Origin of the sequence: Micromonospora sp. U21, assembly GCF_018070045.1 — a bacterium.
In the GTDB taxonomy this organism is placed as follows: domain Bacteria; phylum Actinomycetota; class Actinomycetes; order Mycobacteriales; family Micromonosporaceae; genus Micromonospora.
Window position 1 is genome coordinate 56,303 of record NZ_JAGPYK010000022.1, and the last position, 53,380, is coordinate 109,682.

Below are 53,380 nucleotides of genomic sequence, written 5' to 3' on the forward strand. Positions count from 1 at the left end.
CTGCGGCGGCCCGTCGGCGTCCAGGTAGCCGACCACCACCGGCAGCTCGCCGAGGCCGTCCGCGGCGAGGTCGGCGGCGAGCCGCTCCAGGGCGGCCCGGGACGCGGCGACGAAGGACCGCCGGAAGACCAGGTCCTCGACCGGGTACCCGGTCAGCATCATCTCCGGGAAGAGCACCAGCTGGGCGCCGGCGTCGGCGGCCTGGCGTGTCCAGCTGCGGACCAGGTCGGCGTTGCCGGCGAGGTCGCCGACGCTCGGGTTGACCTGGGACAGGGCGAGACGCAGGGTGGGCATGCCCTCATCTTGCCCCAGCCGGTCGGGGCGGACACGTCGCCCGGCGGGAGATGCGGGCCACGCCCGAGCGGGCTCAGCCAACCGGCGGCGGGCCGGCGCACGTCGGGTCGCCGCCCGCACGCGGGCACCTCGGCGGGCGCGGCAGGACGACTGCCGGGCGTTGGCGTAACGTCGGCGTAACCAGGCCCGTGGAGACTGGTCGGTCAGGCCCGGCCGATCCGGCCGGTGATGGCAAACAGGTGTTGCGAGGGGTGGCAGTGGACCGTCAGCAGGAGTTCGTCCTCCGTACGCTGGAAGAGCGGGACATCCGGTTCGTCCGGCTGTGGTTCACGGACGTGCTGGGCACGCTCAAGAGCGTGTCGGTGGCGCCCGCCGAGCTGGAGGCCGCCTTCGAGGAGGGCATCGGCTTCGACGGCTCGGCGATCGAGGGCTTCGCCCGGGTCTTCGAATCCGACATGGTCGCCATGCCCGACCCGACCACCTTCCAGGTCTTCCCGTTCGAGGGCGGGGTCAGCGGCGAGAGCGCCCGGATGTTCTGCGACATCCTGCTGCCCGACGGCGGGCCCTCCTGGGCCGATCCGCGGCACGTGCTGCGCCGGGCGCTGTCCAAGGCCGCCGAGAAGGGGTTCACCTTCTACACCCACCCCGAGATCGAGTTCTTCCTGCTGGAGAACGGCCCGCAGGACGGCTCGGTGCCCGTCCCGGTGGACACCGGCGGCTACTTCGAGCACACCACCCACGCCGTCGCCCGGGACTTCCGGCGGCAGGGCGTGCTGGCGCTGGAGCGGATCGGCATCTCGGTGGAGTTCAGCCACCACGAGGTCGCCCCCGGCCAGCAGGAGATCGACCTGCGCTACGCCGACGCGCTCACCACCGCCGACAACATCATGACCTTCCGGCACGTGGTCAAGGAGGTGGCGCTCTCCACCGGCGTGCAGGCGAGCTTCATGCCGAAGCCGTTCACCGACCAGCCGGGCAGCGGCATGCACACCCACCTGTCGCTGTTCGAGGGGGAGCGCAACGCGTTCCACGACGGCGGCGACCCGATGAAGCTCTCCAAGGTGGCGAAGTCGTTCATCGCCGGCCTGCTGGTGCACGCCCGCGAGTACACCGCGGTCACCAACCAGTGGGTCAACTCGTACAAGCGGCTCTTCCCCCAGGCGCTGCCGGACCGGATCACCGAGAGCCCGGCGTACGTCTGCTGGGGTCACCTGAACCGGTCCGCGCTCGTCCGGGTGCCCGCGTACGGCAAGCCCAACTCGGCCCGGGTCGAGGTCCGTTCGCCGGACTCCGCGGCCAACCCGTACCTCGCCTTCGCGGTGCTGCTCGGCGCCGGCATGAAGGGCATCGAGGAGGGCTACGAGCTGCCGCCGGGCGCCGAGGACGACGTCTGGTCGCTGACCAGCGCCGAGCGGCGCGCGATGGGGTACGAGGCGCTGCCGGAGAACCTCGCCGAGGCGATCGACGTGATGGCCGAATCGGAGCTGGTCGCCGAGGTGCTCGGCGAGCACGTCTTCGACTTCTTCCTGCGCAACAAGCGGGCCGAGTGGGAGCAGTACCGCCGCGAGGTCACCCCGTACGAGCGGCAGCGCTACCTGGCGCTGTAGGCACGGGGCTGACGCGGTTGCGCGCTGCCGCTATCGTCTCGATCACCGCGCCGGTACCCCTCCGGGCGGAGAGTCGGGAGGCAGTCGGTGCTGGAGGATCTGCTCAGCGGTGCCTGGCAGAGCGTCGTGTTCGGTGTCGTCGGCGTGGGGCTGATGGCGGCCGGGTTCGGGCTGGTCGACCTGCTCACTCCCGGCCGCCTGCGGGACCTGATCTGGGTGGACCGCAACGCCAACGCGGGGCTGCTGCTCGCCGCCAACCAGCTGGGCATCGCCGGGATCGTCTTCACCGCGATCCTCACCAGCTACAGCGACTTCGGCAAGGGGCTCGCCTCCACCGTGGTGTTCGGGCTGGTCGGGCTGGCCATCATGGCGCTGGCCTTCGTGGTGCTCGACCTGCTCACCCCCGGCAAGCTCGGTGAGGTCATCTGCTCGCCCGATCCGCACCCGGCGGCCCGGGTCAGCGCCGCCACCCACTTCGGCGCGGCGCTGATCGTCTGCGCCTGCATCGCCTGAAGCCGCATCGCCCGAGGCCGCATCGCCTGGGCGCGGTCGTCGTACCCCCGCCGTAGCGTGCCGGGCATGAACCGCACGGACCGCCTCTACGCCCTGGTCGAGGAGCTGCGGGCGATGTCGCCGCGGCCCCGCAGCGCCCGCTGGCTGGCCGCGCGCTTCGAGGTGAGCAGCCGGACCATCGAGCGCGACATCGGCGCCCTCCAGGAGGCCGGCGTGCCGATCTGGGCGGAGCCCGGGCGCACCGGCGGTTACGTGCTGGACCGCGCCCGCACCCTGCCCCCGGTCAACCTCACCGCCGCCGAGGCGGTGGCGATGGCCGTGGCGCTGCACCGGCTCGCCGGCACGCCGTTCGCCGGGCCGGGCGCCACCGCGCTGCGCAAGCTGGTGGCGGTGCTGCCGGCCGCCGACGCGGCCGAGGCACACCGGCTCGCCGGCCGGGTGCACCTGATCGGCGACGGGCCGGCCACGCCCGTCCCGGCCATCGTCGCCGACGCGGTCGCCGCGCGGCGGGTGCTGCGCATCCGGTACGCCGACCGCGGCGGCGCCGATTCGTTACGCGACGTCGAGCCGCTCGGCTATCTCGGCAACGCTCGACACTGGTACCTGCTCGCCTGGTGCCGGCTGCGCGACGAGCTGCGCTGCTTCCGCACCGACCGGATCCGGGACGTGCGGGCACTGGCCGAGGTGGTGGCCCGGGAGCTGCGCCCGGCGGATCTCGACATCCCGCACGAGCGGGTCCGACGGCTCAGCCTGGTCTGAGACCGACGGCGGGGCCGCGTCGCGCACCGCCGCCGCCGGTGCGGACCCCGTCGGGTGATGCGGAAACACCGACAGGACGCTGTCGCCAACGACTCCGAGACTGCTCGTGACGGCGGCCGAACGGGCCGGCACGGGAAACTGGAGGCAGCAGATGTCCACGACGCCCATCACCTGGTTCGAGATCGGCACCGATCGACCGGAGGAGGCGGAGCGCTTCTACGGCGAGCTGTTCGGTTGGACCTTCGAGGAGCAGGGCGCCGCCAACGGTGGGTCCTACCGCGTGACCGGGGCCGGTGGCGACGCCGGAATCGGCGGGGCGATCCGGGCGACTGACGGGACGTCGCCGAACTACGCGGTGTTCTACGCCGAGGTCGCCGATGTGGCCCGGACCTGCCAGCGGGCCGAGGCGGCCGGCGGCAAGGTGCTGGTGCCGGCGCGTACGGCCCCGAGCGGGCTCACCTTCGCCCATCTGCTCGACCCGGCCGGCAACCACCTCGGCGTGTTCGCGCCCCCGCCCACCCCCGCCGGCTGACCGTCTGGTCGGTGGCGGCCCCGCCCGACCGGGCGGGGCCGCCGACGGTCACTTGCCGGCCGTACCGCCGAAGCCGCCGTGCCCGCCCGGCCCGCGGTGGCCCGGGCCCGGGTGGCCGCCCGGGCCGGGGAAGACGCCGGCCTCGACGGCCTTGGTGATCGCGTCGGCCTGCTCCTGGGTGAGCTTGCCGTCCTTGACCGCCTGGTCCAGCCGTTCCTTGAGTGCGGCCTGCCGGTCCTCGGTGGACGGCCGCTCCGGCCGGTCGGCGCGCTGCTGCTCGCGGACCTTCTCCAGCGCGGCGGTCACCTTGTCGGCGGAGACGCCCAGCTCCTTGGCGAGCGCCTCGGCGAACTCGCCCTGCCGGTCGGCCTTCGAGATGCCCGAGCCGTCGGCGGTGCTGCTGGCGCTCGGCGTCGGCGTGGCGTCCGCGGCGAACGCGATCGTCGGGGCCGCGATCCCCACGCCGAGGACGCCGGCGGTGGCCAGGCCGGCCAGCAGGTGCCTCTTACGGATGGTGCGGGACATGCTCTCCTCCAGATGCTCGGTGATGCTGCGAGGTCATCACCGACAGTGACCATTCCGGCTGGGTGGAACCCGTGCCGAAGCTGTCCGCCAGCTGGCAATCCGGGCTGCGGAGTCGGACAAACCGGTTGCCTCGGTACGTCCGATGGGTGAGGGTGGATCCTCGCCGAGCCCCCGGGGCCGAGCCGCGCGGGCCCGGTCGACCGGGATCCCATCGACGGAAGGCAGCCTCTCGTGACGTCCACACCGATCCGGGAACTCCCGATCACCGACCCGGACGCCGGGCCGTACGGCATCACCACCGGCCCCGACGGGGCGCTCTGGCTGACCCTGGTCCACGCCGGCGCGATCGCCCGCATGGACGCGGACGGTTCGGTGCGCCGCTGGCCGGCCGGCGATCCGGGCAGCCGGCCACTGATCGTCACGTCCGGTCCGGACGGCGCGCTCTGGTTCACCCGCTCCGGCGACGACCGGATCGGCCGGATCACCACCGACGGGCAGCAGAACGAGGTCGCGGTACCGGCCGGCACCGGCCCGTGCGGCATCGCCGCGGGCCCGGACGGCGCCCTCTGGTACGCCGGGATGAACTCCGACACCGTCGGACGGGTGAGCACCGACGGCGTGGTCACCGAGGTGCCGTTGCCGGTCTCCGGGGCGTTCGCCTCGATGGTGGCGGCCGGGCCGGACGACGCCGTCTGGTGCACCCTCAACCAGGGGAACGCGATCGCCCGGGTCGGCATGGACGGCGCCGTACGGGTGCACCCGTTGCCCACCGCGGGCGCCGCGCCGGTCGGTATCACCGCGGGCGTGGACGGGGCGCTCTGGTTCGTGGAGATCGCGGCCGGTCAGGTCGGGCGGATCACCCCCGACGGTCGGATCGAGGAGTATCCGCTGCCGGACCGGACGGCTCGGCCGCACGCCATCGTCGCCGATCCGTCCGGTGGCGCCTGGTTCACCGAGTGGGCGGGAAACCGGATCGGCCACGTCGACGCGACCGGCCGGGTCGACACCTACGAGCTGCCCACCCCCAACTCCGAGCCGCACGGCCTCACCGTCGCGCCCGACGGCAGCATCTACGCGGCCCTGGAAAGCGGCCGCCTGGCCCGCCTCACCCCCTGACCGCTGGGGGAGAGGGCGGTCAGGCGACGGCGGGGGAGACGGTGAGGGTGGCCGTCCCGGTGTCGAGGGTGGCCTGCGTCCCGACGGGGACGCTGAGCTGACCGGGGCCGTGGCCGATCGGCAACCCGCCGAGCACCGGCACGCCGAGGCCACCGAGGCGTTCGCCGAGCACGTCGACGATCGTGGTGTCCCAGCCGTCGGCGCAGTCGGTGAACTGACCGACCGCCACCCCGGCCAAACCGTCCAGCGCGCCGGCCCGGCGCAGGTGGGTGAGCATCCGGTCGACCTTGTACGGAGGCTCCTGCACGTCCTCGATCAACAGCACCGCCCCGGTCAGGTCGGGCAGGTCCGGCGTGCCGATCGACGCGGCGATCATGCACAGGTTGCCGCCGAGCAGGGTGCCGGTGGCCCGACCCGGGACACGGACCGGATAGGTCTCCTCGCCGTCCACCGCGGTGACCGTCACCGGCTCGGTCGTCATCAGCGCGGCGTGCAGCGACTCGGCCGAGCGCAGCGGGGTGCGTTCATCCCGCCAGGCCGCCCCCGGGCCGTGCACCCCGGCGAGCCGGGCGCCCCGCCAGAGCGCGAACTGCAGCGCGGTGATGTCGGAGAAGCCGGCGACCACCTTCGGGTCGCGGCGGACCGCGGCCATGTCGATGGCGTCCACCACCCGCTGGGCCCCGTACCCACCGCGGGTGCAGATGACCCCGCGCACCTGAGGGTCGGCGAACGCCGCGTTCAGGTCGGCGGCGCGCAGCTCGTCCGTACCGGCCAGGTAGCCCTGCCGGGCGTACGCGTTCGGCGCCGGCACCGGCCGCAGGCCCCAGCCGGTGAGCAGTTCCATCCCGCGGGCCACCCGCTCCGGCGAGGTCGGCCCGGACGGCGACACCAGCAGCACCGTGTCACCCGGGCGCAGCGCGGGCGGGCGGACGACGGTCGGGTCCTCGCTGATCACAACCGCAGAGCCTATCGACTCCGCTGTCCGTCAAGGCCGGCGCAGGTTGGCGGCGCGGGGGGTGCACGGCGCGGGGCCGTGGCGGGGCGTGGCGGTCCGCGGCGTACCGGCTAGCCTCGACGGGTGGCAACCGCGCTGGTGATCGAGAACGACCCGTCGGACGACCTGCGCCGACTGGGCGAGTGGCTGACCGAGGCCGGGCTGGAGCTGTGGGTGGTCCGCCCGCACGCCGGCGACGTGCTCCCCGCCGACCTGGAGGGGTACGCGGCGCTCGTCGTGCTCGGCGGCGAGCAGCAGGCGTACCCGCTGCCGGACGGCTCGCCCGGCGCATCCTGGTTCCCGGCGGTGGAGGGGCTGCTGCGCAAGGCCGTCCGGTACCGGGTGCCCACCCTGGCCGTCTGCCTGGGCGCGCAGCTGCTCGCCACCGCGCACGCCGGGCTGGTCGAGCGGAGCCCGTCCGGGCCGGAGATCGGCCCCGGCGTGGTCGGCCGGCGGGACGCCGCCGAGGGCGACCCGCTGTTCCGGTACGTGCCGCTGATCCCGGACGTGCTCCAGTGGCACTCCGACGAGATCACCGAGCTGCCCCGGGGCGCCACCCTGCTGGCCGCCTCCACCCACTACCCGCACCAGGCGTTCCGGCTCGGTGACCGGGCCTGGGGGCTGCAGTTCCACATCGAGTGCGACACCGCGATGATCGCCGACTGGGCCGCCGACTCGACGCTCCTCGCCGAGCTGGGCTACGACCCGGAGCTCGTGGTCGCGGCCTGCGACTCGGTGATGGTCGACGTCGAGGAGGTCTGGCAGCCGTTCGCCGCCCGGTTCGCCGCGCTGGCCCTCGGCGAGCTGGACGACAGCACGATGCGGCGTGGCCTGCCGCTGCTCGGGCACTGATGAGCCGGCCGACCAGGGCGTCGGGCCGGCTCGCCCGGTACGGCTTCGGCACCGCCGAGGGCGACGGCGGGGCGCGCGCCGCAGACCTGCTCGGCCCGGACGGGCTGCGGCTGTGGCGGCCGGCCGAGCAGGAGCCGGTCGACGAGCCGGCCGTGGAGCTGCTCGCCGCGCTGTCCCGGGCCGCCGACCCGGACCTGGCGCTGCGCCAGCTGCACCGCATCGTCGAGGCCGAACGTCGCGCGAGCGGCGGCACCGCGGCCGGCGCGACCGACCCCGGGTCGGCGCTGCTCGCGGAGCTGCACGCCGATCCCGGGTTGCGGCGGCGGCTGATCGCGGTGCTCGGCGCCTCGTCGGCGCTCGGCGACCATCTGGTGGCCCACCCCGAGCACTACACGGCGCTGCGCACCGCACCGGACGGGCTGGCGCCCACCGCCGAGGGCCGGCTGGAGCCGGCGGGCGACGGCAACCCGGTGGCGGTGCTGCGGTCCGCGTACCGACTGGCCCTGCTGCGGATCGCGGCGGCCGACCTGACGGGCGGGCGCGGCCTGGAGCAGACCATGGCCGCGCTCTCCGCGCTGGCGGACGCGACGCTGGCCGCGGCGTACGAGATCGCGGTCGAAGAGCTGCCGGCCGGCACCGCCCGGCCCCGGCTGGCCGTGGTGGCGATGGGCAAGTGCGGCGGCGGCGAGCTGAACTACGTCTCCGATGTGGACGTCATCTTCGTGGCGGCCGAGGACGTCGACCTCTCCGCCGCCACCCTGGTGGCGACCCGGCTGATCCACATCTGCGGGCTGGTCGCCTGGCCGGTGGACGCGGCGCTGCGCCCGGAGGGCAACCGGGGCCCGCTGGTCCGCACTCTCGCGAGCCACCTGGCCTACTACCGCCGGTGGGCGCGCACCTGGGAGTTCCAGGCGTTGCTCAAGGCCCGCCCGGCCGCCGGCGACCTGCCGCTGGCCCAGGAGTGGGTCGACCAGCTCGCGCCGCTGGTGTGGCGGGCGGCGGAACGGCCCGAGGCGGTCCAGGACGTCCGTGCGATGCGGCGCCGGATCATCGACAACATCCCGCCGAAGGAGCTGGAGCGCGAGATCAAGCGCGGCTCCGGCGGGCTGCGCGACATCGAGTTCGCCGTCCAGCTGTTGCAGCTCGTGCACGGTCGTGGCGACGACACACTGCGGGTACCCGGCACCATCCCGGCGTTGCGCGCGCTCGTCGCGGGCGGCTACGTCGGCCGTGCCGACGGCGAGGCGCTGCTGCGCGGCTACCGCTTCCTGCGCGGCGTCGAGCACCGGCTCCAGTTGCAGGGTCTGCGCCGCACCCACACCGTGCCCACCGAGCCGGCCGCGCTGCGCTGGCTCGCCGCCGCGCTGGACTACACGGCCACGCCGGGGCGCAGCGCCGTGGAGGCCTTCCGGGCCGAGTGGGTGACCCACGCCGCCGAGGTACGCCGGCTGCACGCCAAGTTGCTGTACCGGCCGCTGCTGGAGTCGGTCGCCCGCGTGCCGGCCGACGGGCTGCGACTCACTCCGGAGGCGGCACGGCACCGGCTGGAGATCCTCGGCTTCGCCGACCCGGCCGGGGCGCTGCGCCACCTCCAGGCCCTCACCGGCGGGGTGAGCCGCACCGCGGCCATCCAGCGGACCCTGCTGCCGGTGCTGCTCAGCGAGTTCGCCGACGCGCCGGAGCCGGACCGGGGGCTGCTCAACTACCGGCAGGTCTCCGACAAGCTGGGCAGCACCCCCTGGTACCTGCGGCTGCTGCGCGACGGTGGCCCGGTCGCCCGGCGGCTGGCCCGGGTCCTCGCGCTCTCCCGGTACGTCGCCGACCTGCTCGCCAGGGATCCGGAGGCGTTGCGGCTGCTGGCCGAGGAGAACGAGCTGGCGCCCCGCCCGCGCGAGGTGCTCCGGGAGGGGTTCCTCGCGGCGGCGGCCCGGCACAGCGACCCGGTCGAGGCCACCCGGGCGGTGCGCGCGCTGCGCCGCCGGGAGCTGGTCCGGGTGGCCTGCGCCGACGTGCTCTGCCGGGCCGGTTCGCTCGCACCCACCCCCACCCGTGCCGACGGCGGAAACCGGCCGGCCCCCGCGCTGGCCGACATCACCGCGGTCGGCACGGCGCTCGCCGACGTCACCGACGCCACCCTGGCCGCCGCGCTGCGAGCCGCCCAGGCCGGCCAGCCGGCACCGCCCGGGCTGCGGTTCGCGGTGATCGGCATGGGCCGGCTCGGCGGGTACGAGTCGAACTACCTCTCCGACGCCGACGTGCTCTTCGTCTACGACCCGCCCGCCGGCAGCAGCGAGAGCGCGGCCAGCGCCGCCGCCCACGCGATCGCCGAGGAGCTGCGCCGGCTGCTCGGCGTACCCGCTCCCGACCCGCCGCTGGGCGTCGACGCCGACCTGCGTCCGGAGGGCCGGCAGGGCCCGCTGGTGCGCAGCCTCGCCGCGTACGCCCAGTACTACGCGCGCTGGTCGCGCGTGTGGGAAGCGCAGGCGCTGCTGCGCGCCCGGTTCGTCTGCGGTGACGCCGACCTGGGCGCCGAGTTCGAGGCGCTGATCGAGCCGGTGCGCTACCCGGCCGAGGGGCTCACCCGCGAGCAGGTCGTCGAGATCCGTCGGATCAAGGCCCGGGTGGAGACCGAGCGGCTGCCCCGGGGGGCCGACCCGGCCACCCACACCAAGCTGGGCCGCGGCGGGCTGACCGACGTGGAGTGGGCGGTGCAGCTCGTCCAGCTCCGGCACGCCGGCGCGGTCCCGGCGCTGCGCGGCACGCGTACCCTCGACGCGCTCGCGGCCGCCGAGCGGGCCGGCCTGATCGACCCCGCGGACGCCGCGGAGATGGCGGCCGGCTGGTCCCTGGCCGCGCAGGTGCGGAACGCGTTGATGCTGGTCCGTGGTCGGGCCGGTGACCAGTTGCCCCGGCACGGGGTCGAGCTGGCCGGGGTGGTCGCGCTGCTCGGCCGGGACGATCCGGGGGAGTTCCTCGACGAGTACCTGCGCACCGGCCGCCGCTCCCGCGCCGCCGCCCAACGCGTGCTGGAGACGTAAGGAAGGGCACCTTGTTAACGCCTGCGGTAGAGGAAGGATCCCTTCCTAACAGGTGTTCAGCTGCCGAGGGTGTACTCGCCGGAGCGGGGGACGGTGACGATGGTCCACTCCCCGGCGGCGGCGACCGTGGCACCACCGGACGCGGCCAGCCACCGGCTGTGCCGGACCCGGACCGCCACCGGGCCGGCGGTCGGGGCGCGGAAGGTCACCGTCGCGCCGTCGGCGCGGACCAGTTCGGCGGGAGCGGCGACCAGTGGCGTCGAATCGGCCACCGCCCAGACCCGCCAGTGCGGGCCGGACCAGACCGGCGTCAGGTACGGCAACCCACCCTCGACCAGCTCCGCCTCGGCCCGCCCCACCCAGGACAGCGGGGCGTCCGGCACCGCCACGTACTGCACGGCGTTCCCGGTCAGCCAGTCCCGGTAGCTGGCCGGGGTCAGCCGTACGCCGGTGCCGGCCGCTCCCGGCACCGTGGTGAAGAACAGCGGATTGCGGTCGATGTCGGCCTGCCGCAGCCAGCCCCGGGCCAGCGGCACCTCGCCCAGCCGGGCCGCCTCCCAGTAGTTGCGGGTCGGTGGCACCTCTACCCGCCCGGTGAGCCGCTGCCCGGCCAGGAACGCGCGCAGCGGCGCGTGGTAGCCCGGCGCGCTGGTCGGGTCGCCGATGCTGCGCAGGTCGGCGGGGACCACCGGCGGCTGCCAGACGCAGACCGCCACCAGCAGCGCGGCCAGGCCGGCGCCGCCCAGCAGCCGGGCCCGCCACGCGGTGTGCGGAGTCGCGCCCCTGGACGACGCGACGCGGGCGGCCGAACACCGGGCCAGCCGGGCCGAGAGCCAGGCCGGCGGGCGGGCGGCGGCAGCCAGCAGCGGCAGCGCGAACATCGTCGCCAGCCGGGTCGCGTTCAATCCCACCGGGGTGTGCACCAGGGCGGCGGCGAGCACCCCGGCCGCGGCGAGCAGCGCGCCGACCCGCACCGGCCGGTACGTCACCAGCGCGGCGACCACCAGGCTGGTCAGCACCGCGCGCAGCGCGTCGGTGCGGCTGATGTTCATCCAGCCGCCGTCGCCGAAGAGCAGCGCGGTCGCCGCCAGCGGCACGGCCGCCGCGACCCCGAGCGTCAGGCCGTCGGCGTACCGGCGGGTGAGCAGCAGCGCGACACCGGCGAGGCCGACGAAGAGGCCAGCCACCGGGCTGGTCGCCGAGGCCAGCAGCGCGCCGGCCGCGGCGATCCCGAGCCGCCAGCCGGGTGAACGGCGCCGGCCAGGGGGTACGCCTTGCGTGAGCGCGAGCAGCGCGGCCAGCCCGAACGCCACGCCGAGGGCGTACGTGACCCGGCCGGAGACCAGGTTGCCGGCCAGCGTGACCACCCCGACCAGGCTGCCCAGCAGGGGTCGGGGCACCGTGCTGCGGACCAGCAGCGCGGCCAGCGCGGCGGCCGACGCCACCAGGGCCAGCGCGCCGGTGACCCGCACGCCGAGCAGCGCCATCACCGGCTGGGACAGCAGGCTGTAGCCGAACTGCTGCACCCCGCCGTACCAGCGCAGGTCCACCGGGGTGGGGCCGTGGGCGGCGAAGAAGTCGGCCCGGGCCACCTGGGCGGCGAGGTCCGACCCCATCAGCGGCAGGGCCAGCCAGAGCGCGCCGAGCACGGCGGCGGAACCGGTGGCCACCGCCACCACCCGACTGCGCCGCATGCCCACCTCCGTACCGCGACAACCGTACTGGCAGCATGTCCGGCGTGCCTCACCACCTCGCGCGTTGGACCGGACTGGCGGGATCGGCGCTGCTCGCCGTCGCCGCGTTCCTCGGCGGCGCCCTGCCCGGCTCACCCCTGCGCCCCACCCCGGTCAGCATCTGGCAGGGACCGAACGGGCCGGTGGTCATCGCCGCCTGGCTGGTCGGCACCGCGCTGATGGCCGGCGCCTGGTGGGCGCTGCGCGAAAAGGTGCCGTCGACCCGCTGGGCGTTGGTCACCATCGGGCTCTGGCTGCTGCCGTTGCTGATCGCGCCGCCGCTGGAGAGCCGGGACGTCTACGCGTACGCCTGTCAGGGCGCCAGCTACGCCGCCGGGATCAACCCGTACGAGCAGGGCGTCTCCGCGCTGCCCTGCCCCTGGCTGGACACCATCTCCTACATCTGGCGGGACACCCCGGCACCGTACGGGCCGCTGTTCGTGGTGCTCTCCGGCGCGGTGGTCACCGTCACCGGCTCGCTCACCGGCGCGATCGTGGCGTTCCGGCTGATCGCGGTGGCCGGAGTGGTGCTCACGGCCGTCAGCCTGCCGGTGCTGGCCCGGCGGGCCGGCGTACCGGCCGGTCGGGCGGTCTGGCTGGCGCTGGCCTGCCCGCTGGTCGCCGTGCACCTGGTCTCCGGCGCGCACAACGACGCCCTGATGGTCGGCCTGCTGGTCGCCGGGCTGGCGGTGATCGCCTCCCGGCCGGGTCGCCCCGGCCCGCTGCTCGCCGGCGGCGTGCTGCTCGGACTGGCCGCCGCGATCAAGGTGACCGCGCTGGTCGTACTGCCGTTCGCCGCGCTGGCCGCGATCGTCGGCGGGTACTCGATCCGGGCGCTGATCCGGCACGGCGGGTGGGTGGTCGGCGGCGGGGTCGCCGTCGTGGTCGGGGTGACCTTCGCCGCCGGGCTGGACTTCGGCTGGGTCGGCGGGCTGGCGCGTGGCGGTGACGTGATCGCCTGGACCTCGCCGTCCACGGCGGTCGGGCAGACCGTCGGATACCTGGCGGTGCCGTTCGGCGGGCACGTCGACGCGCTCCCGGTCACCCGAGGGATCGGCATGGCGGTGCTGGCGTTGCTGCTGGTCTGGCTCTGGTGGCGGGCCCGCACCCGGGAGCCGCTGTGGCACGCCGGACTGGCGCTGGCCGCCACGGTCGCCCTGGCGCCCCTGTACCACCCCTGGTACTGGATCTGGCCGCTGGCCGTGCTGGCGGCGACCGCCCGGCGGACCGGATGGTTCACCCTGGTCGCCCTGGTCTCGTCGTTCCTGGTGCTGCCGGACGGCACCGGGCTGCCCCGGTTCACGAAGTCGGTCGGGGCGCCGCTGATGACGCTGTTGGTGATCGTGCTGGTCATCCGGTTGGTACGGTCGGCTCGGGCGGCCCGCCAGCCGGTCGCTACCGACTGAGGAAAGGTGCGCCGGTGACCGATCCCGGCGTCGCGACCGCCCCACCCCGATCCGCCGCTGCACCGGGCCCACGTGTCGCCCGGTACGGCGGCCTGGCCGGCGCGGTCCTGCTCGCCGTCGCCGGGTACCTCGGCGGGGCGCTGCCCGACACCCCGCTGGGCGCGACGCCGGTGTCGATCTGGCGCTCCCCGGGCGGCCCGGCGACGCTGACCTGCTGGCTGGTCGGCACCGCACTGCTGGTCGGGGCGTGGTGGTCGCTGCGCGAGGGAGCGCCGTCGACCCGGTGGGCGTACGCCACCGCCGGCCTGTGGGCGTTGCCGCTGCTGCTCACGCCGCCGTTGGGCAGCCGGGACGTGTACTCGTACGCCTGCCAGGGCTGGACGTACGCGCACGGCCTCGACCCGTACGCGACTCCGGTGGCGGCGGCGGGCTGTCCGTGGCTGGACGCGGTGGCGCCGATCTGGCGGGACACCCCCGCCCCGTACGGACCGGTCTTCGTGCTGCTCGCGGCGCTCGCGGTCAGCCTCGGCGGCGGGCTCACCGGCGCGATCGTGCTGCTGCGGGTGATCGCGGTGGCGGGGCTGCTGTTGGCGGCGTTCTGTCTGCCCGGGCTGGCCCGCGCGGCCAGGGTGCCGACCCGACGGGCCGCCTGGCTGGCGCTGGCCAGCCCGCTGGTCGGGGTGCACCTGGTGGCCGGGGCGCACAACGACGCGGTGATGCTGGGTCTGGTGCTGTGCGGGCTGCTGGTGGTGATCCGCCGGCCGGGCCGGCCCCCGGCGCTGCTGCTCGCCGGGGCGCTGCTCGGGCTGGCGGTGACGGTGAAGGCGAGCGCCGTGGTGGTGGTGCCGTTCGCCGCGCTGGCCGCGGTGCACGGCCGGTACACCGTGCGGGCGCTGCTGCGCGACGGCGGGTGGCTGACCGGCGGGGTGCTGGGTGCGTTCCTGGTCACCTCGGCGCTGTCCGGTCTCGGTTTCGGCTGGGTGGGTGGGTTGACCCACAGCGGCGACTCCAAGCAGTGGACATCGCCGCCCACCGCGGTCGGCCTGGTCGTGGACTACGCCGGCGCGCTGATCGGCCGTGACCTGGCGGCGGTGCCGGTGGTCCGGGCCGTCGCGCTGCTGGTGCTCGCCGGGGTGCTGGTGGGATTCTGGTGGCGGGCCTGGCAGGTGCTGCGCGCCGTGAACGGCGTCCACCGGCGGGTGACCCCGGCCGAGGTGACGCGCCCCCGGGTAGCGCTGCGTGGCGCGGCGCTGGCGCTGGTCGCCACCGTGGTCCTGTCGCCGGTCTTCCACCCCTGGTACGCGACCTGGCCGCTGGCGCTGCTCGCGCTCACCCCCGCCCGGACGGCGTGGTTCGCGCTGCCGGCCGCGGGAACGGTCTTTCTCGCCCTACCCGACGGCACCAACCTGGCCCGCGTCACGAAGGCCCCCGGCGCCGTGGCGATGACCGCCCTGCTCCTGGCCGTGCTCCTGGCCCTCCTGCGCGCCCTGCGTCGGCGTCCCCGGTCGCGCTGATCATGAGGTGGGCGGCGCTGCCGATCTCCGAAGGGCCCGCCAACCTCATTGTCGCCAGGGAAAGTGGCCGGGGCCGGCTCCCCGATCGCGGAGCCGGCCCCGGCCGGTGATCGAGCGACTGCTCAGCAGTCGTAATACATGGCGAACTCGTGCGGGGTCGGGCGCAGGCGCACCGGGTCGACCTCGTTGGCCCGCTTCCAGTCGACCCAGGTGGAGATCAGGTCGGGGGTGAAGACGCCGCCGTCGAGCAGGTAGTCATGGTCGGCCTCGAGCGAGTCGAGCACGGCCGGCAGCGAGCCCGGCACCTGCTTGACGTCGCCCCACTCCTCCGGTGGGAGGTCGTAGAGGTCCTTGTCGATCGGCGTCGGCGGCTCGATCTTGCTCTTGATGCCGTCGAGGCCGGCCATCATCATCGCGGAGAAGGCGAGGTAGACGTTGGCCGAGGGGTCGGGGACGCGGAATTCGACGCGCTTGGCCTTCGGGTTCGCGCCGGTGACCGGGATGCGGGTGCAGGCCGAGCGGTTGCGCTGGGAGTAGACCAGGTTGACCGGTGCTTCGAAGCCGGGCACGAGGCGGCGGTAGGAGTTGATGGTCGGGTTGGTGAACGCCAGCAGCGACGGGGCGTGGTGCAGCAGACCGCCGATGTACCAGCGGGCGGTGTCGGACAGGCCGGCGTAGCCGGTCTCGTCGTAGAACAGTGGTTCGCCGTTGAGCCAGAGGCTCTGGTGGGTGTGCATGCCGGAGCCGTTGTCGCCGAACAGCGGTTTGGGCATGAAGGTGGCGGTTTTGCCGTTGGCCCAGGCTTCGTTCTTGACGATGTACTTGAAGAGTTGGAGTTGGTCGGCGGCGTGCAGGAGGGTGGAGAACCGGTAGTTGATCTCCGATTGGCCGGCGGTGCCGACTTCGTGGTGTGAGCGTTCGACGGTGAAGCCGGAGTCGACGAGGCGGCGCACGATCGAGTCGCGTAGGTCGGCGTAGTGATCGACCGGGGGTACGGGGAAGTAGCCGCCCTTGTACGCGGTCTTGTAGCCGCGGTTGCCGCCCGGCTCCTCGCGGCCGCTGTTCCAGGCGCCCTCGATGGAGTCGATGTAGTAGAACGACTGGTGGGCGGAGGTTTCGTGGCGGATGGAGTCGAAGATGTAGAACTCGGCTTCGGCGCCGAAGTAGGCGGTGTCGGCGATGCCGCTGGCCGCGAGGTACGCCTCGGCTTTCTTGGCGACGTTGCGGGGGTCGCGGGTGTAGGCCTCGCGGGTGAACGGGTCGTGGATGAAGAAGTTCAACGCGAGGGTCTTCTGCGCCCGGAACGGGTCGATGAAGGCGGTGGCGACGTCCGGGAGCAGGAGCATGTCCGACTCGTGGATCGCCTGGAAACCGCGGATCGATGAGCCGTCGAACGCGAGGCCGTCGGTGAACAGATCGTCGTTGACGGACTCGACCGGCAGGTTGAAGTGCTGCATCACGCCGGGCAGGTCACAGAAACGAACGTCGACGAACTTCACGTCCTCGTTCTTGAGGTATCGCAGCAGTTCCTCGGGATTGGCGAACACACGTCCTCCTGGCACGTCCACGGGGTGGCTAGGCTTCTGACGACGCTATGGCCAGGCGGTTGCCCGGCCGTGTCCCCGGTGTTTCTGCCGTGTTACGTCCCTCGCGGAGCGTCAGCGACGCTCCTCCACCGCCCTCGGTCCGCCGCGAACGCCGTACCGGCCATACCATTGTAAAGACATTTGATGCTATAGGCCCGATTTGGCGCGCGCGGTGACGGCACCCGGAAGGCACGATCCGGGCACGGATACCCTTGACCGCTGTGACCAACCCGCAGGCTCCGGCAGCGCCGGCCACCGACCCCACCTTCACTCCGCCGAGCCTGGGTCGGCGGTTCGGGGCGCTGATCATCGACTGGGTGCTGTGCCTGCTGGTGGCCAACATCTTCGCCGACCCGGTGCGCGACGGCTGGGCACCCGTGCTGGTGCTGATCCTGCTGTACGGCTTCTTCCTCGGCCTGTTCGCCCAGACGCCGGGCATGTACATCACGAAGGTCCGCTGCGTGAACTGGCACCACGGCGGCCGGATCGGGCTGCTCCGGGGGCTGGCCCGGGGCCTGCTGCTGGCCCTGGTCGTGCCCGCGCTGATCATGGACGAGCACCGTCGCGGCCTGCACGACCGGCTCACCGACGCGGTCATCGTCGACGCACCGCGCCGCTGAACGTCGAAGAGCCGGGCCCGTAGGGCTCCGGCTCTTCGAGGCGTACGGCGCGGGGGTCAGCGCCGCGACTGGCGGAAGGAGCCGCCCGGCGGTCGCATGTTCTTCGGGATCGCGCCCTTGGGCATCTGCGGCCGGGCCGTGAGCGCCTTGAGCCGCTTGTCCAGCGAGTTGACGTCCTTGCCGCTGAGCGCCCGGGGCAGCCGCAGCAGCGTGGTCCGCAGCTTGCGGATCGGCAGCTCGCCCTCCTCCTGCCCGATCACGTAGTCGTGCAGCGGGGCGGAGCCGATCACCTTGGCCAGCCGCCGCTTCTCCTGCCCGAGCAGGCCGCGCACCCGCTGCGGGTTGCCCTCGGCCAGCAGGATCACGCCCGGCCGGCCGATCACCAGGTGAACCATGTCCATCTGGGTGGTGGAGCTGACGGCCGGGGTCACCCGCCAGTCGCCACGCATGTTCTCCATGATCTGCGCCGCCGCGCCGGGCTGCCCCTCGGCGGCGTTCATCATCGCCTTGTTGGACCGCAGATTCAGCACGATCAGCACTGCGAGCAGGGCGAACAGGATGCCCAGCGGCAGCCAGATCCAGCTCCAGAGGATGACCGCGACCACGGTGAGGGCGAGCGGGAGGAGCACCGCGGCGGCGACCAGCGGCGCGAACCACTTGTCCTGCTTGGCGGTGAACTGGAACACCATCCCGATCTGCTTCAGCCGCTGGCCGAACGAGACCTTCTCCTGGGGCTTTGCCATGCCGCAGAGTCTAGTGGGCGCCGCCCGCCCCGTTGATCCGCGTCCGGGTGCCGGCCGGCTGAGTACCTTACGTCGCCGTACGCCTCCGGGGGGCGCGGGTAAGGAGGGTGGCGCCGCAGAAGATCAGGCGGTGTGCCCATGCCCGGGTGGGGCCTTCGCGCGAAGAGTCATCAACAGAACGATGACGACGCCACGAAGGAGCCCGAGATGTTCGGCAACGACGCAGAATTCCTGCTCACCCTGCACCACACCCACGCGGCCGAGCTGCGCGCCGAGGCGGCGACGGAACGACTCGCCCGGTCGGTGTCACGCCCCGCCAGCCGCAGCTGGCTGGGCCGGCGTCAGCAGATCCGGCGCACCGGCGACGACCGTCGGTGACCGTGACCGCCCCACCCGCCGCCGCGCCCACCCCGCCGCCGTCCCCGCCGCTCGGTCACCAGCCGATCGGCGGGGAGGGCGGCCGGGCCCGCCATGGCATGCTCGACCCCGTGACCGTACGCGCCGCCAGCTCCGTCCTCGTCGGCCGCCAGCGTGAGATCGCCGCGCTGCGGGCCGCGCTGGCTCGGGCCCGGGCCGGCGAGCCCAGCACCGTGCTGGTCGGTGGCGAGGCGGGCGTCGGCAAGACCCGGCTGCTGGAGGAGTTCGCGGGCTGGGCCACCGACGGCGGCGCCCGGGTGCTGGTCGGCCAGTGCCTGGAGCTGGGCGAGGCCGGCCTGCCGTTCGCCCCGTTCGCCGCCGCCCTGCGCGCGGTGCTGCGCGCCGACGGCGCCGAGGTCTTCGCCGGATACGAGGCGGAGTTCGCCCGGCTCCTGCCGGAGCTGGGCCGCGTGTCCGCCGCGCTGGCCGCGCCGGCCGCCGCGCCGCTCACCGACGCCCCGCGCGGCTACCTGTTCGACCTGGTCGCCGAGCTGTTCCAACAGCTCGCCGACGCCCGGCCGCTGGTGCTGGTGATCGAGGACCTGCACTGGGCGGACCGCTCCACCCGCGACCTGATCGGTTTTCTGGTCCGGGCCGCCCGGCCGGGCCGGCTGCTGCTGGTCAGCACCTACCGCACGGACGAGTTGCAGCGCGGACATCCGCTGCGCCCGTTCCTGGCCGAGCTGGACCGGGCCCGCGGCGTCGAGCGGGTCGAGCTGGGCCGGCTGGACCGCGACGGCACCAGCGCGGTCCTCGCCGACCTCCTCGGCGCCGAGCCGGCCCCCCGTGCCATCGACGACATCCACGAACGCACCCAGGGCAATCCCTTCTTCATCGAGGAGCTGACCGTCGCCGGCGACCCCGTCGGCTGCGCCGCGCTGCCCGACACGTTGCGCGACCTGCTGCTGGCCCGGGTGGACCGGCTGCCCGAGCCGGCCCAGCGGGTGCTGCGGATCGCGGCGGCCGGCGGCACCCGCTTCGCCCACCACCTGCTCGCCGAGGTCGCCGGGCTGCCCGAGGCGGAGCTGGAGGACGCGCTGCGCGCCGCCGTCGCCGCCCAGCTGGTGGTGGCTCGGGACGGCGACTACGAGTTCCGGCATGCGCTCGTCCGCGAGGCCGTGCACGACGAGCTGCTGCCCGGCGAGCACGCCCGGCTGCACGCCCGGTTCGCCGCCGCGATCGAGGCCCAGCCGCACATGGTCGCCGAGGGCCGGGCCCCGGCCGAGATCGCCCACCACTGGTACGCCGCGCACGACCACCCCCGGGCCCTGGTCACCGCACGGGCCGCCGCCTGCGCGGCCGCCGACCGGTACGCCTACGCCGAGCAGCGCCGGCTGCTGGAACGGGTGCTGGAGCTCTGGGAACTGGTGCCCGACGCCGCCGACCGGCTCGGCATGGACCACCTGGCGCTGCTGGAGCAGACCGTGGACGCCGCGGTCACGGCCGGCGACTTCAGCCGTGCGATCACCCTTACCCGGGCCGGGCTGACCGAGGTGGACGCCGACGCCGCACCCCTGCGCGCCGCCCGCCTGTTGGACCAACGGGGTCGACTGCTGGCCCTGCTCGGCAAGAGCGACGGCAGCAGCGAGCTGGGTGAGGCGTACCGCCTGGCGGCGGGCGGCCCGGCCGGCGTGGAGCGGGTCCGGCTGCTCGCCGACATCGCCGCGCACCTGGTCAAGATCGACCCGCAGCAGGCGGCCCGGGTGGCCGCCGAGGCCGTCACGGACGCCGAGGCTCTCAACGAGTACGTACCCCTGCTGCCCACGCGGATCGCCCTGCTCTGCCACGGCGAGCGGGACCTGGAGCGGGGGCTTGCGGAGCTGCGTCAAGCCGAGTCCGTCGCCCGCGACGCCGGGGACGCGCCGGCCCTGGTGCTCGCCATGGTGTACCGATCGGACGTGCTCTGCGAGCTGGGCCGCTACGCCGAGTCCGCGCAGGCGGCCGAGGCCGGCGTGGCCGAGGCGCGGCGGGTGGGGATCAGCCGATCCACCGGCGCGTACCTGCTGAGCAACCGGGCCGAGGCGCTGATCGCGCTGGGCCGGTGGGACGAGGCGGAGGCGGTGTGCGCGGAGGCCGCCCGGATCGATCTGTCCGGCGTCACCGGGCTGCACTGGCTCCAGTTGGGCGCCGGGCTGCGGCTGGCCCGCGCCCACCCGGGTGCCGACGAGCTGGTCGGCAGGGCGCTGGCCTTCCTCGGCCGGCCCTACCTGTGGCCGAACCACCGGCTGCCCCTGCACGAGCTGGGCATCGAGTCGGCGCTGGCCGCCGACGACAAGGTCGAGGCGGTCCGGGCGGCGCGCGTTGCGCTGGCCGATCAGAGCCTGCCGCAGTTGCCCCGCGAGGGCTGGCCCGTGCTCAGCGCCGTCGCGCGTACCGCCGTGCGGGTGGGGGACCGGGACCTGGCCGCCACCGTCGCGGCGCTCGCCGCCGACCTGCCCGCCCGGCACCCGGCCGCGCGGGCGCACGCCGCCCAGGTCACCGCCCTGCTCGCGACCGCCGGCCGGGCGCTGCCGGCCTGGCGTGCGGCGGTGGAGGCGTGGCGGGCCGACGGGCAGCCGTACCCGCTGGGCCGGGCCCTGCTGGCGCTGGCCGAGGCGGCCGCCGCCGCCGGAGAGCGCGACGAGGTGGCGGCGGCGGTGACCGAAGCCACCGAGATCGCCCGGCGGCTGGGCGCGACCCCACTGGCCGAGGCGGCCGCCACCCTTGCCCGCCGGGTCGGTCTGCGCGGCGCGGGCCAGGCGGGGCCCGGCGTCGACCTGCTGACCTCGCGGGAACGGGAGGTGCTGCGGCTGGTCGCCGAGGGGCACAGCAACAGCCGGATCGCCGAGCGGCTGTTCATCTCGCCGAAGACGGCCAGCGTGCACGTGTCCCGGATCATCGCCAAGCTGGGCGTGACCAACCGGGGGGAGGCCGCCGCCGTGGCCCACCGCCTCGGTCTTCTCGCCGAGCCCGCCGCACCCCGCTGACGAGCGCACCGCGGCGGCTCGGCCACCCTCAGGTGCGCGGCAGGTAGATCCGCCAACCGTCGAGGGTGACCAGGTCCAGGCTGCCCGGGGCGGCGCGCAGCCGTTCGTCGAGCCGGGCCGCCAGCGGCGACCCGGTGGGCGTGACCCAGGCCGGCGCCGCCGCGCGCTCCACCTCCCGCCGGTACGCGGGGTAGCGGTCGAAGCCGGGGCGCAGGGTGTCGTCGACGACCGCGCAGACCACCTCCTCCGCGCTGGCGAAGGTGAGCCGGTTGCAGGTCCAGTAGCCGCCCCGCACCTGCCGTACGCCGAGCTGCCGCAGGGTGGTCACCAGCTCGGCGTGCCGGGCCTCGGCGGCCCGGGTCGCCGGGGCGGTCTGCGCCGACCGCCAGGTGGCGTGGACGGCGGTGCCCACCGTGGCGGCGAGCACGACCAGCGCGACCGGCCGGGCGAGCGTCCACCCGCCCGGCTGCTTCCACCCGGCGCCGCCCGGCGCGGCGGCCCTCCGGGCCGCCGTCCACAGCGGCCAGAGCACCGCCGGCAGGGAGATGAGCAGGCAGGACAGGTAGCGGGAACTCTCCACCGGCGTGAGCCCGGCGGCGCTGCTCATGGTGTACGCCCCGAGGGTGGCCACCGCGGCCAGCACCAGAGCCAGCCGCATCGCCGCCGCGGCGCGGGGCGAGGGACCAGCCCCCTGGGCGGCGGGCGGCCGGCGCATCACCCGCCAGGCGGTGGCGGCGGCGACGGCCAGCAGCACCGGCAGGGCGAGAGCCCACCACAGCTGCCAGGTGGCGCACCGCCCCGGCGCGCAGAAGCCCATGCCCAGTGGCGGGCCGAGCAGCAGCCCTCCGTGCAGCCGCTCCGCCCAGCCCGCGGTGGCGTCCGACCCGCTGGCGGCGAGCACCGCGTGCAGCGGGTTCCGCCCGGTCAGGAGGCTGTGCGCCAGCAGCGGGGCCGCCCCCAGCACGGTGGCCGCCGCGAGCAGCCCGCCAGCCGCTCCGCCGAGGTCCCGACGGCAGAACGCGACCAGCACCCCGCCGGTGGCGAGGACGTACGGCAGCACCAGCGGGTCGACCCAGAGCATCAGGCCGGCCAGGAACCCCCACGCCGCCCAGCGCACCAGCCGCCGCCCCGGCCGTCCGGTGGCCAGATCCAGGGCGAGCAGGGCGAGCGCCACCCCGGCGGCGTTCATCTCGGGATAGCCGCCGCCGGCGATCAGCTGGTTCTTGACCACCCGGTCGGAGCCGAGGGCGAGCAGCGCCACCACCAGCAGCCCGAACCAGCGGTCCCCGGTCAGCCGCAGCGTCAACCGCCAGGCCAGCAGCAGGAACAGCGCGTACAGCGCCAGGGTGGGCAGCCGCAGCCCGAGCAGCGACGGCCCGCCGGCCAGGGCGAACACCGGTGCGGCCAGGTACGCCTCCAGCGTGCCCATGTACTGCTGGCCGTAGAACCAGACCGGGAAGTCCGCACCCCGGGCGATGTGCAGCGCGGCCAACCCCATGGTGGCCTCGTCGCTGTTCGTCGGCGGCGCGGCGTGGCCCAGCAGCCAGAGCCGGTAGCCCACCCCGGCGAGCAGGGCCAGCCCGGTGAGCCAGCCGACCAGCCCGGCGCGCGCACCGGGCCGCGGGCGCGGAGAGCCCGCGCCACGAGGCTGCTGGCGTACCCCGGCGGTCATCGCACGATCATGGCACCCGGACGCCGGCCTGGGGTGCGCCGTCGGGCCGGCGGGTCAGCCGGCGGTGCCGACGGGGGAGCCGGCGCGGGCGTCGAGAGCCTGGCGGTAGAGCCGGCCGGCCCGGTAAGACGAGCGCACCAGCGGCCCGCTCATCACCCCGGCGAAGCCGATCTCCTCGGCCTCCTCGCGCAGCTCCACGAACTCCTCCGGCTTGACCCAGCGGGTCACCGGGTGGTGCCGGGGTGTGGGGCGCAGGTACTGGGTGATGGTGATCAGCTCGCAGCCGGCCTCGTGCAGGTCGCGGAGCGCCTGCGAGACCTCGGCCCGCTCCTCGCCCATGCCCAGGATCAGGTTGCTCTTGGTGACCAGACCGTCGGCGCGGGCCTGCCGGATCACATCCAGCGAGCGGTCGTAGCGGAACGCGGGGCGGATCCGCTTGAAGATGCGCGGCACCGTCTCCACGTTGTGCGCCAGCACCTCCGGGCGGGAGCCGAAGACCTCGGCCAGCTGCTCGGGGACGGCGTTGAAGTCCGGGATCAACAGCTCGACGCCGCAGCCCGGCTGGAGGGCGTGGATCTGCCGGACGGTCTCGGCGTACAGCCAGGCGCCGCCGTCGGGCAGGTCGTCGCGGGCGACGCCGGTGATGGTGGCGTAGCGCAGCCCCATGGAGACCACCGACTCGGCGACCCGGCGGGGCTCGTCGGCGTCGAACTCGGCCGGCTTGCCGGTGTCGATCTGGCAGAAGTCGCAGCGCCGGGTGCACTGGTCGCCGCCGATCAGGAAGGTGGCCTCGCGGTCTTCCCAGCACTCGTAGATGTTGGGGCAGCCGGCCTCCTGGCAGACGGTGTGCAGCCCCTCGCGCGAGACGAGCCCGCGCAGCTGGGTGTACTCCGGGCCCATCTTGGCCTTGACCTTGATCCATGGCGGTTTGCGCTCGATCGGCGTCTCGGCGTTGCGCGCCTCGATCCGCAGCAGACGTCGCCCCTCGGGGGCGGCCGTTGCGGTGCGCGCTGCCTGGCCGGTCGTCGGCGCGGAGTGCTCGATCGTCACGAAAACGAGCCTACGCCCGACGGCCACCGTCTATGTGCGTCGGGCGACCGGCGTCACGCCGTGGATGTTGTGACGCCGGACACCGACGGGCCGAAATAGGCGTCACAGCCGCAGGTGTCGGGTGTTACGGTCACCGCCAACAGCGATGACGGAGCCGAGTAGCGCCCGACCCGCCAGTGCAGAGAGCCGCCGGTGCTGAGAGGCGGTCTGGCGCCGGTGCGCGAAGACCCTCCCGAGCTGCGGGAAGAACGGTTGCGGGGTCACCCCGTGCCCAGTAGAGCCCGCCCGGCTGGCCCCGGTCATCAGGCGACGAACGAGGCCCCCGCTCCGGCGGGGGCGAAGGTGTGGTGGCACCGCGAGGTTCCCGCTCGCCCACACCTCCCTGGGGCTGATGCGACGCTTCGCCACCCAGGGCGGCGACGGCGTGGCGATCGACCGAGGAGCAGCCCGCCATGCAACGAACCCTGTCCCACCAACTGCCCACCCAGGTCGGCGCGACCGTGCGGATCGCCGGCTGGGTCCACCGCCGTCGAATGCTCAAATCGGTGGCCTTCCTGATCGTGCGGGACGCCGCCGGCCTGGCCCAGGTCGTCGTCACCGACCCGGCCGCCCGCGCCGAGCTGGAGAAACTCACCGAGGAGACGGTCGTCGAGGTCACCGGGACGGTCACCGCGCGGGACAGCTACGGCGCGTCCAAGACCCCGCCGGCGACGGCGTCCGCCGGGGTCGAGCTGACCGACCCGACGGTACGTCCGCTCGGCCCGCCCGCCGTGCCGCCGCCGTTCGACCTGTACCGGCCGGCGCTCACCGCGAGTCTGCCCACCCAGCTCGACCACGCGCCGACCGCGCTGCGGCACCCCACCCGATCGGCGGCGCTGCGGATCTCGGCGGCGGCGGTGGCCGGGTTCCGTGCCGCGCTCGACGCCCGGGACTTCGTGGAGATCCACACGCCGAAGGTGGTCAGCTCCTCCACGGAGAGCGGGGCGAACGTGTTCGCGCTGGACTGGTTCGGCCGGCCCGCGTACCTTGCCCAGTCGCCGCAGTTCTACAAGCAGCTGATGGTCGGCGTCTTCGAACGGGTCTACGAGGTGGGGCCGGTCTTCCGGGCCGAACCGCACGACACCGTCCGGCACCTCGCGCAGTACACCTCGCTCGACGTGGAGCTTGGCTTCGTCCCCGACCACCGCGACGTGATGGTCGTGCTGCGGGACACCCTGGCCGGGATGCTGGGCACGGTGGGCGAGCGGGCCGGAGGCGCGCTGGCCACGCTCGGCGTCGAGATGCCGGCCGTGCCGGCTCAGATCCCGGCGGTGCACTTCACCGAGGCGCTGACGATCGCCGGCGCACCCGCCGACGAGCCGGACCTCGCGCCCGCCCATGAACGGGCGCTGGGGGAGTGGGCCCGGCGCGAGCACGCGTCGGACTTCCTCTTCGTCACCGGCTACCCGATGGCGAAGCGACCCTTCTACACCCACCCGGACCCGGCCCGGCCGGCCTACTCCAACGGCTTCGACCTGCTCTTCCGGGGCTTGGAGCTGGTCACCGGCGGGCAGCGGCTGCACCGGCACGCCGACTACCTGGCGGCGCTGGCGGCCCGGGGGGAGCCGGTCGAGCCGTACGCCGGCTACCTGGACGCGTTCCGGCATGGCATGCCGCCGCACGGCGGCTTCGCCATCGGCCTGGAGCGCTTCGTGGCCCGCCTGGTCGGCGCGGCGAACATCCGGGAGGTCACCGCCTTCCCCCGCGACCTACACCGCCTGACCCCCTGACCGAGGGGCCGCGCCGGCCGGCGCGGCCGGCGCGGCCGGCAACTCGTCGATCTAGGGATAATCGTGTCGTCCGTAGATCAATCAGCGACGATGGTCCCTAGATCGACGAGGTTGGCGGTGTCAGGCCTCGACGAGGGTGGACAGTCGGCGTTCGACGACCGGGAGCACGTCGGCGACGGTGATCGGGCGGCCCAACTCGGCGGTGAGCGAGGTGACGCCGGCGTCCCGGATGCCGCACGGCACGATCCGATCGAAGTACGTCAGGTCGCAGTCGCAGTTGATCGAGAAGCCGTGCAGGGTGACGCCCCGGGCGACCCGGATGCCGATGGCGGCCACCTTGCGAGCCGGCCCCCGGTCGTCCTCGGGCACCCAGACACCGCTGCGCCCCTCGACCCGACCGGCGGTCAGCCCGAACTCGGCGCACACGTCGATCAGCAGCTCCTCGGTGCGGCGTACGTACGCGACCACGTCCACCGGGTCGGGCAGCCGGAGGATCGGGTAGCCGACGAGCTGCCCCGGCCCGTGCCAGGTGATCTTGCCGCCGCGGTCCACGTCGACGACCGGGGTGCCGTCCACCGGCCGGTCCCACGGCTCGGTGCGCTTGCCCGCGGTGTAGACGCTCGGGTGCTCCAGCAGCAGCACGGTGTCGCCGCGCTCGCCGGCCACCACCGACTCGTGCAGGCGGCGCTGCTCGTCCCAGGCGGCCTGGTACTCGAGCAGGCCGGCGCGGACGGCCGTCAGGCCGGAGGTCGTCGTCGTCACGCCCTTCAGCCTAGTCCCGTGACCGGCGATGATCGCTGGTGAGCCGCCTCACCAGGGTGTCGGCAGCCCCGGCTGCGGGCCCCGCTGCCCGCCCGCCTCAGGCCTCAGGCGCCAGGCGTCGGGCCGGGTCTGCGCGGGGCGTCGGGCCGGGTCTGCGCGGGGCGTCGGGCCGGGTCTGCGCGGGGCGTCAGGCCGGGTCCGCGCGGGGCGTCAGGCCCGGGGTGCGCGTCGGCGGCGGAACCACGCCGGCGATGCCGGTAGCGGACGAGGAGGGCGACGGCGAGCAGCAGTGGCACGGCCAGCGCCAGGTAGCACCAGAGCGGCGCGGCGAACGGCGACGGGCGGCGCTCCGGGCCGCCGAACGCGGCCCGGGCCAGCAGGTCGCCCGGCACGGTGATGGCCGTCGCCTCGTCCGGCGCGGTCAGCAGCACCTCGTGCCCGCCGTCGGCCGACAGCACGGCGAGAGTGGCCCGCCGGTCCTCGTCCCGCTGGGTGTCGGTCATCCGCTGCACCACAGGGTCGGTGCCGCGCCAGCCGACGACCTTGGTGGTCGAGGCGTCGACCGGCGGCGGCTGGCCGACGACCCGCCCGGTGGCCGCCTCCAGGAACTCGATCCGCCAGGTGCGCACCGCCGCCTGATCGGGCGTGCAGCCGGGGCCGGCGCAGCCGTCGAAGACGAGCAGCGCGATCCATTGGCCGTCCGGGTGCCAGGCGCCCGGGCCGGCCAACATCCGCCGCGCGCCCAGGTCGACCTGCCAGCGCGGCCGGTCGCCGGCGGGATCGACGACCACCAGCCGCTGGCGCTCGACGACCAGCGCGGCGTCGTCGGGCGGGCCGGCCACCGCCACCAGGTCGCCACCGGGTGACCAGGCCGCCACGGCGTGAGCGGCGAACGTGCCGGCGCCGACCACCCGCTCGGTGCCCCGGTACGGGTCGACGACGAGCAGGTCTTCCGGCTGCTCCGGGTCGTTGAGCTGCTGGTTGTCCGGCCCGTAGCTGATCACCGTGTTGTTGCTGCGGGTGCCCACCACCCGCTGCCCGTCCGGCGACCAGGCCAGAGGGTCCACCCCCGTGCGCAGCGTGCGGTGCTGTCGGCCGGTGGTGAGGTCGAGCAGTTCGCGGTGGCCTGCCACAGTTATGGGGTCGTGCACGCGGGTGGGCACCGCGCCTGCCGTACCGTCGGCGGCCGTCGCCGCGGGGGCGCTCAGCGCCACGAGAGCCAGCGCGACGGCAGCCCCCGCACCGCGCCGGAGCCAGCGTCCGTCATCCGCACCGCCCCATTGGACGCGACGGCGGCCCGCCGCGGTGCCCCTCGGTCGCGGCGTGGCCGCTGGGGGATCAGCCGACCGGCCGTTGATCAGGCCGGCGGGATGCGCCAGACCCAGACGTCGTCGACCCGTTGCGGTTCGCCGAACAGTGCGGTGGCGGTGCGCCGGACCGCCTCCTCGTCGACGTCGAACTTCGCCCCGTGCACCCGGTCGGGAAGGACGACCGCCTCGACCCGCCAGAGCCGAAGGTCGGCTCGGACCTCCCGCGTGGTGCCGTCGGTGACGATCGGCACCAGCCCGGTCCGGCCGGCCTGGTCCATGAGTGCGTTCAGGGTGCGGGGCACCGGCCCGATCCGACCGCGACCGTCCGGTCCGCCCGGGCCGAGGAAGAAGCCGCCCGGAATGGCGAACTCACCCTGCCGGTGCGACAGCGCGTACGCCTGCCAGCGCTGCCCGTCCGGGTAGATGTCCACGGCCAGCGGCACCGGCGTGAGCACCCCGCCGGGCGAGACGTACTCCCGCCAGGTGCCCGCCGTGATGAATCGCGGGATGGGCTCCCGCTCGTGTGTCAGCAGCGGGGCGGGCAGCAGCGGCAGCAGGGCCACGGCGAAGCCAACCGACCAGGCCACCTCCGCGGAGCGGTGCCGGGGCGGGTCGTGCCGTAGCTGGTCGATGGCGTACGCCAGCAGCACCCCGACCACCGGCGCGACCACCAGGGCCAGCCGGGCGGGCAGCGCGGCGTTCACCACCGGCAGTTGCCCGAGCACGTCGAACGGCATCGGCAGGTCGGTGCGCCGCCCGTTGACCTTCGCCACCGGCCCGAAGGAGAGCACGGTGAAGATCAGCGCGGTGGCGCCCAGCGCCCAGAGGGTGGCCCTGCGGGCGGCATCGGCGCGTCGCCAGAGCGCGACGAAGCAGACCACGGTGAGCACCAGCAGGGGGATGCCGAAGAACGAGTTCTCCTCGGTGGGGTTCGGCGCCAGCGCGGTGCCCAGTCCGGCCTCGCCGGCCAGCGAGCGGCGCGGGAACGCGGCGAACGCGGCGATGTCCTCGGAGTGGATCACCGGATCGAAGCCGGTGCCGTGGAACCGCTGGGGGCCGGCGAAGTGCAGCCACAGCGGGTACGACAGCAGCACGCCGGCCACGACCGTGGTCACCCCGAGCCCGCGCAGGAAGGTGGGCAGCACGGCCCGGGCCTCGGCCCGGTGGACCGGGTGCAGTGCCCAGACGGAGACGAACACGCCGAGCGCGAGCGCGGTGAAGAACAGGCCCTCGGCGGCGATCGAGAAGGCCACCGCGACCAGGACGCCGAGGATCACCCCGTCCCGGAGCCAGTGCCCGGGCCGGCGCAGCGCGAACAACCGCCACACCAGCAGCGGCACCAGCCAGCCGGCGGTCCAGTTCAGGTGGGCGTTGGCGTGCGAGACCATGCCGGGGGAGTAGGCGATGAACAGGCCGCCGATCCCGGCGGCCAGCCGGCTGCGGACCAGGTGCCGGGAGAGCAGCCAGTACCAGGCGAGCGCGGTGGCGAACAGGTTGAGGGTGAGGATCACCAGGAAGGTCGCCGGCGGCCCGATCAGGTATGTGAGCGGGGCGAAGACGACCGCGTACACCGTGATCGAGGTGTTGACCGCGAGGTTGACCCCGTCCGGGACGTTGATCAGGTACGTGAAGAGCGGGTTCTCCCCGTGCGTGACCGCATGCCCGCCGAAGGCGAGCAGCCACTCGAAGAGCGCCTGGTCGCTGGAGTTGACGGTGATGGTGCGCACGTTCGGGTCCCGCCACAGCCCACTGGTCACCCAGACGGCGAGCGCGAGCGCCGCCAGCACGACGATCAGGTCGACCCGGCGGTCCCGGGCGGCGCGAGGTGGTGACGCGGGTGCGGGCCCGGTGGCCAGCGACGGGGAGGACGGCACGCAGCGGACGTTACCAACCGGACCTGGACCGGCCGGTCATACATGCAAGGAGGGGACCCTTGTTGTCGCCTCAGGTAGAGGAGGGGGCCCTTCCCAACGGCTCGGCGGTCCGGCGTACACAGCGGTCGTCGTGAATGTGTGACTGTGGCCCATGTCATAGCGGCGACACATCGACGTAACGTTCCGGCAATTCGACCGTGACCCAGTTCACAGTCCGCCCCCTCAGGAGGCCGCCGTGCGCCGCTCCTCGTCCATCCTCACCCGGCTGATCGGTGCGGTCGCCGGGCTCGTCCTCGCCGTGGCCGGTGCGGTCGTCCTCGCCACGCCCGCCCAGGCGGCCAGCCTGACCCAGGTCACCGGCTTCGGCTCCAACCCGGGCAACCTCGCCATGTACGCCTACCGTCCGGACAACCTGCCGGCCAGCTCTCCCGCCGTGGTGCTGCTGCACGGCTGCACCCAGAACGCATCCGGCTACTTCACCAACTCCGGCTGGCGCAAGTTCGCCGACCAGTGGAAGTTCGCCCTCATCGTTCCCCAGCAACCGTCGGGCAACAACGCCAACAGCTGCTTCAACTGGTTCGAGCCGGGGGACACGGCACGGGGCCAGGGCGAGGCGTTGTCGATCAAGCAGATGGTCGACCACGCCAAGGCGAACTTCGGGGTGGACGGATCCAGGGTCTTCGTCAGCGGCCTCTCCGCGGGCGCGGCGATGAGCTCGGTCATGCTCGCCACCTACCCGGACGTCTTCGCCGCCGGATCGATCATCGCGGGCATCCCGTACCGCTGCGCCACCAGCATGGTCAACGCGTTCAGCTGCATGAACCCGGGCGCGGACAAGACGCCGGCCGCCTGGGGTGACCTGGTTCGCGGCGCGTACCCCGGCTACAGCGGCCGGCGGCCCCGGGTGGCCATCTGGCACGGCACCTCGGACACGACGGTCGCCCCGCTCAACGGCGCGGAGTCCCGCGACCAGTGGACGAACGTGCGGGGGGTTTCACAGACCCCGACCAGCACCTCGTCGCTGCCCGGCGGCACCGGCCTGGAGGTGTACGGCAACGACGACGTGCGGCTCTACCGGGTCTCCGGAATGGGGCACGGCACCCCGGTCGACCCGGGCTCCGGCGCCGAGCAGTGCGGCAGCACCGCCGCGTACTTCCTGGACACCATCTGCTCGACGTACCGCGACGCGGTCTTCTTCGGGCTCAACGGTGGCGGCACCACCCCCACCCCCACCCCGACGGCCACGCCGACGCCGACCCCCACCCCGACCACGCCGCCGACCTGCGTGACCGCCAGCAACTACGCGCACGTCAGCGCCGGCCGGGCGTACCAGTCCGGCGGCTACGCCTACACGAACGGATCCAATCAGCGGATGGGCCTGTACAACACCTTCTACACCAGTGCGCTCAAGCAGACCGGCCCCAACTACTGGGTCGTCGGCTGCTGACCCACCCCCGCCGAGAGGGCCCTTCCCGACCCGACGGGAGGGGCCCTCTCCTCGTCACTCGGTGAGCGCGGCGCGCAGGGCGCTGGGCAGGTCGGGGTGGTGGTAGGTGAAGCCGGCCCGGGTCAGCACGGCCGGCACGACGCGGGTGCTGGTGAGGGCCTCGTGGGCGAACCCGCCAAGCACCACCTTCAGCGCCAGCGCCGGGATGGGCATGATCGCAGGACGGTGCAGCTGCCGGGCGAGCTCCCGGGTGAACTCCGCGTTGGTCGAGGGGGCCGGACCGACCATGTTGACCGGCCCGGCGACGTCGTCCCGGTCAAGCAGGAAGAGGAACGCCCGCAGCCAGTCCGCCATGGAGATCCAGGGCCACCACTGCCGGCCGCCGCCGAGCGGGCCCGAGACGCCCAGCCGCATCGGCAGCAGCTGCGGCTTGAGCATCCCGCCGTCGCGGTGCAACGGCAGGCCGATGCGCAGCCGCACCACGCGTACGCCGGCGTCCTCGGCCGGCCGGGTCGCGGCCTCCCAGACCCGGCAGACGTCGGCCAGGAACCCCTCGCCGGCCGGCGCGTCCTCCTCCACCACCCGGTCGCCGGTGTTGCCGTACCAGCCCACGGCCGAGGAGTTGAGCAGCACCCGCGGCCGGTCCGCGGCTGGTAGGCCGGCGATGGTGACCGCCAGTGTGCTGGTGGTGTCCACCCGGCTGGCCCGGATCAACCGTCGGTAGCCGTCGTTCCACCGCTTGTCGCCGACACCCGCGCCGGCCAGGTTGACCACGGCGTCCGACCCCGCGACCGCCGCCGGGTCGAGCTGCCCGGCGGCGGGGTCCCATCGCCGCTCCTGCGGGTCGCGTGGTGACCGGCGGACCAGCCGGGTGACCTGGTGCCCGTCGGCCGAGAGGCGGGCGACCAGCCGGGTGCCGAGGAAGCCGGACGCGCCGGCCAGAAGGATCCGCATGCCCACATCTTCGCCCAGAGCGCCGCCGGCGGATGCGTGGGGCGGCCGACGTCACCGGCTGCGTAGCGCCCCGGCGAAGAAATCTGCGTCCGATCCCCCGGGCGGCGTGGAACCGCAGGTCAACGGGCGTTCCGCGCGCCGAAAAAGGCTGCCGCCCGCATTCGGCGGCCGGCACGTTTCCGCAGGTCAGAGCGAACGTGAATGCGTTGTTCGCGATTGCTTCCGGCGTCGATCCGGCTGACCATGAGCCATCCGAGTGCGCCCCCGAATGGCGGGGTTGGCGCGCCGTGCCCGCCGTCGGGCGACCCGTGAGGAGGAACCATGCCGATCCTGGTGACCGGAGCGACCGGGACCGTCGGAGGCAGTCTGGTCCGGCAACTCGTGGCGGCCGGCCACGACGTACGCGCGCTGACCCGCGACCCCGCGTCGCCGGCGGCCGCGGCGCTGCCCAGCGGGGTGGAGGTGGTGGCGGGCGATTTCGCCAGGCCCGACACGCTGGCTCCGGCGCTGCGCGGCGTGACGCGCATGCACCTGGTCGCGATGGACGGTTACGGGCCGCTGGCCACCGGTGCGGAGATCCTGGAGCTGGCCCGGCAGGCCGGCGTCCGCCGGGTCACCCACCTCGGTCACAACGATCCGAGCCGGGCGGACGACGACCCGATCGAGGCACCCCACCGGCCCCTGCACCGGGCCGTCGAGAACTCGGGCCTGGAGTGGACGCACGTCTTCCCCGGCGAGTTCATGGCGAACACCCGGGACTGGGCGGCCGGCATCCGGACCGAGGGGGTGGTGCGGGCGCCGTTCGGGGACTGGAACAGCGCGCTGGTCCACGAGGCGGACATCGCCGCGGTCATCGTGGCGGCGCTCACCGAGGAGGGCCACGCCGGCCGGGTGTACCAGCCGACCGGTCCGGAGCCGGTCCGCCGCCGGGACGTGGTCCGGATGATCGGCGAGGCGATCGGCCGTCCGGTGCGGTTCGACGAGCTGACCCCGGAGCAGGCCCGCGAGCACTGGAAGGACCACTACCCCGCCGAGGTGATCGAGTGGTTCCTGGAGATGGGGCGCCATCCCGAGGGCAACGGCTGGGTCGCCCCGGACGTCGAGCAGGTGACCGGACGCCCCGGGCGCACGTTCCGGCAGTGGGCCGCCGAGCACGCGGACGACTTCCGCTGACGGCGCCCGGGGCGTGAACCGGTCCGATGGTCAGGCCGCGTGGGCCGGCCGCAGGTCGGCCAGCAGCCGCTCCACCTCGTCGTACGCCTCGGCGCCCAGCGGGCCGAGCGCCAGGGTGGCCAGGTTCTCCTCCGCCTGCGCCACCGTGCGCAGGCCGGGGATGGGCACCGTTCGCGGGCTGCGGGCCAGCAGCCAGCCGAGCGCGCCCTGGGCCAGGGTGCGCCCGTCGGCGGTGAGCGCCGCACGGACCTGCTCGACCCGGGCCGCCCAGCGCGGCGTGGGCCGGCCGTCGGTGAACCACTGCAACCACTCGGGCGCCCGGCCGCGTACGTCGTCCGCGCCGACCGCCCGGGTCGACCCGGTGAGCAGCCCCATCGCCAGCGGGCCACGGTTGAGGCTGGCCAGGTCGTAACTGTCGCAGACCGCCAGCACCGCCGCGTTGTCCCGCAGCACCGACTCGTCGTGCTGGATGGCGGCGCAGTGCACACCAGCCGCCGCGAACGCCTCCGCCGAGGCAGGGTCGTCGGTGCTCCAGCCGTACGCCCGGATCTTGCCCTGGCCGACCAGGTCCTCCAGGGCGCCGACCAGGTCGAGCGCGGCGGGCACCGGCAGCTCGTTGATGTGCAGCTGGTAGAGGTCGACGTGGTCGGTGCCGAGCCGGCGCAGCGAATCCTCCAGGCTGCGCACCGCGAAGGCCGGGCTGGCGTCGGTGCCGAGCGCCCGACGGGTGGCCTCCTCGCTGACGTTGCCGAACTTGGTGGCGATCACCGCGTCGTCCCGTCGGCCGGCCAGGGCCCGGCCGAGGATCCGCTCGCTGTGCCCGGCGCCGTAGTTGCTGGCCGTGTCGAACAGGGTCACCCCGAGGTCGAGCGCGCGGTGGATGGTGCGGATCGACTCGTCGTCGTCCACCTCGCCCCAGCCGAACGGCTGCCCGCCGTCGCCCCAGAGGGGGCCGCCGATCGCCCAGCATCCCATCCCGATCGCGCTCACCTCGATGCCGCTGCGTCCGAGCGTCCGTGTCGTCGTCATGCGGTCAGCTTCCAACCTGGAGTGCGCTCCAGGTCAACCACTACCATCTCGGGGCATGACCGGTTACGCCCCCGCGGAGGCCGCCCGGCGCAGCGGCTTCAGCCTGGACACCCTGCGGTACTACGAGAAGATCGGCCTGCTCGCCGACGTGAGCCGGACGTCGGGCGGCCAGCGGATCTTCACCGACGACGACCTCGGCTGGCTGGTGCTGTTCCGCTGCCTGCGCGACACCGGAATGCCGATCGCCCAGATGTGCCGCTACGCGCAGCTGGCCCGCGAGGGCGAGCACACCGCCGACGAGCGCCGTGAGCTGCTGAAACGGCACGCGGTGCGGGTCGAGGAACAGATGCGCCTGCTCCAGCGCCAGTACGACCACCTCCGGGAGAAGATCCGCTTCTACGAGCAGCTGCCCGGATCGGGGTCGGAGAGCGGGTAGGCCAACCGACCCGGCGCCGGAGGCCGCTCAGGTGATGGCGGCCAGCCGGGGCAGCAGCGGGGCCAGCGGATCGAGCGCGTCGGCCCGGACCACGTAGCGGGTCACGCCCCAGCGCCGCCGGTGCGCGGCCACCGCCGCGACGATCTCGTCCGCGGTGCCGATCAGCACGAACGGCGTGGCGAGCAGCTCGTCGACGGTCAGGCCGGTCTCTTCGGCGGTCTGCGCGGCGGCGGCCGCCGCGTCGCCGCCGACCACCACCCGCTGCACCAGCGCCTCCAGCGCGGGCGGGGCGTCCCGCCCGGCCGCGCCGGCCGCGACCGCGGCCAGCTGCGCCTCGATCTCCGCGACCCGCCAGCGCACGTCGTGGCCGTGGCCGTCGGCGAGAGTACGACCGAAGCCGCTGAGCCCGACCACGTCGGCGTGCGCCCCGGCCCAGCGCAGCAGGTCGGTGTTGGCCGTGCCCACCGTCAACGGGATCCGCGGCTGCACCGGTCGGGGCCGGTCCAGTCGCGCGGCGTGCACCGCCAGGTCGGCACTGTCGACGGTGACCTCCTCGCCGGTCAGCAGGGACCGGACCGCCTCGGCCACCGCGACGCACCGGCGCACCCGGCCGGCGACGTCCGGGCGCTCCCGCCCCACCGCCCGCCACTCGACCGGGGTGTGGCCGGCGCCGATGCCGAGCCGGGCCCGCCCGCCGGAGACCAGGTCGAGGGTGGCCACGTCGGTGGCGAGCAGCGCCGGCTCCCGGACGCCGGCGTTGGTGACGTACGAGCCGAGGCCGAGTGTCGAGGTGACCGACGCGGCGGCGGCCAGCGCGACGAACGGCGCGGCGACCACGCCCGGATGGTCGCCGACCAGCAGCGCGTCGTAGCCGGCCGACTCCACCCGGCGGGCCAGCTCACACCAGCTGGCAGCGTCGGACGGGCTCGCCTGGACCGAGAAGGTGACCACGGCCCCAGCCTGCCGCGCACCGAGCCGTCTGGCCAGTGCGAAGCGCCGGTTCTGCCGAGGGGAGACACGCGTCAGCCGGCGGGCGGCGTCAGACCGAGGAGTTCCTCGACCGTCCCGGGCCGGCCGGTGAGCGCGTTCAGCGCGGTGACCAGCCTCTTCTCCTCGTACCGGAAGTGCGACTCCAGCAGCGCGGCCAGCCCGTCCAGCTCGGCGCGCAGCCGGGCCACCGGCAGCGGCGTGGGATCGCCCAGCAGCTCCTCGATCCGGCCCAGGATCCCCGCGACCACCTCGTGGTCGGTGATCAGGTTGGCGAGGACCGGGCGAAGCTCGGGAACCTGGTCGGCCAGCAGCCGGAACGCGCCGTGGTCCTCACCGGTGTGGTGCCGGCCGAGCGCGGTGCAGAAGGTCAGGCAGTGGACCCGCAGGTCGCGCGAGGGGCGGGCCTCGCCGGGGCCGTCGGCGTCGAGGCTCGCCCGGAGACGGGCCAGCTCCGCGCTGAGCCAGAGGTGGATCTCGATCATCTGATTGCCGACGGCGGCGAGCCGGCCGGCCGGTGAATCGGGTGGGTGCACGTTCGTCCCATGCTGTCCCCGCGCCTCCATGCCCACGGCGGCCTTTGTGCCGGGTGCACCGCGACGCTGGGCTGGAGCCTATCGCGGCGGGGTCACGGCGTGGTCGGCTCGTCGGGTTCCTTGAGGTGCCAGCTGGCCCGGAAGTCGGCCTCGCGGGCCTCGTGGACGGTCCGTTCCTCGAAGACAGCAGCCCGCAGCGCGTGCCGTGACTCGGACATCACCAGCACCTCGACGGCCACCAGCGCGACGCAGATCGCGGTGAGGAGGGTGAGTGCGCCCAGCGCCGGCAGGTGCTGCCCGATCGGCAGGGCCGCTGCCAGCACCACCAGCACGCCGATCCGGGTCCAGGTGACGGTGTGCAGGGTGCGCAGTTGGAACAGCAGATTCGCGGCGAGGTAACAGATCACCCCGCCGAAGAGCATCGGCACAGCGGGCCCCTCGATCTTCTGCGCGGGCCCGCCGGCCGGATCGGTGATCTGGTGCAGGATCTCCTCGCTGCCGATGGAGAAGAGGATCACCGCGGCGATCATCGGCAGGTAGAGGTACGCGTACGCGTCGCGGGCCATCGCCACCCGGGGGGCGCCCTCAGCCGCGTGCAGGGCGATCCGGGCGGCCGGGCCGATGAAGTCGAAGTGCGCCCACCACAGGGCGGCGGTGAAGAAGATCCCGAGCGAGGCGGCGGCCACCGCCGGCCAGGTGACCGGCTTGCCGACGAGCAGGTTGCCGCCGACGCCCACGGAGATCACGGACTCGCCCAGCGCGATGATCAGGATGAGGTCGTAGCGCTCCGTCCAGTGCTCGGCGCTGGTCACCCCCCAGCCCCAGGTGCCGACGATGAAGCCGGTGGCGTACTGGACCAGCACCACGGTGATCCACAGGGCGTCGCGGACCATCGCGGCCTGATCGGGGTCGGCGATCATTGGCGGCACCAGCGCGGCGGCCAGCAACAGGATGATGCTCGCCGCCAGCTCCGGGGCGAACCGGCGTAGCTGTCGGCGCTCCTGCGGGCTGTCCCGCACCACATGCTGGTACAGGATCATGTGGACGCCCCGGACCACGACGTAGCTGATGGCCACCAGCATCGGGCCCGCGGTGCCGCGCTTCGGGTCGGTGAACGCCTGCGGCAGTGCCAGCGCGAACGCGAACAGGGCGGCCATGGCGATCACCATGAGCACCGGCACGTAGCCTTCGCCGAGCCGGACCCGGGTGGCGACCAGGCTGTGCACCACCCAGATCCACCAGAGCACGGCGAGCACCAGGCCGGCGTGCAGGAGCTGCCGGCCGGAGATGTTCGCGGCGGTCGCCCGGGTGATGATGAAGAACGAGAAGACGAAGACCAGATCGAAGAAGACCTCGAACTTGTCCACCCGGGCACCGGGGGCGATCGGGACGGCGGGCCCCAGTCGCCCACGCCGCCGGTAGCCGCCCACGGTCCCACTCTGGCAGCGTCCGGACCGGCCCGAAGCCGGAACGGGTCAGCCCGCTCGACGGTGCCGCAAACCGTCCATGAGCAGGTCGAGCAACCGGTCGGCCTGGGCGCGCTCGCCAGCGGCCAGGGAGATCCCGCTCAGGCTGGTCAGCACGTCTCCCGTGTCGACGTCGGCGCGTACGGTGCCGGCCGCGGCGCCCGCGGCCAGCAGCCGGCCGAGTGCCTCCAGCAGCCGGTCCCGGCTCTGCGCGTACGGGTTGGTGCCCGCGGCGATCACCAGGCGCAGGGCGTCGGCCATCCCGCGCTTGGTGGCGAGGTAGTCGATGAACCGGGACATCCAACCCCGTAGCGCCCGGTCCGGCGGCAGCTGGTCGAGCAGGTGCAACGCGGCGTCGCAGAGTTTGCCCAACTCGTTGCGGTAGGCCGCCTCGATCAGCGCCTCGCGGGTGGGGAAGTGACGGTAGAGGGTGCCGATGCCCACCCCGGCCTCCCGGGCGATGGTGTCGAGCGTTACCTCCGGCCCGGGGCGGGAAAACGCCTGGATCGCGGCCTCCAGCAACCGCTCGCGGTTGCGCAGGGCGTCCGCCCGAAGCGGGCGGGGGCTGGTCTCCGGCACATCTCCTCCTTCGCTGGCGCGGGCCGTCGGGTTCACCCCGAAGTGGTATCCGGAGGAAGCTCCGGTTAGTCTCGAACGTAGCGGAGGATCCTCCGCTTCCATCGTAGCGGCGGGCCGGTCCGGTCCGCCCCACCCGAACAAGGATGGATCCATGACGACGAGCACCCCGATCACCACACCGTTCACCCATGACTCCACCGCCATGGACGTGATCCAGGGCGTGGACCTCGGCGGCCGGCGGGCAATCGTCACCGGCGGGTCGTCCGGCATCGGCGTCGAGACCGCCCGCGCCCTGGCCAGCGCTGGCGCGCAGGTCACCCTGGCCGTGCGCAACACCGACGCCGGGCAGCGCGCCGCCGACGACATCACCGCCAGCACCGGCAACGACCGGATCCTGGTCGCACCGCTCGACCTCGCCGACCAGGGCTCGATTGCCGACTTCGTGGCCAACTGGGACGGCCCGCTGCACATGCTGGTCAACAACGCCGGCATCATGGCGTCGCCCGAGATGCGGACCCCACAGGGCTGGGAGATGCAGTTCGCCACCAACCACCTGGGGCACTTCGCGCTCGCCACCGGGCTACGTCCGGCGCTGTCCGCCGCCGACGGGGCCCGGATCGCGTCGGTCAGCTCCGCCGCCCACCTACGCTCGCCGGTGGTCTTCGACGACATCCAGTACGAGCGCCGGCCGTACGAGCCGTGGGAGGCGTACGGGCAGTCGAAGACGGCGAACGTGCTCTTCGCCGTGGAGGTGACCCGGCTCTGGGCCGACGACGGCATCGTGGCCAACTCGCTGATGCCCGGGGCGATCCAGACCAACCTCCAGCGCTACATCAGCGAGGAGGAGCTGAACCGGGTGCGCGCGGGCAACGCGGCGGCCTGGAAGTCCGTCGAGCAGGGTGCCGCCACCTCGGTGCTGGTCGCCGCCTCACCGCTGATCGACGGGGCCGGCGGGCGGTACTTCGAGGACTGCCAGGAAGCCGGCCCGGCCGCGCCCGGCGAGCGGCGCGGCGTCGCCCCGTACGCGCTGGACCCGGAGGCCGCCGAGCGACTCTGGCAGGTCTCGACCGCCCTGCTCAAGGGCTGAGTGCGCGGTGCCGGCCGGGGTCCGCCCCGACCGGCGCTCGCGGCCCACGAACGGCGAAAGGGCGCCCCGGTCGACGACCGGGGCGCCCTTTTCCGACTGGCTCGGGATCAGGCCAGGCCCAGCTCCGACTCGAAGTTGCCGGCCTCCAGCCGCTCCTTGACCGCGGCCAGGAAGCGGGCCGCGTCGGCGCCGTCGATCAGCCGGTGGTCGTAGGACATGGCCAGGTAGACCATCGACCGGACCGCGACGACCTCGCCCAGATCCGGGTCGTTGACCACGACCGGACGCTTGACCACGGCACCCGTGCCGAGCATCGCCGACTGCGGCGACGGCACGATCGGGGTGTCGAAGAGCGCGCCCCGACTGCCCGTGTTGGTCAGCGTGAACGTCGCGCCGGCGAGCTCGTCCGGGCTGATCTTGTTGGTCCGGGTCCGCTCGGCCAGGTCCGCGACCCGTTTGGCGACGCCGCCCAGGTTGAGGTCACCGGCGTTGTGGATGACCGGCACCAGCAGACCCCGCTCGGTGTCCACCGCGATGCCGAGGTGCTCCGCCTCCGGGTAGGTGATCGTTCCACCCTCGAGATCCAGCCGGGCGTTGACGATCGGGTACGTCTGCAGCGCCTCGACGGCCGCCAGGGCGAAGAACGGCAGGAAGGACAGCTTCACGCCGTGCCGCTGCTGGAAGGAGTCCTTCGCCTGCGCCCGCAGCTTGGCGATCCGGGTGACGTCCACCTCGACCACCGTGGTGAGCTGCGCCATCTCGTGCAGCGACTCGTGCATCCGCGTGGCGATGGCCTTACGGATCCGGGGGAGCTTCTCGGTGGTGCCCCGCTTGCCGCTCGGCTGCGGCTTGGCGGCCGGCTTCGCCGGGGCCGCCGACGGCGCGGCGGCCGGCTGCTGCGGGGCGGCCGGAGCCGCCTTCGCCTTGGCCTTCTCGGCCGCCTCCAGCACGTCCTGCTTGCGGATCCGGCCACCCACGCCGGTGCCGTTGAGCGAGGACAGGTCGACGCCGTGCTCGCTGGCCAGCTTGCGCACCAGCGGGGTGACGTACCCGGCGGCCTCCTCGCCGCCGCCCTGCGCCGGGGCGGACGGGCGCTGCGGCGTCGGGGTCGGCGCGGCCGGCTGCGCGGCCTGCTCGGCCTTCACCGGCTGCGCCGAGGTCTCGGCCTCCGCGGCCGGCTCGTTGTACGACGTGCCCGGGGTGGGCTCCTCGACCTTCGGCTCCGGCTTCGGCTCGGCCTTGGGCGCCGGCTTGGCCTCCGCCTTCGGCTCGGGCTTCGGCTCGGGCTTCGCCGGCGCGGGGGCAGCGCCGGCAACGCCGATGATCGCCAGGTCGGCGCCGACCGCGGCGGTCTCGTCCTCGGCGACCTTGATCTCCAGCACCGTGCCGGCGACCGGCGACGGGATCTCGGTGTCCACCTTGTCGGTGGAGACCTCCAGCAGCGGCTCGTCCACCTCGATGGTCTCGCCGACCTGCTTGAGCCAGCGGGTGACCGTACCCTCGGTGACGCTCTCGCCCAGGGCCGGCATCTTGACCGCGGTGCCCTCGCCCCCGCCGGCGGCGGCCGGGGCCGGCGCCTCGGCGGGGGCCTCGTCCTGGGCGACCTCGTCGGCGGTGCCCTCGGCGGCGGCCGTCGGCTCGGCGGCCGGCTCGACCGACTCGGCCGGAGCCTGCTGCTGCTCCTGCGGGGCGGCCTCGCCGCCACCGGCCGACTCGCCCTCACCGGCGATGACAGCCAGCTCGCTGCCGACCTCCGCGGTCTCGTCCTCGCCGACCACGATCCGGCTCAGCACGCCCGACGCGGGCGACGGGATCTCGGTGTCGACCTTGTCGGTCGAGACCTCGAGCAGTGGCTCGTCGACCTCGACGGTGTCGCCCTCCTGCTTGAGCCAGCGAGTGACGGTGCCCTCGGTGACGCTCTCGCCGAGCCGGGGCATGGTGACCGATACCGGCATGTTCTGAGACTCCTTCATTCCCCTGGTGGGATCTTCGCCCGTCGCCGGACGCCGCGGGTTGTCGTGATCAGGCGTGCGAGTGCAGCGGCTTGCCGGCGAGGGCCATATGCGCCTCGCCCAGGGCCTCGCTCTGGGTCGGGTGGGCGTGCAGGAGCTGGGCGACCTCGGCCGGGTAGGCCTCCCAGTTGTAGATGAGCTGCGCCTCGCCGACCAGCTCACCCATCCGGGCGCCGACCATGTGGACGCCGACCACCGGGCCGTCGTCCACCCGGACCACCTTCACGAAGCCGGTGGTCTTGAGGATCTGGCTCTTGCCGTTGCCACCCAGGTTGTAGTTGTACGTCTTGACCTTGTCGGCGCCGTACTGCTCCTTGGCCTTCGCCTCGGTCAGGCCGACCGACGCCAGCTCCGGGTCGGAGTAGGTGACCCGCGGGATGCCGACCTCGTCGATCACGGCCGGGTTCTGGCCGGCGATCTCCTCGGCGACGAAGATGCCCTGCTGGAAGCCGCGGTGCGCGAGTTGGAGGCCGGGCACGATGTCGCCGACCGCGTAGACGTTCGGCACGCTGGTGCGCAGCCGCTCGTCGGTCAGCACGTAGCCGCGGTCCATCTTCACGCCGTGCTCCTCGTACCCGAGGTTGGCGGTGTTCGGGCCGCGACCGACGGCGACGAGCAGCAGCTCGGCCTCGACGGTCTCGCCGCCCTGGATGGTCAGCTTGACGCCCTTCTCGGTCTTCTCGACCTTCTCGAACGGCTTGCCGACCTTGAAGTTGATCTTCCGCTTGCGGAACGCCCGCTCCAGCGCCTTCGACGACTCCTCGTCCTCAGCGGCGACCAGCCGGGGCAGCGCCTCGACGATCGTCACGTCCACACCGAAGGACTTCCACACGCTGGCGAACTCGACGCCGATCACGCCGCCACCCAGCACGATCACCGACGACGGAACCCGGTCCAGGGCGAGCGCGTGGTCGCTGGTGATGATCCGCTCGCCGTCGACCTCCAGGCCGGGCAGGCTCTTGGCGTACGAGCCGGAGGCCAGGATCAGGTTGCGGCCGGTGTAGCGCTTGCCGTCGACCTCGACCACGTTGCTGCCGACCAGCTTGCCGGCGCCGGCCACGAGGGTGATGTTCTTCGTGCTGCTAACCAGGCCCTGCAGGCCCTTGTGCAGGCGGGAGACCACGCCGTCCTTGTACGAGTTGACCCCGGCCATGTCGATTCCGACCAGCTCGGCCTTCACACCGAACTGCTCCGACTCGCGGGTCTGGTCGGCGATCTCCGCGGCGTGCAGCAGGGCCTTCGTGGGGATGCAGCCGTTGTGCAGGCAGGTGCCGCCCAGCTTGCCCTTCTCGATCAGCGCGACGGAGAGGTCCAGTTGGGCGGCGCGCAGCGCCGCCGCGTAGCCGCCGCTGCCACCTCCGAGGATGACGATGTCGAAGGTTGCGTCGTTCGGCTCGCTCACGTCCAACTCCCAGGTCGCGTCACTGCATCGGGGGTCACGGAGGGGTAACACGGACACACCCCACCGAGGTCATCTTGTCACCACTGGGCACAGGGTGCGTACTGAGGTGCCCAACGACACGTCATCGACACGTACCCTTGGCACCGTTGTCGATGACAGAGCGTGGGGGAGAGGTCCGGTGGGGTTGTTCCGGCGCCGCAAACAGGCGCGTGTGCCCAGCCATGACCGCGCGGCGGATCGTGGTGATCTGGATCATCTCGAAAACTTCATCCGGAGCCGGCGTGGCGTCGAGGCGTACATCGAACCGCGGACGACGGTGACGGAGACCACGGTCATCCTGATCGCCGACGACGGGGAGTGGACCCGCCGGCGCATCGACGGCCCGGACGGCGCCCGGCGCTTCGCGTACCGGATGGGCATCCCGGTGTACGACGTCCGGCTGATGGGCTACCCGCAACGGATGCGCGACTTCAACGAGCGCCGCAAGCGCCGCCCCGAGCGGTACTGAAATGTAAGGAAGGGCCCCCTGTCAACGCCAGGCGTTGACAGGGGGCCCTTCCTTACATTCGTCAGCCGTTGACGGCGACGTCCTCGACGAGCTGCACCAGGGTGCGGACCGGTACGCCGGTGCCGCCCTTGGTCCAGTAGCCGGTCGGCTCGCCGGAGTGGTAGCCCGGCCCGGCGATGTCGATGTGCGCCCAGGCCACGTCGTCGGTCACGAACTCGCGCAGGAACACTCCGCCCTGCAACATGTGCCCGGCCCGGTCCATCCCGGCGTTGACCTGCGAGATGTCCGCCACCTCAGAGTCCATGCCCTTGCGCACGTCGTCCGGCAGCGGCATCGGCCAGGCCGGCTCGCCGACCGAGTCGCCGACCGTCCGGACCCGCTCGCACAGCTCCGGGGTGCCCATGACGCCGGCGACCCGCTTGCCCAGCGCGATCACCTGGCCGCCGGTCAGGGTGGAGGTCTCGAACAGGTAGTCCGTGCCGTCCTCGCAGGCGCGGGCGATCGCGTCGGCCAGGATCATCCGGCCCTCGGCGTCGGTGTTGAGCACCTCCACCTTCTTGCCGCTGTACATGCTGATGACGTCGCCCGGCCGGTAGCTGGTGCCCGACGGCATGTTCTCCGCCATCGGCAGGTAGGCACTGACCGCCACCGCCGGCTTGAGCGCGGCGATCGCCAGCATGGCGGCACCCACCGCGGCGGCGCCCGCCATGTCGGACTTCATCTCCCACATGCCCTGCGCCGGCTTGATCGAGATGCCGCCGGTGTCGAAGGTGATGCCCTTGCCGACCAGCGCGACCCGCTTGCCGTTGCCGCCGCCCTGCGGGGTGTAGGTGAGCTTCACCAGGCGCGGCGGGGCCTCCGAGCCCTGCCCGACCGCGACGATGCCGCCGTACCCGCCGGCGGCCAGGGCCGCCTCGTCCAGCACCTCGACGCCGAGGCCCGCCGCGCGGGCGGCGTCGGCCACCGCGTCGGCGAACGACGGCGGGCGCAGCTCGTTCGGCGCGGTGTTCACCCAGTCCCGGCTGAGCCGGACCGCGCCGGCCACCACCTGCGCCCGGCTGATCTCCGCCAGCGCGCCCGCGTCGCCGGCGTCCGGCACCGAGACCAGCACCTCGGCCACCGGCTCCCGCCGGGTCGGCTGCGGCCGGGTCTTGTAGCCGGCGAACCGGTACCCGCCGAGCAGCGCGCCCTCCGCGACCGCGCGCAGCGCGGCCGGCGCGTCGGCGTCGTCCGGCAGCGGCATGGCCAGCGCCACCTTCGGCGCGCCCGCCAGGGCACGGATCGCGGCGCCGGCAGCCCGGCGCAACGTCTCCGGGGCCGGGGCGGCGCCCGACGGCTCCGGGCCGAGCCCGACCGCGGCGACCAGCGGGGCGGTGACCGTGCCCAGCGCGGCCAGCTTGATCACCTCGCCCGGACCGCCGGTCGCGCCGAGCAGCGCCAGCGTCTCGGTCAGCTTGCCGTCGAACGCGGCGGCGATGCTCTCCGCGCCGCTGGCGAGCAGCAGGGTGCCGGCGAGGCCGCTGGTGGCGCCCTGCTCTCCGGTCTGGCTGTGCACGCCGATCACGATCGCGTCGACGGCGAGCTCCGCCGGATCGGTGTCGACCAGGCTCAGGGTGGTGGTGCGGGGCGATGTCACTGAAGCTACTCCGGGCGGGCCGGGCCGGCCGCGTCGTCGCGTACCGGCGATGAAGGTCTCCGGCGGAACGTACCCGCCGGACGTCAGGGCTGTCCCGTCGATGATGCCGACGGGGTCCCGCCGATGCTAACCAGCGGCGCTGCCCCCGGTAAGTTGCCACCCATGACCGACGTGACCTCCGACGCCGCCGCGACCCGGCTGCGCCGTTCCCCGCTGCACGAGCGGCACACCGCCGCCGGCGCCAAGTTCGCCCCCTTCGGGGGCTGGGAGATGCCGCTGGAGTACGCCGGCGGTGGGGTGCTCAAGGAGCACACCGCGGTGCGGAGCGCGGTGGGGGTCTTCGACGTGTCGCACCTGGGCAAGGCGCGGGTGAGCGGCCCCGGCGCCGCCGATTTCGTGAACGCCTGCCTCAGCAACGACCTGGGCCGGATCGGGCCGGGCCGGGCGCAGTACACGCTCTGCTGTGACGACGCCACCGGCGGCGTGGTGGACGACATCATCGCCTACCTGTACACCGACGACCACGTCTTCCTGATCCCGAACGCGGCGAACACCGCCGAGGTGGTCCGCCGGCTCCGGGCCGCCGCGCCGGAGCAGGTCACCGTCACCGACGAGCACGAGGCGTACGCCGTGCTGGCCGTGCAGGGCCCGCGCTCGGCCGAGCTGCTGGGCGCCCTCGGCCTGCCCACCGAGCACGACTACATGAGCTTCTCCGCCGCCGGCCTGGCCGGGGTCGAGCTGACGGTCTGCCGCACCGGCTACACCGGGGAGCTGGGCTACGAGCTGGTCGTGCCGGCGGAGCACGCCGTCACGGTCTGGGACGCGCTCTTCGCCGCCGGCGAGAGCTTCGGGCTGCGCGCCTGTGGGCTGGCCGCCCGGGACACGCTGCGCACCGAGATGGGCTACCCGCTGCACGGGCAGGACCTCTCCCTGGACATCACCCCGGTGCAGGCACGGTCCGGCTGGGCGGTGGGCTGGGACAAGCCGGCCTTCTGGGGCCGCGACGCGCTGCGCACCGAGAAGGCCGAGGGGCCTCGGCGTACGCTGCGCGGCCTGGTGGCCGTCGACCGGGCCATTCCGCGGTCCGGGATGACCCTGCACGTCGGTGACGTGCAGGTCGGCACGGTCACCAGCGGCACCTTCTCGCCGACCCGCAAGCAGGGCATCGCGCTGGCCCTGCTGGACACCGACGCCAAGCTCGCCGACGGCGATCTCGTCGAGGTCGAGATCCGTGGCCGCCGCGCCCCCATGCAGGTAACCCGACCCCCCTTCGTCAACCCCTCAGTCAAGTAACCCCGGTCCCCCGGGCGTCCCGCCCGGGGCGCCCACCCCGTCGATCATGAAGTTATTGCCACCGCTGTCGGCGTGTCCTGGCGATAACTTCAGATCAACGCCGAGGGTCAGGGGGTGGTGGGGGTGGGGGGTTCGCCGGAGTCGAGGACGGCCTGGGTCCAGCCGCCCTCGATCACGCCGGTGCCGTCCAGCACCGCCCAGTCGACCACGTCGGTCGCCTCCACCACGACCGGGGCGCCGATCCGCACCGAGGAGTCGGTGGCGGCGTCGCTGGCGCTCACCCCGACGATCCGCTCCGGGGTCTCCCACGAGGTGACGCCCGCCCAGACGTACTCCGGGCCGTCGTCGCCGGGCAGGCCGTACTTGACCACCAGCTGCGACTCCGCGGGCAGCTGGCCGGCGACGAACCGCGCCCGCGCGTCGCCCAGCGCCGCCCGGGCGGTGGCGACCGCCCGGCTCATCGCGTCGCCGGAGCGGGCGTAGCGCACGTCCGGCTGGATCCCGGAGAACAACGTCGCGCAGGCGGCGGCGTAGTAGCGCCCGTCCGGACCGGGATGCCCGGCCGGCGGGCGCAGGCTGAGGAACGAGTCGGCCTCCGGGTCGGTCGCCGGGTCCAGCTCCAGGCGCAGCAGGACCGGGGCGGTCGCACCGTGCTGCTCCGGGTTGCCGTACGCCACCGCGATGTCGTGCCCGGTCACCGTGGCCAGCACCGGCAGCTGCACGAACGCCGGCACCTCCTCGCCGGAGAGCCCGTCGGTCCAGTCCCGCAGCAGCCGTCGCGCCGCCCCGGTCATCACCGCGCCCCAGGCCCGGGTGAGGTGGTCGGGCACCCCCTGGGTCTGCAACTCCAGCAGCCCGAAGCGGCGCAGCCCCTTGGTGGTGAACCACAACCCCTCCACGTCCGAGGAGTACGGCACCAGCACCCAGTCCACCAGCCGGATCCGGCCCTGCTCGTCCGGCAGCGAGCGCAGCGCGGTCGCCGGGTCGAGGAACTGCAGGCCGAAGACGTCCACCACGTCGCTGTCGACGGACTCCGCCACCGCCGCCGCCACCGCCCGGGCCGCCCACTCGTGCGCCGGCGGCCAGCCGGGCCGGTACTCGGCCTGCACCACCACCAGGTGGGTCGCCGCGGCCAGCCGCGCCAGCTGCGCCTCGGTGGCGCCGAACGCGGTGAGCAGGTCCGGTGGCAGCTCGGGGAACTCGGCGATCGACCGGGTGTCCACGCTCATCAGCGGGCTGTCCAGCATCTGCCGGGCCAACCCGTGCACCGGCTCGGCCAGCCGGCCGGTCAGCGCCGCCACCGCCGTCTTCGCACTGACCTTCGGCAGCCCCGCCATCGGCACCAGGTAGGTCGCGCTGAGCGACTCCGGGACCGGTACGGGCAGGAAGTCGTCCGTGATGAGCATTCTCGTTCCCCCGAGGCCGCGCCGGCGCTGTCGAGGCGAACGCTACCCGGCCCGCCTCGCCGGGTTCAGCCGGACAGCACCAGACCCAGGTAGACCAGCGTGGTGACCACCTCGACGGTCGCGCCGAGCACGTCGCCGGTCATCCCGCCGAGCCGGCGTACCACATGGGCCAGCAGCGGCAGCGCGACGGCGAACGCGGCGGCGACGGCCAGCGGCCCCTGCCACGGGCGGCCCGGCACCGCGGGCACCGCCAGCAGCACGACGGCGACCGTGCCGGCGGCCAGGGCCACCGGGCCGACCGTGCCGGCCACCATCGCGCCCAGTCCGTCCGGCCGTGCCGCCGGTACGCCCCGCCGGCAGGCCGCCGTCACACCCAGCCGGCCGGCGGCGGTCGCGGCGACCACCGCCGCGAGGCATGCCGGCCAGGACCGACCGGCCAGCTCGGCGAGCGCCGCCGCCTGCACCAGCAGGACGACCACCAGGGCGACCACCCCGAACGGGCCGACGTCCGGCTTCTTCATGATCTCCAGCGCGGCCGCGCCGCGCCGGTACGAGCCGAGCGCGTCCACGGTGTCGGCCAGCCCGTCCAGGTGCAGCCCCCGGGTGAACAGGGCGGCGGCACCCACCGTCACGCCGGCGGCCACCAGTGGGGGCGCGAACGCGCCGGCCAGCAGCAGCACGCCGGCCAGCAGCGCGCCGAGCAGTGCGCCGACCGCCGGGGCGAGCGCCATCGCGGTGCCGGCCACCGGGCGGTCGATCCGGCCGGCCCGGACCGGCAACGTGCTGAACGTGGTGACCGCCAGCCGGGCCCCCGCGGCGAGCCGCGACTCAGCCGGCACGCCAGCCCGACGCCGGCTGCTCGTCCGCCCCGGTGGTGGCCGGACCCGGCCCCGCCGGCTCCGGCTCGGCGTAGTCCGGCTCGGTGTCCTCCGGCTCGGTGCCCTCCGGCTCCTCGGCGCCCTCGTCCGGCTCCCCGCCGCCGGCCAGCGACGGGTGGACCGGCAGCGTGGCGGCCAGGGACAGCACCGAGCGCAGCAGCGGGAGCGCGACCAGCGCGTTGGCCCCCTCGCCGAGGTCCAGCCGCAGGTCGAGCAGCGGGGTGAGGCCGAGCACGTCGGCGGCCAACCGCACCGCCGGGTGACCGCCGTGGTCGGCGAGCAGGCACCAGTGCCGCGCCTGCCCGGCCAGGTCGCGGCTGACCATGCCGGCGGCCAGCCCTACCGGCCCGTCCAGCAGCACCGGCATCCGGCGGGCGGTGGCGCCGAGCAGCACGCCGGTGGCCACCGCCACATCTCCGCCACCCAGCTCGGCCAGCACGTCCTTCGCGCCCCGAGGCGAGCGGCGGGTGCGGTGCAGCGCGTCGCGTACCGCCGCGCAGCGGATCATCCAGGCCGCGTCGTCGATCTCGCCGGAGTTGGTGATCACCCGACCGAGCACGGCCGGCGGCTCGGCGCCCGCGGTGGCCGCCAGCACCGCCGCGGCGGCGGCCTCGGTGCCGGCGCCGCACGCGGCCAGCACCAGCAGCTGTACGCCGGCGTCGGCGGCCTGCTCGGCCAACCGCCAGCCGTAGCGCAGCGCCGACTCCACCTGCTCGGGGGTGAGCGCCGGCTGGTCCTCCATGGGCGCGGCGACTGGAGTGTCCACCACCTGGAGGCTGGCTCCGCTCTCGGCGGCCAGCCGGGCCAGCGCACCCTGGCCGGAGCGGGCCTGCCCGGCCCGACGTGCCGACTCGCCGGCGACGGTGCCGGCCGACGCCCCGCCGGCGTGGTCACCGTGCAGCAGCAGCACCCGGACCGAGCCCCAGGCGACCGGGGTCGAGGTGCCCTGCGTGGCGGCGGCGAAGCCGACGACGCGGTCCAGCACGCCCAGCCCGGCGCCGGGCACGTCCAACGTGGCCAGCCGGTCCACCGCCTGGGGGCCGGTGTACTCGTCGGGCATCGGCAGCTCCATGCCCGGCTGGATGACCAGCCCGGTGGACACCATCGGCAGCGCCATGGTCGGCGCGGCCCAGGGGTTGCCAGGCTCCTGGTTCGGGGCCGCCGGCGGCGTGTGGGTCAACACCTCCGGCAGCTGCACCTCGGGGGTGGGCTCGACGTCGGCCGGATCCGCTCCGACCGGCCCGGGCCCGACCGGCGTGGACCCGACCGGCGCGGTCCCGGTCGCGGGTGTCGCCGGCACGGCACCGGCGGCGGTCGCGGTCGGCGCGGCCGGCTTCAGCCAGGCCGGCTGGCCGGCGACCACCAGCACCACCGCGTCGCAGGCGTCGGCGACCGCCCGGTTGGCCGCGCCGAGCGCGTCGGTGAACGCCCGGCCCAGCGGCGTGGTCGGCACCAGGGACAACCCCACCTCGGGGCTGACCAGCACCACCCGCGCCGAGCAGCCGCGGATCGCCTCGGCCAGCTCAGCGATGGTCGCCACGTCGTCGGCGGGCTGATGGTCCGGGTCGAGCAGCACCGTCACCCAGCCGCCCAGGTCGTCCACGAGCAGCGTCTCGTTGGGCTGGGCGGACGCGAGGACGTCGGCCAGCCGCCGCGGGTCGGCCGCGGTCTCCTCGGTGCTCCAACTGCCTGGCCGCCGGGCGCGGTGCGCCGCCAGGCGGGTCGCCCACTCGGTGTCCTCCGGGTCGCCCTCCGCAGCGGTGGCGAGGTAGCGGACCACCGGCGCGTCGGTGACCAGGGACTCGGCGAACTCGGACTTGCCGGACCGGATACCGCCGAGCACCAGGACCGTGTTCCACCCGTCAACGGACATGCCCGTACCTTAAGGCCGCCCGTGGTCCCGCTGCCTGCCGGCCCGGCGGTCGCGGTCCGGTCAGTCGCAGTGCTCGAATCCGCTGCCGTAGCTGACCCCGCCGGTGGCGCCGCCCCACTTCACGCACGTCCCGGCAGCGCTGGCCCGCACCGGCCCGGCGTAGTAGTCGAAGGAGCCGCTGTCGGTGCTGCGGGCCCGCCCCTGCACCTCCAGGTACGCCGACGCCGCCGACTTCGTGCCGACCGCGGTGTCCTTGAGGGTGACCACGCAGTTGTTGCCGGTGCCCGAGTGGTAGAGCAGGTAGACCCGGCCCCGCCGGCGACCGTCACCGTCGGTCAGCGTCGCCGAGTCGACCACCTGGTAGCCGCTGCCGCACACCTGGGTCGCCGTGTACGGGTTGGGCCGGCCCGCCGGACTGCCGCTGGACGTCGGCTTGCCGGTGGCGGCCCCGGTCGGCGTGCTGCTCGGCGCGGTGGTGCGTGGACCCGGGTCGCCGCTGGTCGGCGCTCCGGGCCCGCCGCCGGCCTCGGTCGGGTCGGCGGTGCCGGTCCGGCCGGCGCCCGGCGTGCCGCTGGGCCGGGGCCCCGGGGTGCCCGCGTCCCCGGTCGGCAGCGGGACGTCCGGCGCCGACGCCGACCCGCCGGCGAGGGCCGGCGGCTGGTCGGATGTACCAGGCTGCGCGTCCGGCCGCAGCGCGGCAACGGCCACGGCGACCAGCGCCACGAGGACGACCGTGCCGGCCCCGATGAGCATTCCCCGCCGCCGCCCGGACGATGCTCTGCGGAGCGGGTCCTCCCGGGTCGGCCCGGTCGCGGGTCCGGCCTCGAAGCCCGCCGGAGGACCCAGGGCCGACGGCCCGGCCGATGGCGTCGGCGCGGCCGGTGGCCCTGGGATGGGCCGCGCGGCGGCCGGGGCCGGCGGGGCGGGGCTCGGTACGGGCCGAGCGACGGCCGGGGCGGGGCTCGGTACGGGCGGGGTGGTGGCGGCCACCGCCCACGGCGGGCGGGCGGCCGGCGGGATGCTGGCCAGGGTCGCGTCGCGGGCGTCGGCGGCCGCGCCGGCCAGCTCGGCGGCGCTGGTGAACCGGTCCGCCGGCCGCTTGGCCAGCGCCCGCGCGACGACCGCCACCACCGCCGGTGGGGTGTCCGACGGCAGCGGCGCCGGCTCGTCCTGGGCGTGCCGCAGCGCCACCGCGAGCGGGTTGTCACCGTCGAACGGCGGCTGCCCGGCGAGGCAGAAGTACGCCACAGCGCCCAGTGCGTAGACGTCCGTGGCGGGGGAGACCGGCTGCCCGGTGGCCTGCTCGGGGGACATGTACGAGGCGGTGCCGAGCACCATGTTCGCGGCGGTGAGCCCGGCCATGCCGCGGGAGCGGGCGATGCCGAAGTCGACCAGCACCACCCTGCCGTCCGCCTTGACCAGCAGGTTGCCCGGCTTCACGTCCCGGTGCACGATGCCGGCGAGGTGGGCGGTGTGCAGCGCGTCCGCGGCCTGCGCCAGCACCGACATCGTGCTGGCCGCGTCCAGCCGACCCGCCTCGCGTACCCGGGCGGACAACGGCTCGCCCTCGACGTACTCCATCACCAGGTAGTCGACCCGGCTGCCGTCAGCGAGCGTGGCCTGCCCGACGTCGTGCACCGCGACCACGCCGGGGTGCCGCAGCGCCGCCAGCATCTGCGCCTCGGCCCGGAACCGGGCGGTGAACTCCGGGTCGGCGACCAGCGACGGCAGCAGCACCTTCACGGCCACCTCGCGTTCCAGCAGCACGTCGGTGCCGCGCCAGACCGCGCCCATCCCGCCCGTCGCCACCCGCTCGCCCAGCCGGTACCGGTCGCCGAGCAGCACTCCCCGTGTCAGCACCGGGCCACCGTACCGGCCGTCGCCGATGGGTTGATCAGCCCGTCGGTCGCGGGCGGGGCGAGCGAGCGGCCGTTCCGGGTCGGGCCGACTACGCTGGCGAGGGTTCGTCCCACGGGGACTTCAGCGGCGAGGGGAGACGCGGCATGGCGTGGAGCTGGCGGTACGAGGGCACGAACGGCCAGACGGTCGAGGGACCGGCGGAGTCGTTCAGCAGCCAGGCCGACGCCGAATCCTGGATCGGTCAGACCTGGCGGGAGCTCGCGGCGTCCGGCATCACCTCGGTCGCGCTCATGGAGGACGACCGCGTGGAGTACCGGATGAGCCTGCTGCCCACGGCCGAGTGATGGGCTACGACCGGCCGGGCGGCGAGCGGCTGGTGCTCGGCGTGCCCAGGGCGGCGTTCCGGCCCAGCCCGGTCTTCCTCGGCCTGGTCGCCCTCTTCGCGGTCAGCGGGGTGCTGGCCTGGAACGGGTACGGCAGCGTCCGGTTCGACGTGTTCGTCTTCGTGGTCTCCGGCTGGCTGGTCTCGCTCTGCCTGCACGAGTACGCCCACGCGGTGGTGGCCTTCCGGGCCGGCGACCGGGACATCGCCCACCGCGGCTACCTGACGCTCAACCCGCTGAAGTACACCCACCCCCTGCTGTCGATCGTGCTGCCGGTGGTGGTGGTGCTGCTCGGCGGCATCGGCCTGCCCGGCGGCGCGGTGTGGGTGGACCGGCACGCCATCCCGGGCCGGTTGCGGCACACCCTGGTCAGCCTCGCCGGCCCGGCGACCAACGTGCTGTTCACGCTGGTGCTGGTGGCGGCGTTGCGGATCGGCATCCAGGTGGGCGGCCCCGTGGAGTTCTGGGCCGGGGTGGCGCTGCTGACCTTCCTCCAGCTCACCGCGAGCGTGCTGAACCTGCTGCCGGTCCCCGGGCTGGATGGCGGCAACATGATCCAGCCGTGGCTCAACCCGCAGTGGCGCCGGATGTACGACCTGTTCGCCCCGTACGGCTTCCTGCTGCTCTTCGCCCTGCTGTGGAACCCGCGCATCGGCGGCTGGTTCTTCGACGGCGTCTTCGCGATCGGGGACCTGCTCGGCCTGCCCTCGTGGCTCTACGCCACCGGCCTCGACCTGATCCGCTTCTGGCAGGGCTAACCCGCCCCCCGCCCCGCTCCCGCCC

Annotated in this window: 45 protein-coding genes (1 of these 45 only partly in view); 21 read left to right on the forward strand and 24 right to left on the reverse strand. The window is 74.2% G+C overall.

Features of this window, described 5'->3' with window-relative positions; translation table 11 throughout:
• A protein-coding gene (locus tag KBX63_RS24845; RefSeq protein ID WP_210915085.1) for an NAD+ synthase crosses the window boundary here: on the reverse strand, nucleotides 1-294 show its 5' portion. 1,464 nt of this gene lie to the left of the window's left edge; only the first 294 of its 1,758 coding nucleotides appear in the window; the start codon lies at nucleotides 292-294; its stop codon lies off the left edge, out of view.
• 257 nt (nucleotides 295-551) lie between these two features.
• Here KBX63_RS24845 and glnA (KBX63_RS24850) point away from each other — a divergent pair, with 257 nt between their 5' ends.
• From glnA (KBX63_RS24850) to KBX63_RS24865, 4 genes are all read left to right on the forward strand, one after another.
• On the forward strand, nucleotides 552-1,901 hold the full coding sequence (glnA, locus tag KBX63_RS24850) for a type I glutamate--ammonia ligase (protein ID WP_210915264.1): 1,350 nt from the start codon (nucleotides 552-554) through the stop codon (nucleotides 1,899-1,901).
• Between the two features lie 87 nt (nucleotides 1,902-1,988).
• A complete protein-coding gene (locus tag KBX63_RS24855) occupies nucleotides 1,989-2,414 on the forward strand; it encodes a DUF350 domain-containing protein (protein ID WP_210915088.1) in 426 nt (141 codons plus the stop codon).
• Between the two features lie 66 nt (nucleotides 2,415-2,480).
• The gene (locus KBX63_RS24860) at nucleotides 2,481-3,173 is read left to right on the forward strand and encodes a YafY family protein (protein WP_210915095.1); all 693 of its coding nucleotides are present in this window, start codon (nucleotides 2,481-2,483) and stop codon (nucleotides 3,171-3,173) included.
• Between the two features lie 151 nt (nucleotides 3,174-3,324).
• The gene (locus KBX63_RS24865) at nucleotides 3,325-3,705 is read left to right on the forward strand and encodes a VOC family protein (RefSeq protein ID WP_210915096.1); all 381 of its coding nucleotides are present in this window, start codon (nucleotides 3,325-3,327) and stop codon (nucleotides 3,703-3,705) included.
• Between the two features lie 48 nt (nucleotides 3,706-3,753).
• Here the strand turns inward: KBX63_RS24865 and KBX63_RS24870 are convergent, their stop codons facing one another.
• On the reverse strand, nucleotides 3,754-4,230 hold the full coding sequence (locus KBX63_RS24870; RefSeq protein ID WP_210915098.1) for a hypothetical protein: 477 nt from the start codon (nucleotides 4,228-4,230) through the stop codon (nucleotides 3,754-3,756).
• Between the two features lie 231 nt (nucleotides 4,231-4,461).
• Here KBX63_RS24870 and KBX63_RS24875 point away from each other — a divergent pair, with 231 nt between their 5' ends.
• Complete coding sequence (locus KBX63_RS24875; protein WP_210915101.1) at nucleotides 4,462-5,346, forward strand: virginiamycin B lyase; 885 nt, start codon at nucleotides 4,462-4,464, stop codon at nucleotides 5,344-5,346.
• Between the two features lie 19 nt (nucleotides 5,347-5,365).
• Here KBX63_RS24875 and KBX63_RS24880 read toward each other — a convergent pair whose 3' ends face one another.
• The gene (locus KBX63_RS24880; protein WP_210915105.1) at nucleotides 5,366-6,301 is read right to left on the reverse strand and encodes an LD-carboxypeptidase; all 936 of its coding nucleotides are present in this window, start codon (nucleotides 6,299-6,301) and stop codon (nucleotides 5,366-5,368) included.
• A 123-nt stretch (nucleotides 6,302-6,424) separates the two neighbouring features.
• Here KBX63_RS24880 and KBX63_RS24885 point away from each other — a divergent pair, with 123 nt between their 5' ends.
• Together KBX63_RS24885 and KBX63_RS24890 are read left to right on the forward strand one after the other, a co-directional pair.
• Entirely contained in the window at nucleotides 6,425-7,192 is a 768-nt protein-coding gene (locus KBX63_RS24885; protein WP_210915106.1) for a type 1 glutamine amidotransferase, read from the forward strand.
• Nucleotides 7,192-10,230 (forward strand): bifunctional [glutamine synthetase] adenylyltransferase/[glutamine synthetase]-adenylyl-L-tyrosine phosphorylase, encoded by a 3,039-nt coding sequence (locus KBX63_RS24890; RefSeq protein ID WP_210915107.1) that lies wholly within the window; start codon nucleotides 7,192-7,194, stop codon nucleotides 10,228-10,230. Before KBX63_RS24885 ends, KBX63_RS24890 begins: the two co-directional genes overlap by 1 nt.
• Nucleotides 10,231-10,286: 56 nt before the next feature.
• Here KBX63_RS24890 and KBX63_RS24895 read toward each other — a convergent pair whose 3' ends face one another.
• Entirely contained in the window at nucleotides 10,287-11,924 is a 1,638-nt protein-coding gene (locus KBX63_RS24895) for a hypothetical protein (RefSeq protein ID WP_210915109.1), read from the reverse strand.
• 44 nt (nucleotides 11,925-11,968) lie between these two features.
• Between KBX63_RS24895 and mptB (KBX63_RS24900) the strand changes: the two genes are divergently transcribed.
• Both mptB (KBX63_RS24900) and mptB (KBX63_RS24905) read left to right on the forward strand, forming a co-directional pair.
• Nucleotides 11,969-13,369 carry a polyprenol phosphomannose-dependent alpha 1,6 mannosyltransferase MptB gene (mptB, locus tag KBX63_RS24900; RefSeq protein WP_210915111.1) on the forward strand — a complete coding sequence of 467 codons (1,401 nt, stop codon included), beginning with the start codon at nucleotides 11,969-11,971 and terminating at the stop codon, nucleotides 13,367-13,369.
• 14 nt (nucleotides 13,370-13,383) lie between these two features.
• Nucleotides 13,384-14,883 (forward strand): polyprenol phosphomannose-dependent alpha 1,6 mannosyltransferase MptB, encoded by a 1,500-nt coding sequence (gene mptB / locus KBX63_RS24905; protein ID WP_210915115.1) that lies wholly within the window; start codon nucleotides 13,384-13,386, stop codon nucleotides 14,881-14,883.
• A 122-nt stretch (nucleotides 14,884-15,005) separates the two neighbouring features.
• Here mptB (KBX63_RS24905) and glnA (KBX63_RS24910) read toward each other — a convergent pair whose 3' ends face one another.
• The gene (gene glnA, locus KBX63_RS24910; protein WP_210915118.1) at nucleotides 15,006-16,430 is read right to left on the reverse strand and encodes a type I glutamate--ammonia ligase; all 1,425 of its coding nucleotides are present in this window, start codon (nucleotides 16,428-16,430) and stop codon (nucleotides 15,006-15,008) included.
• 260 nt (nucleotides 16,431-16,690) lie between these two features.
• Here glnA (KBX63_RS24910) and KBX63_RS24915 point away from each other — a divergent pair, with 260 nt between their 5' ends.
• On the forward strand, nucleotides 16,691-17,089 hold the full coding sequence (locus KBX63_RS24915) for an RDD family protein (protein WP_307871824.1): 399 nt from the start codon (nucleotides 16,691-16,693) through the stop codon (nucleotides 17,087-17,089).
• Nucleotides 17,090-17,145: 56 nt separating this feature from the next.
• Here the strand turns inward: KBX63_RS24915 and KBX63_RS24920 are convergent, their stop codons facing one another.
• Nucleotides 17,146-17,832 carry a DUF4191 domain-containing protein gene (locus tag KBX63_RS24920; RefSeq protein WP_210915120.1) on the reverse strand — a complete coding sequence of 229 codons (687 nt, stop codon included), beginning with the start codon at nucleotides 17,830-17,832 and terminating at the stop codon, nucleotides 17,146-17,148.
• 207 nt (nucleotides 17,833-18,039) lie between these two features.
• On the opposite strand from KBX63_RS24920, the gene KBX63_RS24925 reads away from it, so the two are divergent.
• On the forward strand, nucleotides 18,040-18,210 hold the full coding sequence (locus KBX63_RS24925) for a hypothetical protein (protein WP_210915121.1): 171 nt from the start codon (nucleotides 18,040-18,042) through the stop codon (nucleotides 18,208-18,210).
• Between the two features lie 2 nt (nucleotides 18,211-18,212).
• The gene (locus tag KBX63_RS24930) at nucleotides 18,213-21,215 is read left to right on the forward strand and encodes an AAA family ATPase (protein ID WP_307871825.1); all 3,003 of its coding nucleotides are present in this window, start codon (nucleotides 18,213-18,215) and stop codon (nucleotides 21,213-21,215) included.
• A 28-nt stretch (nucleotides 21,216-21,243) separates the two neighbouring features.
• Here KBX63_RS24930 and KBX63_RS24935 read toward each other — a convergent pair whose 3' ends face one another.
• Together KBX63_RS24935 and lipA are read right to left on the reverse strand one after the other, a co-directional pair.
• Entirely contained in the window at nucleotides 21,244-22,887 is a 1,644-nt protein-coding gene (locus KBX63_RS24935; protein ID WP_210915122.1) for a hypothetical protein, read from the reverse strand.
• 54 nt (nucleotides 22,888-22,941) lie between these two features.
• The gene (lipA, locus tag KBX63_RS24940; RefSeq protein ID WP_210915124.1) at nucleotides 22,942-23,964 is read right to left on the reverse strand and encodes a lipoyl synthase; all 1,023 of its coding nucleotides are present in this window, start codon (nucleotides 23,962-23,964) and stop codon (nucleotides 22,942-22,944) included.
• Between the two features lie 425 nt (nucleotides 23,965-24,389).
• On the opposite strand from lipA, the gene aspS reads away from it, so the two are divergent.
• Nucleotides 24,390-25,706 (forward strand): aspartate--tRNA(Asn) ligase, encoded by a 1,317-nt coding sequence (gene aspS, locus KBX63_RS24945; RefSeq protein ID WP_210915126.1) that lies wholly within the window; start codon nucleotides 24,390-24,392, stop codon nucleotides 25,704-25,706.
• 120 nt (nucleotides 25,707-25,826) lie between these two features.
• Here aspS and lipB read toward each other — a convergent pair whose 3' ends face one another.
• The 3 genes from lipB to KBX63_RS24960 all read right to left on the reverse strand — a co-directional run bounded on the left by lipB (nucleotide 25,827) and on the right by KBX63_RS24960 (nucleotide 29,652).
• Nucleotides 25,827-26,468 carry a lipoyl(octanoyl) transferase LipB gene (gene lipB / locus KBX63_RS24950; RefSeq protein WP_210915127.1) on the reverse strand — a complete coding sequence of 214 codons (642 nt, stop codon included), beginning with the start codon at nucleotides 26,466-26,468 and terminating at the stop codon, nucleotides 25,827-25,829.
• Nucleotides 26,469-26,572: 104 nt separating this feature from the next.
• A complete protein-coding gene (locus KBX63_RS24955) occupies nucleotides 26,573-27,682 on the reverse strand; it encodes a hypothetical protein (RefSeq protein ID WP_210915128.1) in 1,110 nt (369 codons plus the stop codon).
• A gap of 143 nt (nucleotides 27,683-27,825) precedes the next feature.
• The gene (locus tag KBX63_RS24960; protein ID WP_210915132.1) at nucleotides 27,826-29,652 is read right to left on the reverse strand and encodes a DUF2079 domain-containing protein; all 1,827 of its coding nucleotides are present in this window, start codon (nucleotides 29,650-29,652) and stop codon (nucleotides 27,826-27,828) included.
• Nucleotides 29,653-29,887: 235 nt separating this feature from the next.
• Here KBX63_RS24960 and KBX63_RS24965 point away from each other — a divergent pair, with 235 nt between their 5' ends.
• Entirely contained in the window at nucleotides 29,888-31,099 is a 1,212-nt protein-coding gene (locus KBX63_RS24965; protein ID WP_210915137.1) for a PHB depolymerase family esterase, read from the forward strand.
• Between the two features lie 54 nt (nucleotides 31,100-31,153).
• On the opposite strand, the gene KBX63_RS24970 is transcribed toward KBX63_RS24965, so the two are convergent.
• Nucleotides 31,154-32,053, reverse strand: coding sequence for a TIGR01777 family oxidoreductase (locus KBX63_RS24970; RefSeq protein WP_210915143.1), 900 nt, complete (start codon nucleotides 32,051-32,053; stop codon nucleotides 31,154-31,156).
• Between the two features lie 321 nt (nucleotides 32,054-32,374).
• Here KBX63_RS24970 and KBX63_RS24975 point away from each other — a divergent pair, with 321 nt between their 5' ends.
• Nucleotides 32,375-33,226, forward strand: coding sequence for an NmrA family NAD(P)-binding protein (locus tag KBX63_RS24975; RefSeq protein ID WP_210915151.1), 852 nt, complete (start codon nucleotides 32,375-32,377; stop codon nucleotides 33,224-33,226).
• Between the two features lie 30 nt (nucleotides 33,227-33,256).
• Here the strand turns inward: KBX63_RS24975 and KBX63_RS24980 are convergent, their stop codons facing one another.
• Nucleotides 33,257-34,255 (reverse strand): aldo/keto reductase, encoded by a 999-nt coding sequence (locus KBX63_RS24980; protein WP_210915162.1) that lies wholly within the window; start codon nucleotides 34,253-34,255, stop codon nucleotides 33,257-33,259.
• A 55-nt stretch (nucleotides 34,256-34,310) separates the two neighbouring features.
• On the opposite strand from KBX63_RS24980, the gene KBX63_RS24985 reads away from it, so the two are divergent.
• Complete coding sequence (locus KBX63_RS24985) at nucleotides 34,311-34,691, forward strand: MerR family transcriptional regulator (protein ID WP_210915166.1); 381 nt, start codon at nucleotides 34,311-34,313, stop codon at nucleotides 34,689-34,691.
• 27 nt (nucleotides 34,692-34,718) lie between these two features.
• On the opposite strand, the gene KBX63_RS24990 is transcribed toward KBX63_RS24985, so the two are convergent.
• The 4 genes from KBX63_RS24990 to KBX63_RS25005 all read right to left on the reverse strand — a co-directional run bounded on the left by KBX63_RS24990 (nucleotide 34,719) and on the right by KBX63_RS25005 (nucleotide 38,259).
• Nucleotides 34,719-35,642 (reverse strand): LLM class flavin-dependent oxidoreductase, encoded by a 924-nt coding sequence (locus tag KBX63_RS24990; protein ID WP_210915170.1) that lies wholly within the window; start codon nucleotides 35,640-35,642, stop codon nucleotides 34,719-34,721.
• A 71-nt stretch (nucleotides 35,643-35,713) separates the two neighbouring features.
• Nucleotides 35,714-36,214 carry a hemerythrin domain-containing protein gene (locus KBX63_RS24995; protein ID WP_307871826.1) on the reverse strand — a complete coding sequence of 167 codons (501 nt, stop codon included), beginning with the start codon at nucleotides 36,212-36,214 and terminating at the stop codon, nucleotides 35,714-35,716.
• 92 nt (nucleotides 36,215-36,306) lie between these two features.
• On the reverse strand, nucleotides 36,307-37,644 hold the full coding sequence (locus tag KBX63_RS25000) for a low temperature requirement protein A (protein ID WP_210915175.1): 1,338 nt from the start codon (nucleotides 37,642-37,644) through the stop codon (nucleotides 36,307-36,309).
• Between the two features lie 45 nt (nucleotides 37,645-37,689).
• Nucleotides 37,690-38,259, reverse strand: a complete 570-nt coding sequence (locus KBX63_RS25005) for a helix-turn-helix domain-containing protein (protein ID WP_307871827.1) — start codon at nucleotides 38,257-38,259, stop codon at nucleotides 37,690-37,692.
• 151 nt (nucleotides 38,260-38,410) lie between these two features.
• On the opposite strand from KBX63_RS25005, the gene KBX63_RS25010 reads away from it, so the two are divergent.
• Nucleotides 38,411-39,346: an SDR family NAD(P)-dependent oxidoreductase gene (locus tag KBX63_RS25010; RefSeq protein ID WP_210915187.1), complete on the forward strand. Its 936-nt coding sequence runs from the start codon at nucleotides 38,411-38,413 to the stop codon at nucleotides 39,344-39,346.
• Between the two features lie 107 nt (nucleotides 39,347-39,453).
• Here the strand turns inward: KBX63_RS25010 and sucB are convergent, their stop codons facing one another.
• Nucleotides 39,454-41,301 carry a 2-oxoglutarate dehydrogenase, E2 component, dihydrolipoamide succinyltransferase gene (sucB, locus tag KBX63_RS25015; protein WP_210915192.1) on the reverse strand — a complete coding sequence of 616 codons (1,848 nt, stop codon included), beginning with the start codon at nucleotides 41,299-41,301 and terminating at the stop codon, nucleotides 39,454-39,456.
• A gap of 67 nt (nucleotides 41,302-41,368) precedes the next feature.
• Nucleotides 41,369-42,760: a dihydrolipoyl dehydrogenase gene (lpdA, locus tag KBX63_RS25020; protein WP_210915198.1), complete on the reverse strand. Its 1,392-nt coding sequence runs from the start codon at nucleotides 42,758-42,760 to the stop codon at nucleotides 41,369-41,371.
• Nucleotides 42,761-42,938: 178 nt separating this feature from the next.
• Between lpdA and KBX63_RS25025 the strand changes: the two genes are divergently transcribed.
• Nucleotides 42,939-43,268, forward strand: coding sequence for a hypothetical protein (locus KBX63_RS25025; RefSeq protein ID WP_109819350.1), 330 nt, complete (start codon nucleotides 42,939-42,941; stop codon nucleotides 43,266-43,268).
• Nucleotides 43,269-43,329: 61 nt separating this feature from the next.
• On the opposite strand, the gene KBX63_RS25030 is transcribed toward KBX63_RS25025, so the two are convergent.
• The gene (locus KBX63_RS25030) at nucleotides 43,330-44,904 is read right to left on the reverse strand and encodes a leucyl aminopeptidase (RefSeq protein WP_210915200.1); all 1,575 of its coding nucleotides are present in this window, start codon (nucleotides 44,902-44,904) and stop codon (nucleotides 43,330-43,332) included.
• Between the two features lie 162 nt (nucleotides 44,905-45,066).
• Between KBX63_RS25030 and gcvT the strand changes: the two genes are divergently transcribed.
• Nucleotides 45,067-46,197, forward strand: a complete 1,131-nt coding sequence (gcvT, locus tag KBX63_RS25035; RefSeq protein WP_210915203.1) for a glycine cleavage system aminomethyltransferase GcvT — start codon at nucleotides 45,067-45,069, stop codon at nucleotides 46,195-46,197.
• 107 nt (nucleotides 46,198-46,304) lie between these two features.
• Here gcvT and KBX63_RS25040 read toward each other — a convergent pair whose 3' ends face one another.
• From KBX63_RS25040 to KBX63_RS25055, 4 genes are all read right to left on the reverse strand, one after another.
• On the reverse strand, nucleotides 46,305-47,603 hold the full coding sequence (locus tag KBX63_RS25040; RefSeq protein WP_210915206.1) for a DUF2314 domain-containing protein: 1,299 nt from the start codon (nucleotides 47,601-47,603) through the stop codon (nucleotides 46,305-46,307).
• A gap of 65 nt (nucleotides 47,604-47,668) precedes the next feature.
• Entirely contained in the window at nucleotides 47,669-48,442 is a 774-nt protein-coding gene (locus KBX63_RS25045) for an adenosylcobinamide-GDP ribazoletransferase (RefSeq protein ID WP_210915227.1), read from the reverse strand.
• A complete protein-coding gene (locus KBX63_RS25050) occupies nucleotides 48,432-50,354 on the reverse strand; it encodes a bifunctional adenosylcobinamide kinase/adenosylcobinamide-phosphate guanylyltransferase (protein WP_210915237.1) in 1,923 nt (640 codons plus the stop codon). Before KBX63_RS25050 ends, KBX63_RS25045 begins: the two co-directional genes overlap by 11 nt.
• A gap of 60 nt (nucleotides 50,355-50,414) precedes the next feature.
• Nucleotides 50,415-52,214, reverse strand: a complete 1,800-nt coding sequence (locus tag KBX63_RS25055) for a serine/threonine-protein kinase (protein ID WP_210915241.1) — start codon at nucleotides 52,212-52,214, stop codon at nucleotides 50,415-50,417.
• A gap of 143 nt (nucleotides 52,215-52,357) precedes the next feature.
• On the opposite strand from KBX63_RS25055, the gene KBX63_RS25060 reads away from it, so the two are divergent.
• Complete coding sequence (locus KBX63_RS25060; protein ID WP_210915245.1) at nucleotides 52,358-52,558, forward strand: hypothetical protein; 201 nt, start codon at nucleotides 52,358-52,360, stop codon at nucleotides 52,556-52,558.
• On the forward strand, nucleotides 52,558-53,355 hold the full coding sequence (locus KBX63_RS25065; protein ID WP_210915248.1) for a site-2 protease family protein: 798 nt from the start codon (nucleotides 52,558-52,560) through the stop codon (nucleotides 53,353-53,355). The genes KBX63_RS25060 and KBX63_RS25065 overlap by 1 nt, the downstream gene beginning before the upstream one ends.
• Nucleotides 53,356-53,380 lie beyond the last annotated feature (25 nt).

Excerpts from the sequence above, each read along its gene's own strand:
- sucB (WP_210915192.1), bottom strand. The coding sequence starts at position 41,301 with ATGCCGGTATCGGTCACCATGCCCCGGCTCGGCGAGAGCGTCACCGAG.
- KBX63_RS24925 (WP_210915121.1), top strand. The coding sequence starts at position 18,040 with ATGTTCGGCAACGACGCAGAATTCCTGCTCACCCTGCACCACACCCAC.
- KBX63_RS25040 (WP_210915206.1), bottom strand. The coding sequence starts at position 47,603 with ATGCTCATCACGGACGACTTCCTGCCCGTACCGGTCCCGGAGTCGCTC.
- KBX63_RS24985 (WP_210915166.1), top strand. The coding sequence starts at position 34,311 with ATGACCGGTTACGCCCCCGCGGAGGCCGCCCGGCGCAGCGGCTTCAGC.
- KBX63_RS25050 (WP_210915237.1), bottom strand. The coding sequence starts at position 50,354 with ATGTCCGTTGACGGGTGGAACACGGTCCTGGTGCTCGGCGGTATCCGG.
- KBX63_RS25065 (WP_210915248.1), top strand. The coding sequence starts at position 52,558 with ATGGGCTACGACCGGCCGGGCGGCGAGCGGCTGGTGCTCGGCGTGCCC.
- KBX63_RS24975 (WP_210915151.1), top strand. The coding sequence starts at position 32,375 with ATGCCGATCCTGGTGACCGGAGCGACCGGGACCGTCGGAGGCAGTCTG.
- KBX63_RS24860 (WP_210915095.1), top strand. The coding sequence starts at position 2,481 with ATGAACCGCACGGACCGCCTCTACGCCCTGGTCGAGGAGCTGCGGGCG.
- gcvT (WP_210915203.1), top strand. The coding sequence starts at position 45,067 with ATGACCGACGTGACCTCCGACGCCGCCGCGACCCGGCTGCGCCGTTCC.
- KBX63_RS24870 (WP_210915098.1), bottom strand. The coding sequence starts at position 4,230 with ATGTCCCGCACCATCCGTAAGAGGCACCTGCTGGCCGGCCTGGCCACC.
- aspS (WP_210915126.1), top strand. The coding sequence starts at position 24,390 with ATGCAACGAACCCTGTCCCACCAACTGCCCACCCAGGTCGGCGCGACC.
- KBX63_RS24980 (WP_210915162.1), bottom strand. The coding sequence starts at position 34,255 with ATGACGACGACACGGACGCTCGGACGCAGCGGCATCGAGGTGAGCGCG.
- KBX63_RS24890 (WP_210915107.1), top strand. The coding sequence starts at position 7,192 with ATGAGCCGGCCGACCAGGGCGTCGGGCCGGCTCGCCCGGTACGGCTTC.
- KBX63_RS24970 (WP_210915143.1), bottom strand. The coding sequence starts at position 32,053 with ATGCGGATCCTTCTGGCCGGCGCGTCCGGCTTCCTCGGCACCCGGCTG.
- KBX63_RS25010 (WP_210915187.1), top strand. The coding sequence starts at position 38,411 with ATGACGACGAGCACCCCGATCACCACACCGTTCACCCATGACTCCACC.
- KBX63_RS24920 (WP_210915120.1), bottom strand. The coding sequence starts at position 17,832 with ATGGCAAAGCCCCAGGAGAAGGTCTCGTTCGGCCAGCGGCTGAAGCAG.
- KBX63_RS25060 (WP_210915245.1), top strand. The coding sequence starts at position 52,358 with ATGGCGTGGAGCTGGCGGTACGAGGGCACGAACGGCCAGACGGTCGAG.
- KBX63_RS24895 (WP_210915109.1), bottom strand. The coding sequence starts at position 11,924 with ATGCGGCGCAGTCGGGTGGTGGCGGTGGCCACCGGTTCCGCCGCCGTG.
- KBX63_RS24865 (WP_210915096.1), top strand. The coding sequence starts at position 3,325 with ATGTCCACGACGCCCATCACCTGGTTCGAGATCGGCACCGATCGACCG.
- KBX63_RS24935 (WP_210915122.1), bottom strand. The coding sequence starts at position 22,887 with ATGACCGCCGGGGTACGCCAGCAGCCTCGTGGCGCGGGCTCTCCGCGC.